Annotated in this window: 52 protein-coding genes, 2 tRNA genes and 1 pseudogene; 33 read left to right on the forward strand and 22 right to left on the reverse strand. The window is 56.8% G+C overall.

Going from position 1 to position 56,940, the window contains the following annotated elements:
- A pseudogene (locus tag GOX21_RS00005) lies at positions 1-570 on the forward strand (IS6 family transposase); the annotation flags it as partial.
- A gap of 166 nt (positions 571-736) precedes the next feature.
- Here GOX21_RS00005 and GOX21_RS00010 read toward each other — a convergent pair.
- Entirely contained in the window at positions 737-1,342 is a 606-nt protein-coding gene (locus GOX21_RS00010) for a helix-turn-helix domain-containing protein (protein WP_170374670.1), read from the reverse strand.
- Between the two features lie 114 nt (positions 1,343-1,456).
- Here GOX21_RS00010 and GOX21_RS00015 point away from each other — a divergent pair, with 114 nt between their 5' ends.
- The 10 genes from GOX21_RS00015 (at position 1,457) to GOX21_RS00060 (ending at position 10,807) form a co-directional block, all read left to right on the forward strand.
- Entirely contained in the window at positions 1,457-2,647 is a 1,191-nt protein-coding gene (locus GOX21_RS00015; protein WP_170348205.1) for an LLM class flavin-dependent oxidoreductase, read from the forward strand.
- Positions 2,640-3,317: a glutathione S-transferase family protein gene (locus GOX21_RS00020; protein WP_170348206.1), complete on the forward strand. Its 678-nt coding sequence runs from the start codon at positions 2,640-2,642 to the stop codon at positions 3,315-3,317. Before GOX21_RS00015 ends, GOX21_RS00020 begins: the two co-directional genes overlap by 8 nt.
- Positions 3,314-3,799, forward strand: coding sequence for a flavin reductase family protein (locus GOX21_RS00025; RefSeq protein WP_170374672.1), 486 nt, complete (start codon positions 3,314-3,316; stop codon positions 3,797-3,799). The genes GOX21_RS00020 and GOX21_RS00025 overlap by 4 nt, the downstream gene beginning before the upstream one ends.
- Positions 3,796-4,692, forward strand: a complete 897-nt coding sequence (locus tag GOX21_RS00030; protein WP_170374673.1) for an alpha/beta hydrolase — start codon at positions 3,796-3,798, stop codon at positions 4,690-4,692. The genes GOX21_RS00025 and GOX21_RS00030 overlap by 4 nt, the downstream gene beginning before the upstream one ends.
- Positions 4,689-5,063 (forward strand): nuclear transport factor 2 family protein, encoded by a 375-nt coding sequence (locus tag GOX21_RS00035; protein ID WP_170374675.1) that lies wholly within the window; start codon positions 4,689-4,691, stop codon positions 5,061-5,063. Before GOX21_RS00030 ends, GOX21_RS00035 begins: the two co-directional genes overlap by 4 nt.
- 512 nt (positions 5,064-5,575) lie before the next feature.
- Positions 5,576-6,922 (forward strand): substrate-binding protein, encoded by a 1,347-nt coding sequence (locus GOX21_RS00040; RefSeq protein WP_170348210.1) that lies wholly within the window; start codon positions 5,576-5,578, stop codon positions 6,920-6,922.
- 112 nt (positions 6,923-7,034) lie between these two features.
- Positions 7,035-8,066, forward strand: coding sequence for a branched-chain amino acid ABC transporter permease (locus tag GOX21_RS00045; protein WP_170348211.1), 1,032 nt, complete (start codon positions 7,035-7,037; stop codon positions 8,064-8,066).
- 4 nt (positions 8,067-8,070) lie between these two features.
- Positions 8,071-9,276, forward strand: coding sequence for a branched-chain amino acid ABC transporter permease (locus tag GOX21_RS00050; RefSeq protein ID WP_170348212.1), 1,206 nt, complete (start codon positions 8,071-8,073; stop codon positions 9,274-9,276).
- Positions 9,277-9,286: 10 nt separating this feature from the next.
- The gene (locus GOX21_RS00055; protein WP_170348213.1) at positions 9,287-10,042 is read left to right on the forward strand and encodes an ABC transporter ATP-binding protein; all 756 of its coding nucleotides are present in this window, start codon (positions 9,287-9,289) and stop codon (positions 10,040-10,042) included.
- A gap of 9 nt (positions 10,043-10,051) precedes the next feature.
- Positions 10,052-10,807 (forward strand): ABC transporter ATP-binding protein, encoded by a 756-nt coding sequence (locus GOX21_RS00060; protein WP_170357741.1) that lies wholly within the window; start codon positions 10,052-10,054, stop codon positions 10,805-10,807.
- Between the two features lie 110 nt (positions 10,808-10,917).
- Here the strand turns inward: GOX21_RS00060 and GOX21_RS00065 are convergent, their stop codons facing one another.
- Complete coding sequence (locus GOX21_RS00065) at positions 10,918-11,886, reverse strand: LysR family transcriptional regulator (protein ID WP_170374678.1); 969 nt, start codon at positions 11,884-11,886, stop codon at positions 10,918-10,920.
- A 127-nt stretch (positions 11,887-12,013) separates the two neighbouring features.
- Between GOX21_RS00065 and GOX21_RS00070 the strand changes: the two genes are divergently transcribed.
- From GOX21_RS00070 to GOX21_RS00095, 6 genes are all read left to right on the forward strand, one after another.
- Positions 12,014-13,021 carry a TAXI family TRAP transporter solute-binding subunit gene (locus GOX21_RS00070; protein ID WP_170348216.1) on the forward strand — a complete coding sequence of 336 codons (1,008 nt, stop codon included), beginning with the start codon at positions 12,014-12,016 and terminating at the stop codon, positions 13,019-13,021.
- Positions 13,022-13,102: 81 nt separating this feature from the next.
- Positions 13,103-15,316, forward strand: coding sequence for a TRAP transporter permease (locus GOX21_RS00075; protein WP_170374680.1), 2,214 nt, complete (start codon positions 13,103-13,105; stop codon positions 15,314-15,316).
- A gap of 4 nt (positions 15,317-15,320) precedes the next feature.
- A complete protein-coding gene (locus tag GOX21_RS00080) occupies positions 15,321-16,559 on the forward strand; it encodes an NAD(P)/FAD-dependent oxidoreductase (RefSeq protein WP_170374683.1) in 1,239 nt (412 codons plus the stop codon).
- Between the two features lie 37 nt (positions 16,560-16,596).
- The gene (locus tag GOX21_RS00085) at positions 16,597-17,337 is read left to right on the forward strand and encodes an aspartate/glutamate racemase family protein (RefSeq protein ID WP_170348219.1); all 741 of its coding nucleotides are present in this window, start codon (positions 16,597-16,599) and stop codon (positions 17,335-17,337) included.
- A 111-nt stretch (positions 17,338-17,448) separates the two neighbouring features.
- Complete coding sequence (locus GOX21_RS00090; protein ID WP_170374685.1) at positions 17,449-18,183, forward strand: TSUP family transporter; 735 nt, start codon at positions 17,449-17,451, stop codon at positions 18,181-18,183.
- Between the two features lie 10 nt (positions 18,184-18,193).
- A complete protein-coding gene (locus GOX21_RS00095; protein WP_170374686.1) occupies positions 18,194-19,210 on the forward strand; it encodes a D-cysteine desulfhydrase family protein in 1,017 nt (338 codons plus the stop codon).
- A gap of 13 nt (positions 19,211-19,223) precedes the next feature.
- Here GOX21_RS00095 and GOX21_RS00100 read toward each other — a convergent pair whose 3' ends face one another.
- Positions 19,224-20,102 (reverse strand): LysR substrate-binding domain-containing protein, encoded by an 879-nt coding sequence (locus GOX21_RS00100; RefSeq protein ID WP_170374688.1) that lies wholly within the window; start codon positions 20,100-20,102, stop codon positions 19,224-19,226.
- 247 nt (positions 20,103-20,349) lie between these two features.
- Between GOX21_RS00100 and GOX21_RS00105 the strand changes: the two genes are divergently transcribed.
- Positions 20,350-21,696: an MmgE/PrpD family protein gene (locus GOX21_RS00105; RefSeq protein WP_170374690.1), complete on the forward strand. Its 1,347-nt coding sequence runs from the start codon at positions 20,350-20,352 to the stop codon at positions 21,694-21,696.
- Positions 21,697-21,698: 2 nt separating this feature from the next.
- On the forward strand, positions 21,699-23,234 hold the full coding sequence (locus tag GOX21_RS00110) for a trimethylamine methyltransferase family protein (RefSeq protein ID WP_170374692.1): 1,536 nt from the start codon (positions 21,699-21,701) through the stop codon (positions 23,232-23,234).
- A 29-nt stretch (positions 23,235-23,263) separates the two neighbouring features.
- On the opposite strand, the gene GOX21_RS00115 is transcribed toward GOX21_RS00110, so the two are convergent.
- A complete protein-coding gene (locus tag GOX21_RS00115) occupies positions 23,264-23,728 on the reverse strand; it encodes a putative molybdenum carrier protein (RefSeq protein ID WP_170374694.1) in 465 nt (154 codons plus the stop codon).
- Between the two features lie 311 nt (positions 23,729-24,039).
- On the opposite strand from GOX21_RS00115, the gene GOX21_RS00120 reads away from it, so the two are divergent.
- Positions 24,040-25,443, forward strand: coding sequence for an MATE family efflux transporter (locus GOX21_RS00120; protein ID WP_254428433.1), 1,404 nt, complete (start codon positions 24,040-24,042; stop codon positions 25,441-25,443).
- A 5-nt stretch (positions 25,444-25,448) separates the two neighbouring features.
- Here the strand turns inward: GOX21_RS00120 and GOX21_RS00125 are convergent, their stop codons facing one another.
- From GOX21_RS00125 to GOX21_RS00160, 8 genes are all read right to left on the reverse strand, one after another.
- A complete protein-coding gene (locus GOX21_RS00125; RefSeq protein WP_170374696.1) occupies positions 25,449-26,546 on the reverse strand; it encodes a M56 family metallopeptidase in 1,098 nt (365 codons plus the stop codon).
- A complete protein-coding gene (locus GOX21_RS00130) occupies positions 26,533-26,928 on the reverse strand; it encodes a BlaI/MecI/CopY family transcriptional regulator (RefSeq protein ID WP_170348226.1) in 396 nt (131 codons plus the stop codon). The genes GOX21_RS00125 and GOX21_RS00130 overlap by 14 nt, the downstream gene beginning before the upstream one ends.
- Positions 26,929-26,994: 66 nt before the next feature.
- Positions 26,995-27,399: a DUF2160 domain-containing protein gene (locus tag GOX21_RS00135; protein WP_170348227.1), complete on the reverse strand. Its 405-nt coding sequence runs from the start codon at positions 27,397-27,399 to the stop codon at positions 26,995-26,997.
- 8 nt (positions 27,400-27,407) lie between these two features.
- Positions 27,408-28,205 carry a carbohydrate ABC transporter permease gene (locus tag GOX21_RS00140; protein WP_155139158.1) on the reverse strand — a complete coding sequence of 266 codons (798 nt, stop codon included), beginning with the start codon at positions 28,203-28,205 and terminating at the stop codon, positions 27,408-27,410.
- The gene (locus GOX21_RS00145; protein ID WP_170348228.1) at positions 28,202-29,065 is read right to left on the reverse strand and encodes a carbohydrate ABC transporter permease; all 864 of its coding nucleotides are present in this window, start codon (positions 29,063-29,065) and stop codon (positions 28,202-28,204) included. Before GOX21_RS00145 ends, GOX21_RS00140 begins: the two co-directional genes overlap by 4 nt.
- Positions 29,062-30,138 carry an ABC transporter ATP-binding protein gene (locus tag GOX21_RS00150; RefSeq protein WP_170374698.1) on the reverse strand — a complete coding sequence of 359 codons (1,077 nt, stop codon included), beginning with the start codon at positions 30,136-30,138 and terminating at the stop codon, positions 29,062-29,064. Before GOX21_RS00150 ends, GOX21_RS00145 begins: the two co-directional genes overlap by 4 nt.
- A gap of 1 nt (position 30,139) precedes the next feature.
- Complete coding sequence (locus GOX21_RS00155; RefSeq protein WP_170357763.1) at positions 30,140-31,189, reverse strand: ABC transporter ATP-binding protein; 1,050 nt, start codon at positions 31,187-31,189, stop codon at positions 30,140-30,142.
- An 83-nt stretch (positions 31,190-31,272) separates the two neighbouring features.
- On the reverse strand, positions 31,273-33,012 hold the full coding sequence (locus GOX21_RS00160; RefSeq protein WP_170348231.1) for an ABC transporter substrate-binding protein: 1,740 nt from the start codon (positions 33,010-33,012) through the stop codon (positions 31,273-31,275).
- Between the two features lie 243 nt (positions 33,013-33,255).
- Here GOX21_RS00160 and GOX21_RS00165 point away from each other — a divergent pair, with 243 nt between their 5' ends.
- From GOX21_RS00165 to GOX21_RS00195, 7 genes are read left to right on the forward strand one after another with little or no spacing between them, the layout of a single operon-like run.
- A complete protein-coding gene (locus GOX21_RS00165; RefSeq protein ID WP_170374700.1) occupies positions 33,256-34,617 on the forward strand; it encodes a V-type ATP synthase subunit B in 1,362 nt (453 codons plus the stop codon).
- A complete protein-coding gene (locus tag GOX21_RS00170) occupies positions 34,595-35,200 on the forward strand; it encodes a V-type ATP synthase subunit D (protein ID WP_170374702.1) in 606 nt (201 codons plus the stop codon). Before GOX21_RS00165 ends, GOX21_RS00170 begins: the two co-directional genes overlap by 23 nt.
- A complete protein-coding gene (locus tag GOX21_RS00175; protein WP_170374704.1) occupies positions 35,197-36,993 on the forward strand; it encodes a V-type ATP synthase subunit I in 1,797 nt (598 codons plus the stop codon). The genes GOX21_RS00170 and GOX21_RS00175 overlap by 4 nt, the downstream gene beginning before the upstream one ends.
- Positions 36,990-37,433: an ATP synthase subunit C gene (locus GOX21_RS00180; protein WP_170348235.1), complete on the forward strand. Its 444-nt coding sequence runs from the start codon at positions 36,990-36,992 to the stop codon at positions 37,431-37,433. Before GOX21_RS00175 ends, GOX21_RS00180 begins: the two co-directional genes overlap by 4 nt.
- A complete protein-coding gene (locus GOX21_RS00185) occupies positions 37,433-38,110 on the forward strand; it encodes a hypothetical protein (protein WP_170374705.1) in 678 nt (225 codons plus the stop codon). The genes GOX21_RS00180 and GOX21_RS00185 overlap by 1 nt, the downstream gene beginning before the upstream one ends.
- Position 38,111: 1 nt before the next feature.
- The gene (locus GOX21_RS00190) at positions 38,112-38,804 is read left to right on the forward strand and encodes a hypothetical protein (RefSeq protein ID WP_170374707.1); all 693 of its coding nucleotides are present in this window, start codon (positions 38,112-38,114) and stop codon (positions 38,802-38,804) included.
- Positions 38,801-40,642: a V-type ATP synthase subunit A gene (locus GOX21_RS00195; protein ID WP_170374708.1), complete on the forward strand. Its 1,842-nt coding sequence runs from the start codon at positions 38,801-38,803 to the stop codon at positions 40,640-40,642. Before GOX21_RS00190 ends, GOX21_RS00195 begins: the two co-directional genes overlap by 4 nt.
- 9 nt (positions 40,643-40,651) lie before the next feature.
- Here the strand turns inward: GOX21_RS00195 and GOX21_RS00200 are convergent.
- From GOX21_RS00200 to GOX21_RS00225, 6 genes are all read right to left on the reverse strand, one after another.
- Positions 40,652-40,726 (reverse strand) — tRNA-Glu (locus tag GOX21_RS00200).
- Positions 40,727-40,749: 23 nt separating this feature from the next.
- Positions 40,750-40,824: transfer RNA gene (locus tag GOX21_RS00205), tRNA-Glu, on the reverse strand.
- 98 nt (positions 40,825-40,922) lie between these two features.
- Entirely contained in the window at positions 40,923-42,665 is a 1,743-nt protein-coding gene (gene recJ / locus GOX21_RS00210) for a single-stranded-DNA-specific exonuclease RecJ (protein WP_170374709.1), read from the reverse strand.
- Between the two features lie 93 nt (positions 42,666-42,758).
- Positions 42,759-43,742 (reverse strand): class II fructose-bisphosphatase, encoded by a 984-nt coding sequence (glpX, locus tag GOX21_RS00215; protein ID WP_170357775.1) that lies wholly within the window; start codon positions 43,740-43,742, stop codon positions 42,759-42,761.
- 70 nt (positions 43,743-43,812) lie between these two features.
- Positions 43,813-45,099: a homoserine dehydrogenase gene (locus GOX21_RS00220; protein ID WP_170374710.1), complete on the reverse strand. Its 1,287-nt coding sequence runs from the start codon at positions 45,097-45,099 to the stop codon at positions 43,813-43,815.
- A gap of 127 nt (positions 45,100-45,226) precedes the next feature.
- Positions 45,227-45,475 (reverse strand): hypothetical protein, encoded by a 249-nt coding sequence (locus GOX21_RS00225; protein ID WP_170374711.1) that lies wholly within the window; start codon positions 45,473-45,475, stop codon positions 45,227-45,229.
- Between the two features lie 99 nt (positions 45,476-45,574).
- On the opposite strand from GOX21_RS00225, the gene GOX21_RS00230 reads away from it, so the two are divergent.
- Positions 45,575-46,162 carry a TetR/AcrR family transcriptional regulator gene (locus GOX21_RS00230; RefSeq protein WP_170348243.1) on the forward strand — a complete coding sequence of 196 codons (588 nt, stop codon included), beginning with the start codon at positions 45,575-45,577 and terminating at the stop codon, positions 46,160-46,162.
- On the opposite strand, the gene GOX21_RS00235 is transcribed toward GOX21_RS00230, so the two are convergent.
- Entirely contained in the window at positions 46,159-47,070 is a 912-nt protein-coding gene (locus tag GOX21_RS00235; protein WP_170374712.1) for a pirin family protein, read from the reverse strand. The genes GOX21_RS00230 and GOX21_RS00235 overlap by 4 nt on opposite strands.
- Positions 47,071-47,217: 147 nt before the next feature.
- Here GOX21_RS00235 and GOX21_RS00240 point away from each other — a divergent pair, with 147 nt between their 5' ends.
- Positions 47,218-47,709, forward strand: coding sequence for a hypothetical protein (locus GOX21_RS00240; RefSeq protein ID WP_170374713.1), 492 nt, complete (start codon positions 47,218-47,220; stop codon positions 47,707-47,709).
- Here GOX21_RS00240 and GOX21_RS00245 read toward each other — a convergent pair.
- Genes GOX21_RS00245 through GOX21_RS00255 form a run of 3 tightly spaced genes read right to left on the reverse strand, consistent with a single transcriptional unit; the run spans position 47,672 to position 50,473 of the window.
- On the reverse strand, positions 47,672-48,259 hold the full coding sequence (locus tag GOX21_RS00245) for a TadE/TadG family type IV pilus assembly protein (RefSeq protein WP_170348246.1): 588 nt from the start codon (positions 48,257-48,259) through the stop codon (positions 47,672-47,674). The genes GOX21_RS00240 and GOX21_RS00245 overlap by 38 nt on opposite strands.
- A gap of 4 nt (positions 48,260-48,263) precedes the next feature.
- Complete coding sequence (locus GOX21_RS00250) at positions 48,264-48,794, reverse strand: TadE/TadG family type IV pilus assembly protein (protein WP_170348247.1); 531 nt, start codon at positions 48,792-48,794, stop codon at positions 48,264-48,266.
- Positions 48,791-50,473, reverse strand: a complete 1,683-nt coding sequence (locus GOX21_RS00255) for a TadE/TadG family type IV pilus assembly protein (protein WP_170357787.1) — start codon at positions 50,471-50,473, stop codon at positions 48,791-48,793. The genes GOX21_RS00250 and GOX21_RS00255 overlap by 4 nt, the downstream gene beginning before the upstream one ends.
- 327 nt (positions 50,474-50,800) lie before the next feature.
- On the opposite strand from GOX21_RS00255, the gene GOX21_RS00260 reads away from it, so the two are divergent.
- The 4 genes from GOX21_RS00260 to rpoD all read left to right on the forward strand — a co-directional run bounded on the left by GOX21_RS00260 (position 50,801) and on the right by rpoD (position 56,810).
- Positions 50,801-52,231, forward strand: a complete 1,431-nt coding sequence (locus tag GOX21_RS00260) for a Glu/Leu/Phe/Val family dehydrogenase (protein ID WP_170374714.1) — start codon at positions 50,801-50,803, stop codon at positions 52,229-52,231.
- Between the two features lie 149 nt (positions 52,232-52,380).
- The gene (locus tag GOX21_RS00265; protein ID WP_170357791.1) at positions 52,381-52,677 is read left to right on the forward strand and encodes a hypothetical protein; all 297 of its coding nucleotides are present in this window, start codon (positions 52,381-52,383) and stop codon (positions 52,675-52,677) included.
- A gap of 80 nt (positions 52,678-52,757) precedes the next feature.
- A complete protein-coding gene (gene dnaG / locus GOX21_RS00270) occupies positions 52,758-54,707 on the forward strand; it encodes a DNA primase (protein ID WP_170374715.1) in 1,950 nt (649 codons plus the stop codon).
- A gap of 114 nt (positions 54,708-54,821) precedes the next feature.
- Positions 54,822-56,810 (forward strand): RNA polymerase sigma factor RpoD, encoded by a 1,989-nt coding sequence (gene rpoD / locus GOX21_RS00275; protein WP_170348252.1) that lies wholly within the window; start codon positions 54,822-54,824, stop codon positions 56,808-56,810.
- Positions 56,811-56,940 lie beyond the last annotated feature (130 nt).

The following is a 56,940-nucleotide window of genomic DNA, read 5'->3' on the forward strand; positions in this document are numbered from 1 at the left end:
CACGAAACTGTCCGGTATTGGTGGAACAGGTTTGGCCCAATGTTTGCTGCTGAGATCAGTCGGAAGCGTGTTCAGCAACTGCGCGCGTTCTCCAAATGGAAGTGGAACGTGGACGAGGTTTTCGTGAAGGTGAATGGCAATAGACACTACCTCTGGCGGACTGTCGATCATGAGGGCGAAGTGCTGAAAGCAATCGTCACCAAACGCCGAAACAAGCAAGCTGCATTGAATTTCCTCAGGAAATTGATGAAGCGGCACGGTTAAGCTGAAGAAGTAGTCACCGATCGCTTCGCGTCGTATCTAGCTGCTCTCAGAGAGCTCGGAGCTACCGAAAAACAGCAGACGGGAAGGTGGCTCAATAACCGCGTTGAGAATTCCCACCTTCCTTTCCGACGACGCGAACGCGCGATGCAACGGTTCAGGCGCATGCGAAGTTTACAGAAATTCGCTTCCGTCCACTCCTCCGTCTACAACCACTTCAACCAGGAAAGATCGCTCGCAACCAGAGATACCTTCAAGCTGACCCGCGCCGCCGCTCTTAGCGAGTGGCGTCAACTTTGTTCCGGATAGCTTCACGGTTTCCGAGGCAAACTGAGACTGGTTCGAATTCGTCTGAAAGCACCGCCATATTAAAGGCAAAATCGACCACCTTCTGACTGCCTTTTGAACCGGCCAGTGTGCCGACTTTTCACAATACAATTGAAATTTTCTGGCTTTGGCAACCTCCGGACAACAGTCACCACGTGATGCGTATCGGTGACATCGCCCAAACCATTGTTGCCTCTTTCTCCGTCTTGTTGCGAAAGCGATGCGCGATCATGGATGGGTAGGAAAAGCTGTCTCCTTCGCGCAATGAAATGATCTCGTCCCCGAGACGTAGCTCAACTTCACCGCTAAGAACTATGGCGTGTTGCTCACCTTCAAAAGAATAGCCTTTGAGTGGCTCGGGTGGTTCTCCTGCGCCGGGGCGGAACCGTGATAGGATCAAGTAACAATGGCCGGACAATGTGCTTGAAAGCAACTCGTCCTCAAAACCTAATTCATCAGTTGAGCGCGTGTACATCGCGGACAGCGCCCTACGGTTTTCGCGTCGCACGACGTGCTTTCGCTCAAGAGGCCCGTTGCCTTCCTGTTTGGGAAAGAACCAATTGGGTTCTACTGCAAGCGCATCGCTGATTTCGCCAAGCAGGTCGTTCGACACCTTGGCCGCCCCAAGTTCAATTCGGCTGAGATAGGCTTTGGAGCACGACACCACCTCGGACAGGTGTTGTAGGGTCAATCCACGCGCTTTGCGCACTTCGCGAATTTCACTGCCGAGCCTTTGGGCGTCGGTCTGAGACACGTCACTATTCATGACTTCAGAATAAATGATTTTAGTTGACTTTTCGAGCTCAAATCAACTTAGTTGAAAAGAAGGGGAAAAATCAACTGATTTTCCATCGGCTGGGAGAAAGTTATGCGCTTTGATTTGATTGCCAATTTTAGCCCCGGTGAGACGATTCCATGGACGCGCACGCTGGAGATGATCCTCGAACAGTGTTCGCTGGCCGAGCAGGCAGGGTTCACGACCGCATGGTTCACCGAGCATCATTTTGCCCATAACGGTTACATGAATGCGCCGCCCAACCCGATCCAGATGGGGACCCACGTTGCCGCGCATTGCAAGACGCTGCGGGTTGGAACAGCGCCCATCATTTTGCCTGACTGGCATCCTTTGCGCGTGGCTGAAGATGCCGCGATGCTGGATAATATGACGCTGGGCCGTTTTGATTTCGGCGTCGCCAAGGGCATCAATGAACGCTCGACCCTCCAGTTCAATAAAGATGCGGACCGGCGCGACAATGCCAAGGTTATGCGGCTGTATCAGGAGAGCCTTGAGATTATCCTGAAAGCCTGGACCAACGAAGCGTTCACCCATCATGGTGAGTTCTATCAATTCCCTGTTCCCGGCTGGAAAGAGAGCAACCGGTTCTTTGACCCTCTGGATCCGCGTTATCACGATAAAGATGGCGAATACAAAGCGATGTATGTGCATCCGCGCCCCTATTCCAACCCTCACCCTCCGGTCTGGCTGATGTCAAATGCACCGCCCACATTCAAACTGGCCGGGGAACGCGGTTGGGGCGTGATCTCGATGGCGGCTGGCCCCAAGGTGACGCTGGCCTGTTGGGAGCCCTACCGCCAGGCCCTGTCGCAACGCGAAGGGCGCGAGGTAAGTCTTGGCGAGGGCGTTGGTGTCTGCACAGCGTTTTATGTCGGTGAAAGCATGGAAGAAGCGGTGAACACAATCCGTGGTCCGATCAATGCCTATTACGAATTTCTCGGCGGGTCGCGCCCCAAGGGGGAATGGACCAAGCACGGCTATCTGGATGTCGGCGAAGAGATGACCCCCGAAGATGAGGACATGGACTGGTTTGATTTCCTCAATAAACGCGGGATCATTGTGGTGGGAGATGCCGAATATGTTGCGGATCGTTTTGCAGAACGGCAGGAAACCATCGGCCTCGATCACCTCATGCTGATGCAGCAATATACCGGCGTACCCTACGAGAAAATTCTGGCCAGCTGGCATCGTCTGTTTGAGCATGTCGTTCCCAGGTTCGGTACGCAGTCCATCGCGCAAAAAAGGATGCTGGAACATGCTTGAGATTTGGGGGCGACCCTATTCGTCGAACGTCATTCCGGTGATCTGGACAGCGAATGAACTGGGGTTGGACTACGCGCTGCAACTTGCCGGGGGCAGCTTTGGCAAGCTCGACACCGAGATGTATGCGCAGATCAATCCCAACAAGATGATCCCGGCGATCCGCGACGGGGATTTTGCGCTGTGGGAAAGCCTTGCCATCGTACGCTACCTCTGTGATCGATACGGGGCAGGAACGCTGAGCCCATCCGATATTCAGACCCGCGCGATTGCGGATCAATGGATGGAGTGGTCGGCAAGCCGCGCCTTTGGGCCGGTGATCTATCTGTTCTTCGCAACGGTGCGCACGCAACCGGGCAAGCGTGACCCTGAAAAGATCGCCAAGCTGCGCGATGAGGCGCACGAGGCCCTGACCCTTCTGGACCGGCACCTTGCGGAGCGCACCTATGTCTGCGGCGACAGCTTCACCATGGCGGATATTCCCTTGGGATGTGTGGCCTATCGTTATTTCAACGTCGAGGTCGACCGCCCGTCCTTGCAGAATGTCGAGGCCTGGTATCAGCGGCTGGCGGAGCGCCCCGCCTATCAGGATCACGTCATGCGCCCGTTCGGGACCAACCCCGATGAATGGGCTGCCTTGGAAAAAGCCTGTGCCAGCGAAGGGGTGCTATGATGGACGTCCGAGAATATCGCCGCGCACTTGGCGCCTTTCCGACGGGTGTTACCATTGTAGCCACATATGACGCGGACAAAGAACCGTGGGGTCTGACCGCCAACTCATTCACTTCGGTCTCATTGCAGCCGCCGGTGATCTCGGTCTGTGTTGCAAAGTCAGGCCGGGTCTTCCCAACGCTGTCGCAATCGGATCATTTTGCGGTCAATATCCTGTCGGCCGAGCAGAAAGACCTTGCTATGCACTTTGCGAGCGATGTCGAAAACCGATTTACCGACACCGATTGGATCCCCGGAACCGCGACCCCCTTGATCCCCGGTGCCTCGACGCAATTGGAGTGTACGGTTCACAGCAGGGTCGACGCAGACGATCACGAGATCCTCTTGGGCCGCGTCATCAACTACGCCCACGCGCCCGCTCCGCCCCTTGTCTTTTGCCGCGGCGCGTTCTTCTCCGCGCCCCAACCCGAGGCTTCATCATGAGCGATCATCTGACCTTTCACACACGCTTCGGCCCTGATGAATTCGACGCTCAATATAATCTAAGGGCAGGGCGACCGGACTATGAAGTGACCGTCATTCCCGGTTGGAGCAGCGATAGCGAGACAGCGCGCGCCACCTGCGATTGCAGCCTGGACCTCCGCTATGGGGAAGGCGAGAAGCAAAGGTTGGATGTCTTCCGCTGCTTGGACGCGGCTGCGCCGACATTGGTCTATTTCCACGGCGGCTATTGGCAGCGTGGTGACAAATCGATTTACAGTTTCATAGCGCCACCCTTTGTTGCCGCGGGGTTCAATGTTGTTGTCGTCGGCTACGATCTTTGCCCATCCGTGACCATTACGCGTATTTCAGAAGAAGCGCGTGAGGCCATGGCCTATATCTGGCGCAACGCGCGCGATCTGGGCATCAATCCAGACCGCATCACCGTGATGGGTCATTCCGCTGGCGGACATATCACCCAGATGATGATGGCGACTGATTGGCCTGCGTTTGGTGATGATCTTCCTGCGGATCTGATAAAGTCCGGTATCCCGGTGTCACCGCTCAGCTATCTCGAACCGGTCCGTCTGACCGAAGCGCTGAATGCGGGTATCCGCATGGATCCAACAGAAGCCGAGGCTGAAAGCCCGATGACCAACCACCCCCCGGTCACCAATGCGCCTCAACTGGTTGTGGTCGGCGGTGCGGAAACCGAGGAATTCCACCGACAGGCACGCATGTATGTGGAGAAATACGAAACAGCAGATCGCAAGGTGGGTCTCTATTTCGTGCCGGGCGTGGATCACTTTGACGAACTGAATGTGCTTGTCGACCCGGCAAGCCCCTTCTTCAAACACACTTGCGACATGCTTCAAGGAAAAGGACTGCAATCATGACCGCTTTGACCCGTGACCTTGTCGACTCGGTCGGCGACGCTTTTAACGCGAACGACATTGACGCTGTGATGAAGCATTTTGCAGACGACGCGACATTTGACCATGCCGTTGGCCCCGAAGAACATGGCATACGTCTGGAAGGTGCCGAGGCCATTCGCAACGCCTTTTCATCCCTGTTTGAAAAGGTTGTGAACGTGCATTGGGAAACACTTGACTGCACCATTTCTGGAAACAAAGCCTGTTGTGAATATCGCCGCACGGCCACGCACAAGGATGGCACCAAGGAAGAGTTTCTAAGCGTCGACATCTTGACCTACCGCGATGGGCTGATCGTTCACAAAGACACGTATTATAAGCAACGCACAAGCTGATCCGACAGTCTCGGACGCAGCCAGACACGCAGTCGTTTTACCGAACCTTTCCCAGTTTGGTGCCGCTGGGGTTGCTGGCCCGAGCGGCTGTGACTTCTAAAGCCAGGTTTCATTTCCGGATTGGGGCTAAGCGCTTCTGGCGTAGAAATTCAGGTGTTGAAATCCCGATCTTTGAACGTCATGTGTCCACTGGATGCAATCTTAGGGCGAGGCCGGTTTGGACGTTCAGCCGAGATGTATGATTGCGGATCTATCGGGTGGTGAAGGCCGAAAATTGTTGCCATAGAAATTCACACCTAAGCATATGAAAATCGGCAGTGCTAAATGGTGGCGCACCATATTATTTACAAAAAATATTATTATTCGTGAATTTTTTTACAAAATTATGTTTCAAAAATAGGAATTTATTGAGGAATTTTCATTCCGCTTTCCATTATTGAGATGCACAAAAGTGCGCTTTTGTCCGCTGGAAGAGGAGCCAGAGGGCGAAAGAACGAAAATGGGAGGAATGAATGACCAACAAATCTGTCACACGCCGCGGCGTGCTGAAGTCTGGTGCCGTTGCAGGTACCGGTCTGGCCCTGCCTACAATCTTTACGGCTTCGTCGGCTGCTGCTTTCACCAACGAGCCGACAGGGGCATCTGTCACTTTGGGTTTCAATGTTCCGCAAACCGGACCTTACGCCGAAGAAGGCAATGACGAACTGCTTGCTCAGCAACTGGCGGTCGAACATCTGAACGGCGAAGGGGACGGGGGTTGCCTTAATACCTTCACATCCAAGGCGCTTCAGGGGAACGGCATCCTTGGCAAGAAAGTCGAATTTGTTACGGGTGACACGCAGACCAAATCGGACGCCGCGCGTGCCTCTGCCAAATCGATGATTGAAAAAGACGGCGCGATCATGATCAACGGTGGCTCGTCTTCGGGCGTGGCTGTCGCGGTACAGGGCCTGTGCCAAGAGGCGGGCGTGATCTTTATGGCGGGTCTGACCCACGCGAACGACACCACGGGCAAGGATAAAAAAGCCAACGGGTTCCGTCATTTCTTCAACGCCTACATGTCGGGTGCAGCGCTTGCACCGGTGTTGGCAGCTGAGATGGGCAAGGAACGTCGCGCGTATCACCTAACGGCCGACTATAACTGGGGTTGGACCCAGGAAGAGTCGATCGTCGCCTCGACCGAAGCCTTGGGATGGGAAACGGTCAACACGGTTAAGACACCACTCGCGTCAACGGACTTTTCGTCCTATATCGCCCCGGTTCTGAACTCGGGCGCGGATGTTCTGGTTCTAAACCATTACGGCGGGAACATGGTGAATTCGCTGACCAACGCAATTCAATTCGGCCTGCTGGACAAGGTCGCCAATGGCAAGGACTTCAAGATCGTCGTGCCACTGTACTCTGAGTTGATGGCCGCTGGTGCGGGTGAAAACATCAAGGGCGTCCTTGGATCGATGAACTGGAACTGGCAGCTGCAGGATGAGGGCACCAAAGCCTTCGTGAAATCCTTTGGCGAGAAGTACGGCAAGCCTCCGTCCAACTCGGCCCAGACCTGCTATGCGCAAGTTCTGCTTTATGCGGATGCGTGTGAGCGGGCAGGAACCTTCAATCCATGCGGTATTGTCGAAGCTCTGGAAGACTTTGAGTTCGACGGGCTGGGCAATGGTCCGACTTGGTATCGCGGTGCGGATCACCAGTGTTTCAAGGACGTGCTGGTCGTGCGGGGCAACGAGAACCCGACCAACGAGTACGACACGCTGGAAATCGTCGAGATCACGCCGCGTGCGCAGGTCGAGTACGATCCGGAACACCCGATGTTCGCCGGTGGTGAACTGGGTAAGTGCAACCCGGGCGCTTAAGGCCTTTGGCTGATGTCTGACCGCCGGTCTCGGCGGCCAGACCCCTTGTGGCCGGGCGCTAAAACCCGGTCACGACCACTCAATTACACTGACCAATCTTGAGGTGGGGCCGATGGACGCCATCCTACTGCAAATTCTCAACGGGCTGGACAAGGGCTCGGCCTATGCGCTGATCGCGCTGGGCCTGACGCTGATTTTCGGAACGCTGGGTGTTGTGAACTTTGCCCACGGGGCGCTGTTCATGATCGGAGCGTTCTGTGCGGTGACCTTACAGAAGCTTCTGAACCTGAGTTTCGAAACGGTTGACGAATCCCAGAAGGATTTTCTGGGCAACCCGCTGAAAGTTGAAACGCCTTATGTCGAGGCCTGGTTCGGCCCCGAGGTCGGAGCCACCATCATTGACTGGTCCGTTCCGCTGGCGATCCTTTTTGCGATCCCCATCATGTTGCTGGTTGGCTATGTGATGGAGCGTGGGCTGATCAAGCATTTCTACAAGCGCCCTCATGCGGATCAGATCCTTGTGACCTTTGGACTGGCTATCGTGCTGCAGGAAATCGTCAAGTACTTCTTCGGCGCTAATCCGATCCAGACCCCGCCGCCAGATGCGCTGAGCGGGTCGGTCGATTTGGGCATCATGGTTGGGTTCGACCCCAACGCGATCATCTATCCGATCTGGCGTTTGGTCTATTTCGGATTTGCGGTGGGCATCATCGGTGCGGTGTTCTCATTCCTGCAATTCACTACGTTTGGTATGGTCGTGCGTGCCGGGATGGCGGATCGCGAAACTGTCGGTCTGCTGGGTATCAACATCGACCGCCGGTTCACCATCATGTTCGGCATCGCCGCTGCCGTGGCCGGCCTTGCCGGAGTAATGTACGGCCCGCTTAATCCGCCAAATTACCATATGGGCATGGACTTTCTGGTTCTCAGCTTTGTTGTGGTCGTTGTGGGCGGCATGGGTTCATTGCCAGGCGCGGTGCTGGCCGGGTTCTTGCTGGGTATTTTGGAGAGCTTTGCCTCGACAACCTGGGCAACCACTACGATCCCGGGCATCAATCAGATCATCATCTACCTTGTCGCCATCATCGTGCTGCTGACGCGTCCACGCGGTCTAATGGGCCGCAAGGGCGTGATGGAGGAATAAGCCCATGTTGGGACTAAACAAAAAAGACACCGGCCTGCTGATCATCGTTGCGATCCTGACATTGCTGGCCCCCTTCATCCTGAACCCATTCCCTGAAGGCAGCGCTATGGCGCAATTCAATGCTGGGTATCCGGATCTGATGCAGCGTTTCGTGATCTTCGGCATCTTCGCCATCGGCTTCAACATCCTGTTCGGCTTGACGGGATACCTGTCTTTCGGTCACGCGGCCTTTCTGGGGGTGGGGTCTTATTCCGCCGTTTGGATGTTCAAGCTACTCAGCTACAACATCCTTCCGGCCATTGCGCTAAGTGTGGTCGTCGCCGGATTGTTTTCGCTGCTGATCGGCTTTGTCAGCCTGCGCCGGTCAGGAATTTACTTTTCAATCCTGACACTGGCCTTCGCGCAGATGAGTTTTGCGCTAGCTTACTCGGTGCTATCGAACCCCAAGTTTAACCTGACGAACGGGGAAACCGGCCTGCAAGTCTATGCAGATGATCCGCAGATCCTGCAGGGCGCCAATGCGCCGGACCTGCCGCACCTGTTCGGCTTGCCGATGCGTGCGACCTACACAATGGACGTGGGCGCGTGGAGCTTTGATTTCAACGCGGGCTATTACCTGTGCGCGGTTGTCCTGATGGTGGTGTTCTACCTGTCTATCCGCATCTTCCGGTCGCCCTTTGGCATGATGTTGCGGGCGGTGAAATCAAACCAACAGCGGATGAATTACACGGGTTTGAACTCGAAGCCTTACACTCTGGCGGCCTTTGTAATCTCGGGCATGTATGCCGGTCTGGCCGGTGGTCTGATGGCCGCGATGGACCCGCTGGCTGGTGCTGAACGGATGCAATGGACAGCCTCGGGAGAGGTGGTCCTGATGACTATCCTTGGCGGCACCGGAACACTGATAGGTCCGGTTCTGGGTGCTGGATTTATCAAGTATTTTGAGAACATCTTCTCGAAGATCAACGATAACGTCCTGCATAGCTGGTTCGCATTCCTGCCTGACGGGCTGGAGGATGCGGTTGTCTTCGTGATCCATCCGTTCATCGGTAAAGGTTGGCATTTGACGCTGGGCATCCTGTTCATGCTGGTCGTCATCTATCTGCCAGGCGGTCTTGTCGAAGGTGGCCAACGATTGCTCAACCGCTTTAAGCGCAAGAAATCTAATACCGACGATGCAACGTCGGGCAAAACAGAACCGGCCGAGTAGGGGGCGAACCATGGCAATTCTAAGAGTCAAAGATGTCAGCAAGCGCTTCGGTGGTCTCAAGGCGCTGACGGATGTAAACCTCAATGTCGAAGAGAACTCGGTCCACGCCATCATCGGTCCCAACGGTGCAGGTAAGTCGACGCTGTTGAATTGTTTAGTGGGCAAGCTGATGCCGGACACCGGGTCCGTTTTGTTCAACAACAATTCGGTACTTGGGTTGGAGCCGTTCCAGATTAACCAGATGGGCATCAGCCGCGTGTTTCAGACGCCCGAGATATTTGGCGAGCTGACGGTGATGGAAAACATGTTGATCCCGATCTTCGCAATGCGGGATGGGGCTTTTCGGATGCACGCCTATGAGACCATCGCCAATGAAAAGGCGGTTGTGGAACAGGCCGAGGCGATGCTGGAAGAGATGAACATGGCTGACAAACGCGAAATGCACGCCGCTTCGCTGTCCCGTGGTGACAAGCGGCGGCTAGAGATCGGCATGTGCCTCAGTCAGAACCCGCGCTTGCTGCTGTTGGACGAACCCACGGCGGGCATGGCGCGGGCTGATACCAACAATACCATTGATCTGCTGAAGCAAATCAAGGACGAGCGCGACATCACCATCGCGATCATTGAACATGACATGCACGTGGTCTTCAGCCTGGCCGAACGCATCACGGTTTTGGCGCAAGGCACACCCCTGGTTGAAGACACGCCTGAAAACATTCGTGGCAACCCAAAGGTCCGAGAGGCCTATTTGGGCGAAGCAGCGTAAGGAAAAGCTATGAACGAGAAACCTGACTTTTCGAAAAACGCGAACAGGGCCAGTACCGCACCTGCGTTTCTTTCGGTGTGGGATATGCATTCATACTACGGAGAAAGTTACATAGTTCAGGGCGTCAGCTTCAATGTACACGAAGGAGAGATTCTAGCTCTTCTTGGGCGAAACGGCGCTGGCAAGACCTCGACACTCCGTTCCATCGCAAGGGTTGGAGAGCCGGAAGTAAGGCATGGCGAAATCTGGCTGGATCACCAACCGCTGCACAATATGACAAGCTACGAAGCGGCTGCTGCGGGTCTTGGTCTTGTCCCGGAAGATAGGCGAATTATTCCGGGCCTAACTGTCGAAGAAAACCTGCAGCTTGCGCAAATCGCGCCGCCGATTGGATGGTCGCTGGAAAGGTTATACGAGTTGTTCCCGCGCTTGGGCGAGCGCCGCAAACAAGAGGGAATTACGTTGTCCGGCGGCGAACAACAGATGCTGTCAATCGCCAGAGCACTGGCCAGAGACATCAAGGTCTTGCTTTTGGATGAGCCTTATGAAGGTTTGGCCCCTGTCATCGTCGACGAGATCGAAAAAACGCTTATTCATGTCAAGCAACAGGGCATGACCACGATCATCGTCGAACAGAACGCCGTTCGTGCTTTGGAACTGGCGGACCGGGCGATTATTCTGGATACCGGGAGCATTGTGTTTGACGGGGCCGCGAACGAGGTGCTGGAAGACACCAATCTTCGGGAAGAGTATCTGGCGATTTAAGTTTACTGTTTAACCGCATGAAAAGCCTAAAAATATTAGGCTTTTCAGGTGCTTGAAGTCCGCTGATGTGGGCGGTTTCGGATAGACCATTGCCGATTTTTCAAAGACAGTCAAACCTGCTGGCCAGGCACGTCACCGACCCATTCTGTGTGGGGGTTGGCCTTCACTTCCTCGAGCATTTTCAAAACTTCTGCTTTCCATCCAGCCTTGATCTTTAAGGCCAACTGAGACGGCGGGCGATGAGCGGGTTCAAGGATCGCATATTCATACCTGAGCGGATTGCCCAAAGGTACGAACACAACCTTGCCGTTGGACAGGTTCATCTCACGTTCCGTTGCGACGGTCAGCGGATCAACGATTGTGCAGCACTGGCCTGAACTTACAAACGGAATAAGCGGTAGGAAATACTGACAGGTCACGGTCGGGTTATAGTGTGCTGACATGTCCTGAAACTCCCGCCGGACTTTGCGCTGAAACGGGTGGGTTGCGTATAGCCCGCCCATCGGCGTTCCGTCCAAATCGGAAATCGTAATGCTGTCCTGGGATGCAAGTGGATGATCGCAATCTATCGCGCAGAAACAGTCTGCCTGGATCAGTTCGACCGAATATTGTGCTTTTCGTCCGGCTGAATGCTCGAAATCAGCAAAGCCGAAATCGATATTCTGCGTTCCCGCAAGTTCCATAATTTGCGGAGAACTCCGCGAGGACAACGTGATTTGAATGTCCGGGTTCTCTCCCACTGATTGACTGATGAAACGTGGGAACAAAAAAGCCGAAGGGCCCGGCATCGTTGCGATATTCAGGCTGCCGGAATGCCCTTTAATCAAACCCTCCATGGTGTTTGAGATCGTTGACAGGCGATCCAGAATGCCTGTGGTCTCGGCCAGAAGGTAATGCGCCTCGGGGACCGGAACCAGCCGACGGCCTTTGCGTTCAAACAACGTCAGGCCCAAAGATTTTTCGAGGTTCTTGAGGGCAAGGCTGATCGCGGGCTGCGTCCGATGCAATTTCTTGGCGGTCTGAGAGATGGAGCCGGACTCCATCACCTCGCGAAAAACAGTGAGCTGGGTGAGGTTCATGCTAAATGTATAAGTTAAAATTTAGTTTTGTGAAATATAACAAATTTGTATTTATGAGAATTGCCTTTACGCTTGCATGATCGAAGTCGGGCGAACCGAATCCGACGTTCCAACTTGGGAGATGACAATGAAACTAGTGAAATGCTTGACTGGACTGGCTTTGGCTGGAGCGCTGGCCGCACCGGCGTTGGCGCAGGACCCGACCTTTTTCCGCATCGGCACCGGTGGCGCTGGCGGAACCTACTTCCCCATTGGCGGTACCATCGCAAACGGTATCTCGGCCCCTCCGGGTTCGCGCCCCTGTGAAGAAGGCGGCCAGTGCGGTGTTCCCGGCCTGATCGCGATTGCGCAATCGACCACCGCATCAGTGTTCAACAACGCGGCTGTTCAGAACGGCGAGCTGGAAGCTGGCCTTGCGGCGGCGGACGTCACCCGCTCGATGTATCTGGGTGAGGGCAAGTTCGAAGGCAAACCGCACCCCAAGCTGCGCATTGTCGCCAATCTGTTCCCCGAAGACCTGCACCTGGTGCTGCCAGCCGGTTCGACGATCAACGATCTGGGCGATCTGGAAGGCAAGCGCGTCGGTATCGCGCAGGCTGGCTCGGGCACGCAGGTTGCCGTGCTGCAGATGCTGGACGCCTGGGGTGTTAACCGCGACAACATGGACGAAGCCGAGCTGAACAACAGCCAAAGCGCCGAGCGTTTGGCCGATGGTCAGCTGGACGCCTACTTCTATGCCGCAGGCTGGCCGGTTGCCGCGATGGTACAGCTGTCCTCGACCAAGGGTATGAACCTGCATTCCTTCAGTGACGAAGATCTGGCCAAGATCAACGAGATCATTCCGGCCTATATCCCCTCGGCCATTCCGGGTGGTGTTTATGAAGGTATCGATGGCGAAACCAAGACCCCGGCGGTCAGCGCGATGCTGGTTGTGTCCTCGGACCTGTCGGATGATCTGGTCTATCAACTGACCAAGGCGATGTGGAACGACAACACACGCAAGCTGCTGGACAATGGCCATGCCAAAGGCAAGCAGATCACGCCGGATACCGCGCTGGACGGCGTCGAAGCGCTGGGCGTTCCGCTGCATCCGGGTGCCGAGAAGTTCTATAAAGAAGCTGGGCTTCTTCAATAATCAAATCTCACCGTAACCTATCGTCCGGTGCCCCATTTCGGGGCACCGCACACTTGAATTATGCGAAATCAGGGGGCCATCATGACCGAGACCCAGAAACTTGATGACCACGAACTGACGGCCGAAGAACTTGCGGCCATCGAAGAACAGTTCGACGAAGGCGCCGCTGTTCGGCAGGTCACACCAACCACCGGTAAGGTCCTGCGCGTTGTTGCCCTGATCTTTGCGTTTTACGAATTCTTTACTGCCGGGTTCGGCCTGCCTGCCGACCACTGGCATATGGGCATCTATCTCGCCCTGCTGTTCATTCTGGTTTACGCGACCATACCGATTATCGGATCGCAAAGCCTGTATGCGCTCAAAGTCAGCCGGTTCCGCATCGGCAACATCCCCCTTTACGATCTGGTCTTCATGGCGCTGGGTATCATTGCCGCGCTGTACGTCGGCTTCGCCTGGCGTGGCATTCCCTTTTTGGGGATCGAGGAGCAGACGTTCCGAATGGGTAACCCGAACGGGTATGACGTGTTCCTAGGTGTCGTCATCATCCTGCTGGTGCTGGACATCGCGCGCCGCACGCTGGGTTGGGTTCTGCCGCTGATCATCTGTGTATTCATTTCATACGCGCTGCTGGGGCCGTATTTCCCCGGTCTGCTGCAACATCCCGGTGTGAACTTCAAAACTTTCGTGTCGTCGATGTATTTCCCGCAAGAGGGTATTTATGGCGTCACTCTGTGGGTTGTCTCAACCATCGTGTTCCACTTTGTCCTGTTCGGCGTGATCGCACAGCGCACAGGTCTGGGACAACTTTTCATCGATAACGCCACGATTTTGGCGGGCCGCTATACTGGCGGTCCGGCAAAAGTGTCGGTGGTATCCTCGGCCTTCTTCGGCACGATCTCGGGTTCTTCGGTGGCCAACACCGTATCAACCGGCGCGCTGACTATCCCAAACATGAAGCGCCTAGGATACCCCGGCCATTTTGCAGGCGGGGTCGAGGCCGCGTCTTCGGCTGGTGGTCAAATTACACCGCCGATCATGGGCGCTGCGGCGTTTATCATGGCCGAGTTCCTTGAGGTTCCGTACACCACCATCGTGATTGCGGCGATCTTCCCAGCGATCCTGCACTATGTCGGCGTCTTCGCCGTTGTGCATCTGATGGCGCGTAAACTGAACCTGCAGGGTCTGGCCAAAGAGCAGTTGCCGCAGCTCAAGGCTGTGTGGGCCGAAGGGTGGGCGAACATTGTGCCTCTGATCGGTCTGCTGGTGGTCCTGTTCACCGGTTACACGCCGTTCATGTCGGCCTTCTGTGGTATTTCGCTGGCAGTGATTGCGGGCATGTCGCGGATCAAGCAACCTCCAACGTTGATCTACGCAGCCGCCTTCCTGGCCTTTGTCCTTTGGAAATTCTCGGATGGCGGATTTGATCTGACCATGACGGCCATTCTGTGCGGCCTTACGGTTGTCGCAACGCTCAACCCGCAAAAACGGATCGAAGTGCCGGAGATGCTGCAGGCGGTCGAGTTGGGCGTGAAATATTCGCTGGCCGTGGGTGCGGCTGCCGCAGCAGTGGGCATTGTGGTCGGAGTGATCAACACTACCGGCATCGGGTTCCGCATCGGGTTTATGGTGACGCAGGGCGCAGGCAATCTGGCGTCGGATCTGTACAACATGATCTCGTTTGGCAGCTTCCAACTGTTTGCGATGGAAGACTTGCAACTGTTCATCTCGCTGGTCTTCATCGCCATCGTCTGCATCCTGATGGGCGCGGGTATCCCCACCACGGCGCTGTACATCATGCTGGTGTCCGTCGCGCAGCCTGCGCTGGCGCAGCTTGGCGTCCCGCCGATCGCCAGCCACCTGTTTGTGCTGTACTATGGGGTGGTCTCGGAAATCACGCCGCCAGTCTGTACCTCGGCCTATGCGGCGGCGGCCATTGCGAACTCGAACCCGTTCCGTACCGGGCTATCTGCCTTTACGCTCGGGTTGGGCAAGGTGATTGCACCGATGGCTTTTGTCTATGCGCCGGTTCTTCTGTTTGTGTCTTCGACCGGGTTTGACCTGTGGGAATTCACCTATACGGCATCAAGCTGTATCGCCGGGGTTATCGCCCTGTCCGCAGCTGTCGTGGGATACTGGTTGAGCCCGTTGAACATGGTGTCGCGTATCCTGATGGCGGTCGCCGGGGTCATTTTCGTGGCGCCGACCCTGACTGCCGATCTGGTCGCGCTGGCCGTGGCTTCGCCAGTCATCATCACGCAGTTGATCGCCCGCAATCGCAGTCATTCGGCGGCCTGATGAAATGACAGAACAAGTCACCATCATCGGTGCCGGCATCGTCGGCATCTGCTGCGCCTTGTCGCTGCAAGAGCGTGGCATTCCGGTCCGGCTTGTCGATAGGGGCGAGCCGGGTCAGGAAACCTCGTTCGGGAATGCGGGTGTGGTGTCGCCCTGGTCGATTATCCCGCAGGCGATGCCGGGGATCTGGAAGAAGCTTCCCCAAATGCTTTTGGATCCGAAAAGCGCTCTTTCGGTCCGGCCTAATTTCTGGCCAAAGATGATCCCCTGGGGTTTACGTTTTCTGGGCAATTCCGGCGAAAAGACCGTTCGCGAAGTGTCGGATGCGATGGATCTTTTGTGTCGCCCGTCAATTGACCTGTACCGTCGGCATCTGCAAGGCACTGGCAGCGAAGATCTGATTACCGACAGCTACTATGTTCATGCATTCCGTCGTCCCGAACAGGCTGATTTGGAAGGTCTCGACTATCTTATCCGTCAGGAAAAAGGTGGTGATCTTGAGCGCGTTGACGGGCACGAACTGCGGCGTCTTGAACCTGCGCTGACGCCCGAGTTCAAAGCGGCGGTGCTTATCAAAGGTCAGGCCCGTTTAACCTCGCCGGGGCGCGTTGGCGCGGTTCTGGCGGAAAAAGCCCGCACGCAGGGGGCAGAGATCGTAAAGACCGAGGTCACTGGACTGACCTTTGTCCAAGGTGGCGGATGGCATCTGTCCACACCGCAAGAAACGCTGCACGCGCGCAACATCATTCTGGCGGCTGGCGTATGGTCTGCTGAATTTTTGAAACCGCTGGGTCTAACCGTTCCGCTTGTCGCTGAGCGGGGATACCATGTTCAGTTTCAGAACCCTGCTGCCAGCCTGAACAATTCGGTCATGGATGTGGATGCAAAGGTCGTTGCCAGCTCGATGGTCGATGGGCTTAGGGTTGCCGGAACGGCCGAGTTTGCAAAGGTCGACGCACCGGCCGATCCGCGCAAAGAAAAAATTCTGACAGAGCAAGCCAAGGCGATGGTGCCGGATCTTGATACCAGCCAGGCACAGTTCTGGATGGGTCGGCGGCCTTCATTCCCAGACAGCCTTCCTGCGATTGGGCAACTTGACGGGCAGGCCGGGCTTTTTACGGCGTTCGGGCATTCCCATTATGGCCTGATGATGGCCCCTAAAACCGGCGAACTGGTTGCCGATCTTGTGTCGGGACGCAAGCCCAACGTCGATCTGGCGCCATTTTCACCGACCCGGTTTTGAACCTGCGGCACACTCACCTTGAAAGGATTTGAATACCATGCCGATTTATGAAGGCGGTCAGAATATCTGTGGGGCCTCAATAGGCGTTCTTTGTCTTGAGAGCTATTTCCCCAAACCTCCGGGGCATATCAAGAATCCGTCCAGCCTGCCGTTTCCGGTCCTTTATGAAATGATCGACGGCGTTACTGTCCCGACCCTGCTGAACAACCCCACACCCGAGCTGCTTGACCCATTCATCAAAGGTGCGCAGAGGCTAGAAGCTGAAGGCGTACGAGCCATTACCGGCAGCTGTGGTTTTCTCGCCCTGTTTCAGAAGGAACTGGCAGCAGCAGTGTCTGTTCCTGTATTTGCGTCCAGCCTGATCCAGGTGCCTCTGGCCTTTCACATGACCGGAGCCAAGGCGCCGGTGGGCGTGGTGACCGCAGATGCATCGGCACTGACGGACCGGCATTTCGAAGGCGTCGGAGCGGCTGGTATTCCCGTGGTCGTACAAGGGTTGGAGCACACCAGTGAATTCGCCGAAGTGATCCTGCGCAACACAAGAACCCGTATGGACACCGATCTGATCGAGGCCGAATTGATGGATGCAGTGCGCAACCTGAAGCGGCAGTCGCCTGACATCCGGTCCATCGTTCTGGAATGCACCGATCTGCCGCCCTACGCCGCGCGGATTCAGCAAGAATTTCAGCTGCCAGTATTTGATCTGACGACATTGGCTCAGATGGCGCATTCCGTTGCCACGCGCAGCGCGTATTCTGGGATCATGCCCTGGACGTAAAAATCTGCAGGCCAGGCGCTTCGTGCCATATCGGAAAGGCATGGACCCCGGTCCGCAATTGCGGATATGCCAATCCTTGCAAGGGGTGACAATGACCAAGGGGGTGTGGAAGTGTCTGTCGAACTATCCATCCTGATGGTCGCCATCTGCTTAGGCGCAGTACTTCAGGTCGGGGTAGGGATCGGGTTCAGCATCATTGCAGGCCCGCCAATGATGATCATGTTGGGTACATCGACAGCCGTGCCCGTTTTATTGCTGTTGAACACCATTGTGTCCGTGGTCGCCACTGACCGGCGCATCCTTGCGATCGAACGAAAGACAACCCTCATCGGCATTGCCGGGTGCCTTGTCGGTGTGATCGCTGGCCTGGCAATCTACCCGTTTCTAAGCGAGGTGTTCGTTCTGACCCTGACGGCCTGCTTGCTACTGATCGGGTTGATTACAACCCTTATCCCGTTTCACCGCGCCATTGGTACGGCGGGTTTCTCAGCCGTGTCAGGGTTATCCGGGCTTGCAACCGTTTGGGCAGCGACGCCCGGGCCCCTGATGGTGTTCGGTCTGATTGCGAAAGGTCATCAGGCCAAGGAAGTCGCGAAGCTGGTCCAACCCATTGCTCTGGTCGCCTATGGCATCGCGTTCTTGCTGCATAGTTTGTCTTCGGTGCAGACAAACCCGTTCGGGCCGCAGTTGTGGGCGTTCGCTTCGGTTACTTTGGTCGGTAGCCTGATCGGCCGCGCCATCGGCCCGTACTTGCCGCAACCACTTATCACTGCAGCAATTCGGCTGGTTTCGCTGATTGCTTGCTGTGTTCTCTTTCAACGTGCCTATGCGATGGCTTATCTCTGAGGGGCAAATGATGACACGCACTGATATACTGACCCAATTCCCACGCGCTAAGCTTATGTCCGGCCCAACGCCGCTGGAGCGCCTGAACAAAATGTCCAACGAACTGGGCATTGATCTGTGGCTGAAACGCGATGACCTGACGGGGCTTGGTTTTGGGGGAAACAAGACACGGCAGCTCGAATTCTATTTCGGTGACGCCATACAGCAAGGCGCTGATACTGTTCTGATCACAGGTGCGGTCCAATCCAACTATGTGCGTTCCGCCGCCGCGGCAGCTGCACGGTTGGGCATGCAGTCGGTCCTGCAACTGGAAGAGCGTGTGCCAGACATGGCCCCCGACTATTACACCTCGGGGAATGTTCTGTTGGCCAAAATTCTCGGCGCGGAACACATGAGCTATCCTCTGGGTGAGGACGAAGCCGGGGCAGATGCAGCCCTGCATGCGCGCGCGGATGAGTTAAAGGCACAGGGGCGCAAGCCTTACGTCATTCATCTAGGGCTACATCACCCTCCGTTGGGTGCTTTGGGGTATGTCGCAGCGGGCCAGGAACTGTGCCAGCAGATGCGTGATTTTGATGCGGTTGTCGTGCCGTCGGGCAGTGGGGCGACACATGGTGGCTTGCTAACCGGCGTCGCGCTGTCAGAGGTGTCTGCGCCGGTCTTCGGTGTCTGCGTGCGTCGCGACAAAACCCAACAGCATGCGCGCATGGAAACTGTCCTGCAAAAGCTGGCAGGTTTGCTGGGCATCGAAGCGGACCCTCTGAAAGACAGAATTGAGGTTATGGACGAAGCCTTGCCCCCGGGTTACGGCAAGTTGAGCGCCAAGACACAAGCCGCATTGCAAAAGATGGCCCGGACAGAAGGAATATTCCTTGATCCCGTTTATACCGCAAAGACCTTTGCGGGGTTGTTGCATTTGGTTGAAACAGGGAAAATTCAACAAGGACAGAAGGTTGTCATGCTGCATACCGGAGGATTGCCTGCGCTGTTTGGTTACCAAAGCGAGTTGTTGGGCAGCCTGCAGTAAGACGGCCTGCTGCTTATGGGGTGGCGTCTGCAAGCCAATCCATAATTTTCAAAGCAGCCGCATTGCTTTGCGCGCGCTCTGTCAGGCACACGAAGTACCCCCGTTCAGTATTTAGGCGCCGTGACGTCACCGGCGTCAATTGCCCAATGTCAAAATGGTCCTGCAACAGTGTTTGCCATCCCAGGATCACACCATCCCCGTTCAAAGCAGCCTGCAGGTAGACCATGAAACTGGTAAACTTCCGCTCGGACACTGGCGGGGGCGGTGTAAGGCCAGTATCTGCGAAGAACGTATTCCAGTCGTCGGTGTGATTGCCCATTGTAAGATGGAGAAGTGGGCTTTGCGCCAGGGCCGCCGGGGTGTCAGGGATGGTGTTCGCGACTTCAGGATGCGCCACTGCAACCATGGTTTCCTGAAAAATCAGGCGGTGCCTGACCCCCGGCAACCTGTCCGGGTGGTCAAACGCAATGATGATGTCGGCATCAGGCCCATATGCGTTGTTTTGGTCCCGGGATATTAACTCGACCGAGATTTCGGGATGCGCGGTACGAAAGGCAGGCAGGCGCTTCATCAAGTAACAGCTGGCGAAGCCGATGGTGGTGTTGACGGTGACAACATCTTTGTCCGGACGGCGGCAAATCTGTTCTGCCGCGCTGCTAACCTGTAGAATGCTGCTGGCAACGGCGCGGAACAGAACTTCGCCTTCGCGTGTTAATGAGACGTTGGGGCGGGTCCGATTTAACAGTCTGACGGCAAGTTCCGTTTCAAGCGCGGCAACGCGGCGGCTGATTGCCGGTTGCCGAACATTCAGTTCTTGCGCGGCACGCGTAAAGCTGCGGTGTCGTGCAGCTGCCTCAAAAGCAGTAAGTAGTTTCCAATTTGGCGCGGCCATATCATTCCTCATTGGAATGTCGAGTATAAGGTTTTTCGATCTTTCCGGAAAAAACAAGCGGAATTAGCATTCTTGAAGAATAACAGCATTCCAAGAATGAGGTGCGTCATGAAAGTGCAAATAGCAGTTCATTGTGATCCGCAATCACGGATGCGGGCCGAAGCATTGGATCCGCCGTGCCAGACGCCGGATGAAGGTTTTTCTGAATGAAAACCACGGGTATCATCCTGTTAAACAAAGGTGTGCCATGACCCGACCCGCCCTTTGTCGGTTGGCCCGCTTTGTGGTCGACGATCCGCTTAGGCCCGACCCGGATACCCTGGCCGTGCTGCGCGATGGGGTGATCGATACGCTGGGCTGCATTCTGGCAGGTGTAAGAACCGAAGTGGCCTTCAAAACACGCGCAGCAGTGCAGGCTATGTCAGTGGAAGGCGGGGCTGAGGTGCTGGGTGCCAAAATGACAACCTCGCGCCCGCATGCCGCGTTTCTGAATGCGGTAGCGGGACATGCGCTGGATTTCGACGATTGGGAATTGCCCGGCAATACGCATCCGACCGTTGTTTTGCTTCCCGCGATGCTGGCCGTTATGGGGTCAAAGGCAACGGGTCGTGATCTGGCGCAAGCCTATCTGGCTGGGTTTGAAGTCATCGCACGTCTGGGTGAGGCGTTGAATTTCGAACATTACGACGCTGGCTGGCATTCTACCGCGACTTTTGGGGCTCCGGCCGCTGCTGCAGCTTGCGCGCGATTGATGGGGCTGGACGCATCGGAAACGACCCATGCGATGTCTCTCTCAATCAGTGCGATTGGTGGATATACCTGTCAGTTCGGCTCTAATGCCAAGCCGGTTCAGGCGGGGTTCGCTGCGCGAGCAGGGGTCGAGGCCGCCTGTTTGGCTCGCGCCGGTGTCACCGGTCAAGCACATGTGCTGGATCATGAGCGGGGGCAGGCGGTTTTGATGGGCGGGCTTGTGTCTGATCGGTTGCAGGCGGCGCTGGGCAAACTGGGAACGGGATACGCTCTGGCCGAGTACGGGCTGGTTCTGAAACCCTGGCCAAGCTGCGGGTATACCCATCGGATCATGACCTGCGCACGTCGCCTTTATGGCCGGATTGATCCGACGAAGATCACCGCGATTGACCTTTATGTGCCCGATTTTCACGCCGCCGTGCTGCCATTCGTGCAACCCAGGTCCATCCCAGAGGCTCTGTTCAGCCTGCCATTTGTAGCGGCTATGGGGTTGGTAAATGGTAATTTGACGCTTGCCGATCTCACGCAGCAGGCGTGGAAGAAACCAATGATTGAACGCCTGATTGGCAAGTCTCGCGTGCATGCTTTTGCGCCCAAACAGTCCGGTCAAAACTATTCGGCCAAGGACCCAGACCGGCTTGTGGTGACGTTCCAAGATGGGCAGATCATCGAGGAAAGCTGCAGCTTTCCCACAGGTGCGCCGCAGTCGCCGATGTCACAATCACAGCTTTGGGAGAAGTTTGCGGCCAATACCGGGCCCGTGCCCGACAGCTGGGTCGAAAAGTTGCGGATCTGGCCCGAGCTACCTGCCGTGTCCTCGTTGTTCTGCCGTCAGGGAGAATAAGCATGAGCCGCGTAAGATCAGGACGGACCGCCCGCAGAGCTCAGCGAAAGGGTGGGGCGGGAACAGGCCCAACCACCGCGATCTGGCCGGGCATCGAAGGTGGGCGATATCGCCCAATCTCAACTGAGGGGATTGCGGCCATCCACAAAACCACACTTCGCATTCTGGCCGAGATTGGCATGGCCAACGCGACGCCCCGCTGTGTCGACACCGTCGTTGCTGCCGGGGGATTGGTTTCGGATGCTGGTCGGCTTTTGTTTCCGTCCAAGTTGGTGGAGCAAGTGTTCACAACGGTTGGCCGGGGTTTCACGTTGTACGGTCAACGGCCGGAATACGACCTTGATCCAAGCGGTACGCGCATCCACCTTGGTACCTCGGGCGCGGCAGTCCATATCGTCGACAGCGCGACAGGAGAGGTGCGCGACAGCACGCTGAAGGACCTGCACGACATGGCGCGGTTGGCCGAAGCGCTGCCCAACATTCACATGTTTCAGCGCACAGTGGTCGCTCGGGATATTCCGGACACTCATGCAATGGAGATGAATACCGCCTTCGCCTGCGCCGCGGGTACCGCCAAGCCAATCGGAACGTCTTTCAGTTCTGCCGAAACAATGCGTGCGGCGATTGAGATGTTCCACATGATTGCGGGCAGCGAAGCGGCTTGGCGGGCAAGGCCGTTCTGCTGTGTTTCCACGTGTTTTGTCGTGCCGCCCCTGACTTTTGCTGCCGAAGCACTGGGAATAATCGAATGCGCAGCCGAGACCGGGACACCGTTAAAACTGGTGTCGGCAGGGCAGGCGGGTGCGACAAGCCCCGCGCCTTTGGCGGGCGCTGTCGCTCAGCAAACGGCCGAGGTTCTGGCCGGGCTGGTCTATCTGAACCTGCTGAATCCCGGGCACCCGGCGTTATTTGGTGCCTTGCCCTTCGTCAGCGACCTACGCACCGGCGCGATGTCCGGTGGCAGTGCCGAGCAGGGCGTGCTGATGGCGGCCTGTGCGCAGATGGCGCAATATTATGGCATTCCCTGTGCGGTGAGCGCGGGGATGACGGACAGCAAGCTGCCAGACTTTCAGGCAGGGTATGAAAAGGGCATCACCGAATTGCTCAGCGCGTTGGCCGGGGCCAATCTGATTTACGAAGCCGCTGGCATGTACGGCTCGCTTCTGGCGGCGAGCAAGGAAAGTTTTGTCCTGGATAACGACCTGATTGGATCGGTGATGCGTGCGACGCGCGGGTTTGAGATCACCGAGGATGCGCTCGCCTTCGATGTGATCCGCGACATGTGCCTAAACGGTCCGGGGCATTTTCTGGGCGCGAGTCAAACCCTGGGCCGCATGCAAAGCGACTATTACTATCCCGCACTTGCGGATCGGACGACACCACAGGCGTGGTCCGATGCAGGATCACCCAGTCTGATCGATTCTGCACGCGCCCGGACCGACGCGATTCTTGCCGGCGATCCAACGCCCGTGTTCGGCGTAAAAACAGCAACCGACATCGCGCAGCGGTTTCCCGAGATTGGCAGATATTTTCCATGAGAATGGGCGACGAAATCGAACCTTGGGTTTCACGGCGAGAGTTGTCGCAAAGTCCGATCCAGCACCGCCCGTACCTGCGCCCCGATTTGTGGTGCTTCCGAGGCGCGGGGGCCGGCGATGTTCAGAACTGACACCGGGTTTGCCTGCAGCCACTCACTGACATGCGTGGCACTAGTCGCTATTCCTTTTCTGACGTCGACGGTCAGATGTAACTTTCCAGCTTCTTCTGCAAAAACAATGGTTTGTTGCGTGCCGGGACTGATTGAGCCATCCACAAAGATCAAGGTAGCATCGCTCGATAAGACATTGCAGCGGGTGCGTTCCACAACGTCTTCGGATTGCGTTTCGGTCAGACCGTCGAATTGGGCCGGAATCCTTCCATCCTCGTTCATGCGCCCTTTGGGGACCCAGCCACCGTATGCAAAACCGTTTTGGCGTGCGAACTCCAAAGCAGCCATATCTACGCCAGTCTGTCCACCTGAGACAATTTTCATGACTCACGCCCCTATTTGTTGTGGTCTAGATTAGTCAGGTTGCCGGGGTACCGCAAACCGGCGAAATTCAAAGGGCTGGAGGTATTCACCCCTTGCGCGAAACGGATTTTGAGCGGTTCATGGGATCGTCAAACTGTCACCTGAAGGTCGGTTTGTCGCCTTGGACGCAAATGCCGTACGGTCAGAGTGGTCCGAATTTGTCCTGCAGTTCCTGTACGGCTCTCAGGTAGTGCAAGAGGAACTGGGGGCTTACCGGGCAGTTCCCCCAACAGAACCAGAGAAGTGCCCGCATTCAAAAAGGCTAATAAGGCATGGCGACACAATCTGACAGCAAGGCGGTCTTTCTGACGGGCAGCCTGATGGGGCACGTGACCCGGATGTCCTTGACCACCAGTATTGGTCTTATGGCAATTTTCGCCGTTGATTTCGTCGACATGATTTTCATCTCGATGTTGGGAAACGATGCGCTGGCCGCAGCTGTTGGCTATGCCGGGACGCTTTTGTTCTTTACCAACTCGGTCAATGTTGGCCTTTCGATTGCGGCAGGGGCCCTGGTCGCTCGGGAACTTGGCGCTGGGCGGCACGAACAAGCCCGCCAATTCGGCACCAGTGTGGCTGTTCTGGGTGCCGTCGTCGGGTTGATCGTGTCTGTAATCGTCCTGTTCAATCTGACGTTCTTTCTGTCGCTTCTGGGCGCAGAAGGCGAGGTGCTGCGGTTGGCTGCCCGCTACACCTCGATCATTTTGCCAACCATGTGGGTGATGGCTGTGGCGATGACCGGTATGGCGGTTCTGCGTGCTTACGGAGATGCCCGGCGTTCGATGTTGGCCACGATTTATGGTGGTGTGGCAAACGCCGTGCTGGACCCGATCCTAATTTTTGCTGTCGGGCTGGGGCTGGATGGGGCGGCCATCGCATCGGTGATTGCGCGTATTTGCATGTTGATCGCGACGGTCAGACCGGCGGTGCGGGTACACCGCGGGTTTGGTCGGCCCTCTTTGCAGCAGCTTGGGGTGGATATTCGTCCGGTCAGCGCAATTGCCGTACCTGCCGTTCTGACCAATATCGCCACCCCCATCGGCAATGCCATCGTCATTCGTGAGATTGCACAGTTCGGAACGGATGCGGTGGCTGGCATGGCCGTGATCGGGCGGCTATTGCCCGTGGCATTTTCGGTCATTTTTGCCCTGTCCGGAGCCATCGGACCTATTGTCGGGCAGAATTTCGGGGCGGGGCAGTTCGACCGCGTAAAGCAGAGTTTTCTGGCCGGGGTCAAATTCACCGCTGTTTATGTCTGCCTGATGGCCGTCACCCTATTCTTATTGCGCGCGCCGATTGCCGATCTGTTTCAGGCGCAGGGGGAAACGCGCACACTGATCTACCTGTTTTGCGGGCCGCTGGCCTTGGCGTCGTTCTTTAACGGTGTGATCTTTGTTGCGAATGCCAGTTTCAACAATCTGGGTCACCCTGTGTATTCGACTTGGGTGAATTGGGGGCGGCATACTTTGGGCACATGGCCCTTTGCTGTGGCCGGTGCCTATATCGCAGGGGCACCTGGGGTCCTGCTGGGGCAGGCTTTGGGTGGCGTGATCTTTGCGGGGGTCTGCTGGGTTCTGGTCCGCCGGGTCGTATCAAAACTGGCTACGCCGCAACCGATGGACCCGTTTGCCGGGCAGACCCGATTGCAGGCGCTGTTTGGGCGGCGAGGTTGGTAGATCAATCAGTTGCCCTGATTGCGCGCCTCTAGCCGTTCCAGGTTGACAACAGTCGACAGCATCAGCCGGTCGTGGCTCCAATCCTCGGTCTGTTGGATCGAAGCGGCACCGAGGCCCAGCACCAGTGCAAACAAGATGGTCAGGCCTAGGAACATGAACGGCATAGATGAGTTAACCGAAGGCGCATCGGCCAGGGCGATTACGCGTTGCCGCAGAACCCGCTTAGCTTTGCCTCCCGTAACCAGAGCAACATTCAGCACACGCGGGCTGCCGCGCACAACTGTTCGGGCGCAATAGTCCAAAAGACAGCTGGTGTAGTCCTGCGTGTCGATGCCTTTGCGGGCAACGACCGATTGATCACAGGCCAACTCACGCAGGCGGTCGAACTGGTATTTCAAGACCAGATAGGCGGGGTTCCAGAACAGAAGGGGGCGCAGCAGTTCGAACCCCAGCTCCCACTCTACATCACCGGCGCGGATGTGTTGCAGCTCATGCGCAAGGGCAAAGCGCATTTCGTGCGGGGAATCCAGCAGATGGCTGGGCAGCACTACATGGCGTCGACGCAGGCCGCGTACAGCAAAGGGAACGGCGATGCGGTCGGACAGGCGGATGTCCACCTTGGCAGAGCGTCGCCAAAGAAAGCTGGTGTTCACTGTCTCGCGGATCGACAGCCCGTCGCGGAAGGCGCGCAGGGTATAAATCAACGCTGCCAGCGCCAGCAGCGCAAGGATCACCAAAACAACGGGGTGATCCCCACTGAACAACACATCGACCCAACGCTGGCGTGTGTTCAGCAAGGCTTCGAACTGGGTGGCTGGCATGGCAATGTCACCACGCAGATAAGCCGCCACGGCGATGTCACCGATGGCTACAGTGCCTTTTGCCGGGGTGTGAGTGGCCAGCACGGACACACCCAATGCCAGAACGGGGCTGAGGACGACGCACAGGCAAAGCGCCTTGAGCGCGCGCAGTTGCGCCACAAATCCGTGGCTGAAGGATGTTCTGGACAGAATGCCTCGGGCTGCCAGCCACACAAGCGCGGCTAACCCAAGGACCAGATTCAATTCCAGATACGCGTCGAGAACCGGTTTAACCGCTGTCATTTTGCAGTCTCCTCTCTACCAGTGCTCGAATTTCCTCCAGATCGGCTTCGCTGAGCCCTGCGTCGTCAACCAAACGCGCGACCAGTGTGGCGGGCGTGTCGTCGAACAGGGTCCGCGACAGGTTTTGCAGCGACCGCGCCTGATATCTGTCCTTCTCCAGCAGCGGCGTATAGATCAGCGTCTTTCCATCCTTGCGGCTTTCGACAAATCCTTTTTCATCGAGAATACGCAGGATGGTGGCGCCAGATGTATAAGCCAGATTGCGTTCGGCTGGCAGGCGATCAAGCACGTCACGGACCGAGCCCTGACCCAGCGCCCAGAGCTCGTTCATGAACTCAAGTTCTACTTCGGTCAGCAGGTTTGTTGTTTTTTTCTTTCGCATCGGTCTTTCGTGTCGCATTTTTTAGTATGCCTGACAGACAAGCATCCTTTCGCTGTTTCGCAAAGCTTAAACTTTCCAGAAGACGAAGATGCCCCAGCCGACGGACAGAAAAAGTGGTGTCCAGACCGGCTGACCCACCAGACCAAGCCAGGCCAGAAAGATATAAGCTGATCCCAGCAGGGTGATGAACAGCCGGTCGCCCAGCGTGGTTGTCAGGCCTAAAACACCCCGTCGTTCGATGCCGTCGCGGTACTTGAAACCTTCGAGAACGCCGATCAGGGCAATGGCCGAAAAGATGCCTACGAATACGGCCAATGTGGCCGGGGTCCAGGCCATCCAGAAATCGGGCCACAGGGGTGCGGTCCAGGAAAAGCCCTTTTCCTCTTGCTGGCCGACATTGCCCCATCCGGCCTGAGCCTGTGCAAAAGCCGTCGAGGGCAGGAAGGGAAGGATGAGTAGCAATTTTCGCATTTCGAACCTCATACACGACCCATCGCGAAACCACGCGCGATGTAGTTGCGGACAAACCAGATGACGATGGCGCCAGGGATGATGGTGAGCGTTCCGGCGGCGGCCAGCAGGCCCAACTCATACCCCGCGCTGGACGCGGTGCGGGTCATCACGGCTGCGATAGGTTTGGCCTCGACCGCGGTCAGGGTTTTGGCCAGCAGCATCTCAACCCATGAGAACATGAAGCAAAAGAACGCCGCGACGCCCACGCCCGCTTTGATGTTAGGCAGGAAGATGGTCACGAAGAAACGCGGGAAGGAATAGCCATCGACATAGGCCGTCTCATCCAGTTCCTTCGGGATGCCACGCATGAAGCCTTCCAGAATCCAAACCGCCAGCGGCACGTTGAACAGGGTGTGGGCCAGCGCCACGGCCAGATACGTGTCGAACAGGTGGATCGACGAATAAAGCTGGAAGAACGGCAGGGCGAAGACCGCCGCTGGGGCCATACGGTTGGTCAGCAGCCAGAAGAACAGCTGTTTGTCACCCAGAAACCGATAGCGCGAGAACGCATAGGCTGCAGGCAAAGCCACGCAGACAGAAAGAACCGTGTTCAGAGTCACATAGGTGATCGAGTTGATGTAGCCCCAATACCATGTTGGATCAGTGAAGATGGTGATGTAATTTTCCAACGTAAAAGTCTGGGGAAACAGGGAAAAGCCCGACAGGATCTCATTCGTGGTCTTAAAGGACATCGCCACCAGCCAATAGATCGGCAGCATCAGGAACGCGATATAGAGGATCGGGATGATGGAACGCTTTTTCATTCTGCGTCATCCTTTGTCATCAGAGTGTAGAATAGCCACGACACAAGCAGCGTGATGGCGAAATAGATCAGGCTCATCGCGGCCGCAGGACCAAGGTCAAACTGCCCCAGCGCGATCTTCACAAGGTCGATCGAAAGCAAGGTGGTCGAGTTGCCGGGGCCGCCGCCGGTCAGAACGAATGGCTCGGTGTAGATGTTGAAACTATCCATGAACCGCAACAAGACTGCGATGGTCAGAACCGTTTTCATCTTGGGCAACTGGATATAGCGGAACACCGACCACGGGGTGGCACCGTCGATCTTGGCCGCTTGGTAGTACGCATCAGGGATCGACACGAGCCCCGCATAGCACAGCAAGACTACCAGCGAGGTCCAGTGCCAGACATCCATGACGACGACAGTGATCCAAGCCGAGATTGGCTGTTGGGTCATGTCATAATTGATGCCCAAAACGTCATTCAGAAAGTAACCCAGCAGGCCGATCTGGGGCAGGGTGAAGATATTCCACATCGAGCCGACCACATTCCACGGGATCAGCATCGGTAGCGCCATAAGCACCAGACAAACCGGCACCCAGAACCCTTTGCGTGGCATCGACAGGGCCACGATGATACCCAGCGGGACCTCGATGATCAGGATCAGGAAGGTGAACAGAAACTGCCGCCCCAGTGCGGCCTGGAATCGGTCAGATCGCAGGATTTGTTCAAACCAACCAAGACCTTCCCAGAAGAACTGATTGTTGCCGAAGGTTTCCTGCACCGAGTAGTTGACCACGGTCATCATCGGCACCAGCGCGTTGAACGCGACCAGCGCCAGAACGGGCAAGACAAAGAACCATGCCTTTTGGTTTTCGGTTCTCATTGCACCCGCTCCTCGGTTGCGATCCAGCCGTCACGATAGACGCGGGATTGTTCAGGTTTGAATTGCAGAAAGACTTGTGATCCGGGCTCGGGTACACTGTGTTCGGTCACAGCCTTAAGGGCCGTGTTCCCGACCATCGCACTGACAACAAAGTGGCGGCCGATATCGGCCACTTTGGTCACATGCGCCGGGATGCCGGTGTCCCCAAAACCCACATACTCAGGGCGGATTCCCAAGTGTGTACGGCCTCCGTCACCAAGGGTGGGACCTTCCAGCATCACCTCGTGGCCTTCGAACACGGCGCGGTCGCCTTTGGCCTCGCAGGGCAGGACATTCATACCGGGTGAACCTATAAAGTGTCCGACAAATGTGTGCTGGGGGCGTTCAAACAGTTCGACCGGAGTGCCGATCTGAACCACTTCGCCTTCCTGCATTACGACGACTTCGTCCGCGAAAGTCAGCGCCTCGGTCTGGTCGTGGGTCACATAGATCATCGTGGCTTGCACGCGCTGGTGCAGTTCTTTCAGCTTTGACCGAAGTTTCCATTTCAGATGCGGGTCGATCACCGTAAGGGGTTCGTCAAACATCACCGCGTTTACATCATCGCGCACAAGACCGCGCCCCATCGAGATTTTCTGCTTGTTATCCGGGCTCAGACCCGATGCACGGGTGTTCAGCATATCCGTCACATCCAGCATCTCGGCAATCTCATCGACCCGACGTTTGATCGTTGTGGCATCGACGCCCCGGTTTTTCAGGGGGAAGGCAAGGTTTTCGCCCACCGTCATCGTGTCGTAGATCACCGGGAACTGGAACACCTGCGCAATGTTGCGTTGATCGGGGGGCAGGGTGGTGACGTCGCGGTCATCGAACAGAATCTGCCCCTCGGACGGCGTCAACAGACCCGAGATGATGTTCAGCAGAGTGGACTTGCCGCAGCCCGACGGGCCGAGCAGCGCGTAGGCCCCACCATCGCGCCAGGTCACATCGATTTCCTTCAGCGCGTAATCTTCCGGGCCTTTTGGCGTTGGCATATAGCTGTGTCGTAGGTTTGAAAGTTTGATCTGTGCCATGTCAGGCCACCCTTTTGCCGTCTTGGCCGAAATACCGGCAATGCGCCGGGTTCATGTAAAAGCTGTGATCCTCACCGACCTGATAGGGATGCACACCGGCAGCCAGCGAGACCCACGCTTCATCCCCATGTTGGAAATGCGCGCTGGAATCGGAACCGGACAGTTCGGTGACGATTACACGACCGGTCAGTTCCACATCTGCGTCCGAGGTGCGGACCGGGGTTACTCGGTGCGGACGCACAGCGACCATGTATTCTCCATCAGCCATATCCGTAACGGTCCAGCCGCCCCCGCCCGCCAGTTGCGCCTGAGCGCCAGTGACCGAGACTCGAGCTACATTGATTGGCGGGTCCGAGAACACCCTCGCAGCGGCGATGTTTTCGGGATTGCGATAGATATCAGCGGTTGGGCCGAACTGAGTAACGTGGCCGTCTTCCATCAGAGCGGTGTACCCACCTAACAGCAGGGCCTCTTCTGGTTCCGAGGTGGCATAGACCACGACGGCACCGCGACCTGCAAACAGGTCTGGTAATTGTTCGCGCAGCTCTTCGCGCAATTTGTAGTCAAGGTTCGCCAACGGTTCATCCAGGAACACGGCGCGGCTTTCTTTCGCGATGGCACGGGCCAGCGCGGTACGTTGTTGTTGCCCGCCCGACAGCTCATGCGGGCGACGGTTAAGCATCGGGCGCAATTGCAGCAGATCGGCGGCCTCTTCCACGCGGCCCTCGATCTCGGATTGCGCCATACCAGCCACGCGCAGGGGCGAGGCGATATTGTCGAAAACACTCATATGCGGGTAGTTCACGAAGAACTGGTGTACCAAGCTGATCTGACGCTTTTGCGTGTTCAGCCGTGTCACATCCTGCCCATCCATCAGAACCTTGCCCGAGGCGATCGGGTCCAGCCCGGCCATCATCTTGATCAGAGAGGTCTTGCCCGAGCCCGTCGCGCCTAACAGCACGTTGAAATGGCCCGTTTGCAGTGTCAGGTTGGTGGGTTTGATATGGATGACGTTGCCAACGCGTTTCGTGGCATCTTGAAGTTCAATCATGTCCGTGAGTTCCGGTCCTTCAGTGCATCGCACTGGTCTTTGGGGTGGGGATGCCTGAACCGGCACCCCCGGGTTTCAATGGTCTACTGAGCCTGCCAGCGCTGAACCAGTTCGTCATAGTTGACGGTCTGGCCTTGCGGTTTTTCGTTCTCAAGCTTGGCCTTTGGCGAACCCTCTTTTTCCAGCCAGAAGGCAGGATCCTGCGGGTCGTTCAGGCGTGGACCACAACCACCGTAGACACCGGCGCTTTCGTCCGCAGCCTGCATACGGGCCATGGTGATGTCCATCTCTTCAGCCAGACGGTCCATCGCCTCTTGCGGGGTAAACGCACCCGAGTTCACGTCACCGATCTGCTGCCACCAGATCTGGGCCAGCTTCGGATAGTCCGGCACGTTGATGCCGGTGGGCGACCATGCCACACGGTCAGGCGAGCGATAGAACTCGACCAGACCACCCAGCTTGGGTGCGCGCTCGGTGAAGGACTCGTGATTGACCGAGCTGTCGCGGATGAAGGTCAGACCCACGTGGGACTTCTTCACATCGACAGTCTTGGAGGTCACGAACTGAGCATAGAGCCAAGCCGCCTGAGCACGATCCGCAGGGGTCGATTTCAGGAAGGTCCAAGACCCCACGTCCTGATAACCAACCTTCTGGCCTTCTTCCCAGTAGGGGCCGTGCGGGCTGGGTGCCATCCGCCACAGCGGCGTGCCCTCGTCATCCACGGTGTTGTTACCTTCGGATTTCGGCTTCACCATGTCGGCAGTAAAGGCGGTGTACCAGAAGATCTGCTGGGCGACGTTGCCTTGGCTAAGCGCTGGTAGCGACTGGTAGAAGTCATAGGACGCCGCACCCGGAGGCGCATAGGCCCGCAGCCACTCATCCCATTTGCGGATCGCATAGACCGCAGCGGGACCGTTTGCAGCGCCGCCGCGGGACACGGATGCACCAACAGGGTTACAGGTGCCCGCTTCCATGCGGATGCCCCACTCATCAACCGGAATGCCGTTCGGCTCGCCAACGTCGCCGGCACCGGCCATTGACAGCCACGCATCGGTCATACGCCAACCAAGGTCAGGTGCGCGCTTGCCGTAGTCCATGTGGCCATAGATCGCCACTCCGTCGACTTCCTTCACGTCATTGGTGAAAAATTCGGCAATGTCTTCGTAAGCCGACCAGTTGACCGGAACACCCAGGTCATAGCCGTACTTTTCTTTGAACGCGGCTTTGTTGGCTTCGTCGTCGAACCAGTCCTTGCGGAACCAGTAAAGGTTCGCGAACTGCTGGTCAGGCAGCTGGTACAGCTTGCCGTCCGGACCGGTGGTGAACTGAATGCCCATGAAGTCATCCAGATCCAGCGTCGGCGAAGTTGTCGCCGCCCAATCGCCAGCCATCATGTCGGTCAGCGGATAGGCCAGTTGCAGGCGTGAGTGGGTGCCGATCAGGTCACTGTCGTTGACATAGCCGTCATACAGATTCCGGCCGGTCTGCAGCTGGGTTTGAACCGCCTGAACCACTTCGCCTTCACCGAGGATCTGGTGGTTGACCTTGATGCCAGTGATTTCCTCGAACGCCTTGGTCAGGACCTCGGATTCGTAAGAATGTGTCGGGATGCCTTCGGACAGGACGTTGATTTCCATGCCAGCGTAAGGCTGTGCAGCTTCGATGAACCACTGCATTTCCGACATCTGTTCGTCTTTCGACAAGGTCGATGGCTGGAATTCGTCGTCGATCCAACGTTGTGCTGCGGCTTCGTCGGCCCAAACGGGACCGTGCCCCGCAATGACGGCAGCCGCCGCCACTGCGGAAAGTAGATGTCTCCGCATCTGTCTCCTCCCAAAAATTATGGTTGTCCGGCGCTAACCGGATGACCGACAGCATCAGCGATTTTCTGCGCACCTGTCAAACTAAATTTTTAGTAAATGAAAATTCCGCCGGTTTCGAAGGGTTGATTTATCCTCGGTTGCCAATTTCTGAATTCGTTGTAAGCTGTCCTTACAATTACAAAAAATGCCACTGACCACCGTGGCGAATTTACTGAAAATCTCTTTGACGCATGAGGGTAAGTGATGTCCCGAAGCCTGTTGAAGTACACGCGTGTTCTGGAAATTGTCGGTGACACGATCAAGGTTCGGGTGCCGATTGATGGCGCGCGCGACCCAGCTGTTCGCTTCAACGATCTGGCGGTGATCGAGACGGTGGATGGCCGCAAAACTCTGGCTCAGGCGATCTTAATTGATCGGGACGTGGTGACGTTGCAGGTGTTCTCGGGCACCAAGGGCATATCCACCGAGGCGACGGCGACCTTTCTTGGCCACCCAATGCAGACGCCCTATTCGGCCAACATTTTGGGGCGCGTGTTCGACGGGGCGGGGGTGGCGATCGACGGCGGACCCGACCTGACTGCCGAGCCGCGCATCGACATCGGTGGTCCGACCGTAAACCCGGACGAGCGTGCGGTTCCCAACAAGATGATCCGCACGGATGTGCCGATGATCGACGTGTTCAACACGCTTGTCGAAAGCCAGAAAATCCCGATTTTCTCGGTCTCAGGTGAGCCGTTCAACGCCTTTCTCAGCCGAATCGGTATTCAGGCGGATGCCGATATCGTGGTGTTCGGCGGGCTGGGATTGATCTTTGATGACTATTACACGTTCCGCACCTCCTTTGAGGATGCGGGCGTGTTCTCGCGCACCGTGATGTTCGTCAATCAGGCGATGGACCCTCTAGTCGAACGCTTATTGGTGCCGGATATGGCATTGGCCGTGGCCGAGAAATTTGCGGTGGAAGAGGGCAAGCGCGTGCTGGTTCTGATGACTGACATGACCGCTTTCGCCGATGCGATGAAAGAAGTGGGGATCAGTCAGGAACGCGTTCCATCGCAACGCGGATATATGGGTGACCTCTATTCGCAGTTGGCGCGCCGGTACGAAAAGGCGTGTGATTACGCCAAGGGCGGGTCGGTCACCGTGTTGACCGTGACGACAATGCCAGGCAATGACGTGACCCATCCGGTGCCGGACAACACGGGCTATATCACCGAAGGCCAGATTTACCTGCATTCGGGTGTGATCGACCCGTTCGGCAGCCTGTCGCGCCTCAAGCAGAACGTAGTTGGTAAGACGACCCGCGAAGACCACGGGCAGATTATGAACACGATGATCCGGTTTTATTCGGAAAGCCGGGACGCCGCGCAGAAGCAGGCGATGGCGTTTGACCTGTCGGATTACGATCACCAACTGCTGAAGTTTGGCGCGCTGTTCCGTAAGCGTTTCATGGATATCAAGTGCTCGATCCCGCTGGAGGATGCGCTTGATCTGGGCTGGAAAACCCTGGCTGAGTGTTTTGCCCCAGAACAATTGCTGATGAAGCAATCTCTGGTCGACAAATATTTCCCAAAGGATGCCGATGGCGCGGTTGCAGCTGAATAAATCGTCGTTCGCCCGCGAGCAGACGCAGCTGAAAAGCTATGAGCGGTTCCTGCCGTCACTGGACCTCAAGCGCCAGCAATTGATGGCGGAACGTGTGAAAGCCCGTGAGGAGGTGAGGCGGCTGGAGGACGAGGTGCAAGAGCTGGCCCAGCAGGTGGGGGCAAAGCTGCCAATGCTGGCACAGCAAAGCATCGATCTGGACGGGCTGGTGGAACTGAAAGACTACAGGGTCAAAGAGGTCAACGTGGTGGGCGTCAAGGTGCCTGATCTGGACCGGATCGAGGTTGCTGTGCGCCCTTATTCGCTGTTGGCAAAACCCCATTGGGTGGATGCCGCGGCGCAGTTGCTGCATGATATGATCGAGGCGCGCCTGCGGGTCAAAGTGGCCGAAGAGCGGGTCAGGATTTTCGACAAGGCCGTTGCCACGATCACGCAGCGGGTGAACCTGTTCGAAAAGGTTCTGATCCCGCGCGCCAAGGCCAATATCAAGAAGATCCGCATCTACCTGAGTGATGAGCAGATGCAGGCCGTCGTCCGCTCGAAAATCTCCAAGCGTAAACATGCGCAAGAGGCGGCGTCATGAGTATCGCCCGCCTCAAAAAGCTCTCGCTGGTAGGACGAGCAGCGCAGAAAACCGAAACGCTTGAGGCTTTGCAGGAACTGGGGTGCATGCATGTATTGCCACTGGCCCCGCCACCATCTGAGCCGGAAAAGATCAGCGCGCGCGGTGCAAGAGATGCCTATAAGGCGTTGCGATTCCTGACAGATGTACCTGAGTCACGCCGCCAAATTCAACGCGACACGGACTTTAATATGGATCAGTTCGTCAAGGATGTGCGCGACCTGATGCAGCGCAGCCGCGACATGACCGACAGGCGGGATTTTCTGGCCGATCGCATTGCGAAGGTGCGGCCGTGGGGCGATCTGGATTTTCCGCCCGATGACGTTCTGGCGGGCAACCGGCTATGGTTCTACCAACTGCCGATAAAGCGTCGAGATGCTTTGAATGACCTGACGCTGCCCTGGGCGATTCTGGAGCAGGATCATCGGTTTATATATGCCGTTCTGATCTCGTCGGATGAGCCCGCCGACGACATTCTGCCAGTGCCGCGCACCCATACGGGGTCACTGCCCATTCATGAGCTGGAAGCCCAGTTGGAAGAGGCAGAAATTGCCATTGAAGCGCTTGAGGCCGAACGGGTCGCCCAGACCCGCTACTTGACGCTGATGCGGCGTAACCTCTCGGTGGCCGAGAGCGCAGCAGAGCTTGCCCATGCGACGCAGAAAGTGCGCGATGAAGAGGCGATGTTTGCCCTTCAGGGCTGGGTGCCAGAGGATCGCATTGATGCTGTTTTGGACATGGCGAAGGGTAAGAACGCCGCTATTCTGATCGAGGATCCAGGCCCCGAAGACTCACCACCCACGCTGTTGGAACAGCCAGAAAAACGTAATGCTGCCATAGACTTGGCGCTGTTTTATCAAGTGCCGGGTTACAAGGATTGGGACCCAAGCGTCATCGTCGCCGTGTCCTTCGCGTTCTTCTTTGCCATGATTGTGGCTGATGCGGGGTACGGCGCGATCATATTGCTGGGCTTGCTGCTGTTTTGGAAACGAATGGACGGAACTGCAGGGCAGAAATCATGGCGTCGGTACGGATTGATTATTTCGGGCGCGACGATTGTTTATGGCGTTCTGGTAGGCAGTTATTTCGGCGTGTCACCGCCGGATGGTTCCGTCCTCGCTAAGACCAAATTGCTCGATCTGAACAACTTTGGTGCCATGATGATGGTCTCGATCGTTGTGGGAGTTCTGCATTTGGTGCTGGCCAATGCACTGGCCGCCCACGCCGCCTGGGGTCAGCGCAAGGCGATTGCCAATCTGGGCTGGATTGCTGCGCTGATTGGCGGATTTGTTTTGTGGCTCAGCTATATGAAGGGAAACTCTGCAACACCCGGTGCGGTGATCCTTAGCGCGGGCGTTCTGGCGATCCTTTGGTTTTCCAGCGACCGTCAGATCGACAAGCCAATCGATTGGTTATGGCGTCTGATTGGCGGCATCCAAGCCCTGGCCGGAGCGATGGGGGCGTTTGGTGACGTCCTTAGTTATATGCGCCTGTTCGCGCTGGGCTTGGCCTCGGCCTCGCTGGCGATCACATTCAACGATCTGGCGGTGTCAGTGATGCACGCGCTGAAGGGACCCGGGATCCTGTTCGCTCTGCTGATCCTGATCGTCGGTCACGCCCTGAACTTCGCCCTCGCGATGATGAGCGGCGTCGTCCACGGGCTGCGTCTCAATTACATCGAATTCTTTAAATGGGGTTTGCCGGATGAAGGCATCGTCTTTCGCCCGTTTGCCCGCAAGGAGGTTCAGGAATGAATGAGCTTGTTCTTACATTGGGTTGGCTGGGGATTTACGCACCGATGGCACTGGGTGCGGCTGCAAGCGCCATTGGCTGCTCCATTGCTGGTATGGCCAGCATCGGCGCCATGACCGAGACCGAGGGGGGCTATGGTCGGTTCGTCGGCGTTTCGGCCTTTCCGTCGACCATGGTGATCTATGGCATCGTCATCATGTTCACCCTGAACCGTGAGGTGACGCCTGAAAATGCGGGCGGGTTGTTCGGGATCGGCATCTTGTCGGGCATCGCCTTGATGTATTGCGGTATCTGGCAGGGCCGGGCCTGTGCCGCAGCGATCAATGCAACCAAAGAAAAGCCGGAAATCTTCGGGCTGTCGCTGGCACCTGCCGCGATTATCGAAGGCTTTGGCGTTTTCGCCTTCGTCTTTGCCTTGGTCATCAGCGCGGGGATAAGCTGATGGCACAGGATGGCATGATCTCTCACGGTGTTGACGCGCTGATCGACAAGTTGCGCAATGATGGGGTGGCCGCTGGCCAGGCAGATGCAGATAAACTGCGCGCCGATGCCAAGGCCGAAGCGGCGAAGATACTGGCCGACGCCAAACGCGAGGCGGACGCGTATCAAAAGAAGGCCCGCACGGATTCTGACAACTACCGTGCAGCGGGCGAAGAGGCGCTTAACACTGCCATGCGGGATGCGGTGCTGACCATGAAAGCCGGGCTGACGGACCGCTTCCGCGAAGATGTCGAACGTTTGGTCACCAAGGAAATGGCCGATCCAGACCTGCTGAAGCAGATGATACTCGAAGTTGTGGGCCGTGCGGCAGAAGGCGCCAATCTGGACGGAAAGGTAGAAGTCATTTTGCCCGCGAAGATCGCCACGCAAGAGGATATCAAACAGAATGCCGACGATATCCAATCTGGTAAGCTTACCAAATACGTACTGGGCCTGACCGCTGAAATGCTGCGCGAGCAGGTCGAACTGCACGCCTCGGATGATGCCGAGGGTGGCATACAGGTGCGGGCAGACGATCAAGGCGTGGCTTTGGATCTGACGGATAAAGCGGTGGCCTCGTTGCTGATGGAGCATCTACAGCCGCGTTTCCGGGCCGTTCTGGAGGGGGTGATCCGTTAGAATGCCAAACCCTGACGCCTATATCGCGCTGATCAGCAGCTTACCGGGGTCGGAGCGGCTGTTTGTCGCCAAACAGCCGCCCTTGTCGCGGTTGCGGCTGGATCGACGTTTAACGGCGCTGACACCCGAGGATGCCCGCGTTTTGAAGGTGTTGGAGCATGCTTTGAACTGGGGCGACTACGACATCGGGGTAACCGACGCGCAGGCCATTGGGCGCTGCAACGAGGCGTTGCACGATATCTCGCAGCCCACCTTGCGCAAGATGCTTATTGAGCGGATGGACTTGCGTACTGTAGTGGCCGCGCTGCGCCTGCGCAAACGGGGGGTCAGCCCACCTGCCGGATCGTTCGGTATGGGGCGTTGGGCCCGCCATATCCCTGCCAATTGGAACGACCCGAGCTTTCGATTGGAAGGTCCGATGCCTTGGATCAAGGAGGCCCAGCAACTATTGGACGCCGCAGATCCTTTGGGCTTGGAACGGCTGCTCTTGTCGGTCAGCCACAAGCAACTGAAACGCCACGCTGCCCGACATTATTTCGATTTCGAAGCAGTGGTGATCTACGTGCTGATCTGGAACATTTTCGACCGCTGGGCGCAAAGCAATGCGCAGGAGGCGGCCAAAAGATTTGAGCATCTGGCCCAGCAGGCCATGGCTAATGTCGCCGATATCGATTTTGACGGAGCAAACGCATGACCGCCCCAACCTCTGCCAAACAGACCGCCACCGCCCGTGTCGTCTCGGTGCAAGAGGGGTTGGTGCAGATTCAGGCCAATCATGACGCCTCGGGGCAACCCGGGCAGTTGGTCAAGAACGAAGTGGTCTTTATTCTGCCAACACGCCCCGGGCCAGGTGGGCGGCAGGAACGCCTGAAGGCCGAGGTGCTGCGGGTGCGTGGTGATACGGCGGATGTGCAGGTCTATGAAAGCACCGACGGGGTTGCCGTGGGCGACCCGGTCGAACAATCTGGCCAATTGCTGTCGGTCGAGCTGGGGCCGGGTTTGTTGGGGCAGGTGTTCGACGGGTTGCAATCGCCTTTGCCCAAAGTAGCGGCTGATTTTGGCACCTTCCTGCCCCGCGGGGCCGATGTCGCTCCGCTGGACGATCAGGCAAAATGGTCGTTCAGCCCTTCGATCAAGGTCGGGGATACGGTGACGGCCGGTGACAGCATCGGAACGGTCCCCGAGGGACATTTCACCCACAAGATCATGCTGCCGTTTAACTGGATGGGCGATTACAAGGTCATCTGGGTACAAAAAGGCGCGGCCACGATCCACGACATAGTGGCCCGTCTGGAAGATGAGCAAGGCGGCGAACACACGCTGACCTTATGCCAGAAATGGCCAGTGCGGCGGCCTTTATCGGAAAGCATTCTGAAACGCGCGCTGTCCGAGCGGTTGTATCCGACCGAACCGGTCCTGACCTCTCAGCGCTTGATCGACACGTTCTTTCCCATCGCACGCGGGGGGACGGCCTGTATTCCTGGGCCGTTTGGGGCGGGCAAAACCGTTCTGCAAAACCTGATCGCGCGCAATGCCAAGGTGGATATCGTCATTGTCGTAGCCTGTGGCGAACGTGCGGGTGAAGTGGTTGAGACGATCCATGAGTTTCCCAAGATGACCGACCCAACCACGGGTGGCAGTCTGATGGATCGTACGATCATCATCTGCAACACGTCGTCCATGCCGGTTGCCGCGCGCGAGGCCTCGATCTTCACCGGTATTACGCTGGGCGAATACTATCGACAGATGGGCTATGACGTGTTGCTGATTGCCGACAGTACCAGCCGCTGGGCGCAAGCGATGCGCGAAACATCCGGAAAACTTGAAGAAATCCCGGGCGAAGAGGGTTTTCCTGCCTATCTGGAAAGCTCGATCAAGGGACTATACGAGCGTGCCGGAGCAATAAAAACCAATGACGGCGATTTGGGCAGTCTGACGCTTATCGGAACCGTCTCGCCCGCCGGCGGCAACTTTGACGAGCCGGTCACACAATCGACCCTGTCCACAGTAAAATGTTTCCTCGGCCTGTCTTCGGAACGCGCGTACAAGCGGTTTTATCCTGCGGTCGATCCGATGCTCAGTTGGTCGCGCTATACGGATCAATTGTCCGACTGGTACGACAAAAACGCCGAACCGGGTTGGACCGGCAAGGTCCGGGATTTGCTGGCACTGATCGAAAAAGGCGAACAGGTCGATCAGATGATGCAGGTGACGGGGGAAGAGGGCGTCACGATCCAAGATTTCGTAACCCAGCAAAAAGCGCTGTTTGTGGATATGGTTTATCTGCAGCAGGACGCGTTTGACAAAGTGGACGCGACGGTGCCGCTGGAACGTCAGAAAATGACCTTCAAGCTGGTCTACGACGTGACCCAATCAACTGCGGAGTTCGCTGACAAGGCCGAGGTTCGGCAGGTGTTTACGCAGCTCACAGGATTGATGAAGAATTTTCACTATGCGGCGGAAAACACACCGGAATTCAAGTCGATCTGGGGGCAGATACAAAATCTGTGCCGCGAGAAGTTTGGTGTCTAAATAGGGAAGTGGTAGCCCGTAGGGGAATCGAACCCCTCTTTCCAGGTTGAAAACCTGGCGTCCTAACCGATAGACGAACGGGCCATTTGGTATGGCGCAAGCACAAGTGGTAGCCCGTAGGGGAATCGAACCCCTCTTTCCAGGTTGAAAACCTGGCGTCCTAACCGATAGACGAACGGGCCACGCTGGCTTGTGGAGGGCCTTTTACGGTTTCGCCCGGACCCCCGCAAGCCGAAAAATGCAAGGACGTGAAAGTTTTTTCCAAGGCCTGAAATCGGGCTTAAATGGCCTCTGCTGCGTCTTCCAGCCGAAGTTGCACACTTTGGCGTCCACCCCACGTGTTCACTTCCAGCCGTCCGGCGAAATGAAAGCGTGCGCCGCCGTGATTTGACAGCTTTTCGCCCATCGGACCGTCAAAGGCCCCAAAGGCAATGGCATCCAGACCGCCGCCAACACTGTCGGACAGGGACAGTTTCAGATGGGAGTCACCAACGCGTTTGGCAAAACGCACCTGCAGGTCGGGCAGCGCATATCGCGGGGCTGGGGCGCTGGCCCCGAACGGACCTGCCTTTTCGATCTGTTCGATCAGATCAATAGTGGCTGCACCAGGCATCAGGGTGCCGTCTAGTTTCAAATCGGCCGGACCGCCTTCACCCGCGCCTTGCTTGGCCAGCAATTCGCTGAGCCGCGCCATGGCAGGTTCCAACTGGTCGCGCATCACGGTCAGACCCGCCGCCATTTTGTGACCGCCGCCTTTGACCAGCAACCCTTCGGCGGCAAGCCTCTGGATCGACGCACCCAGATCGACGCCAGAGATCGAACGGCCCGAGCCTTTGCCCTCATCCCCGTCGAAACCGATGACAATCGCGGGGCGGTTGGCGTTTTCCTTCAGGCGTGAAGCCACGATGCCGACTACACCAGGGTGCCAGCCTTCACCCGCAGCCCAAACAAGCGGCGCATCCAGACCACGTTCCTCGGCCTGCTCCAAGGCTGCGGCACGCACGGCGTTTTCGATGTCACGACGCTCGGTGTTCAATTCATCCAAGCGTTGCGAGAGCGCCTGCGCCTCATGCATCGATTCTGTGCTAAGCAACCGCGCGCCCAGGTCCGCCTGACCAATGCGCCCGCCCGCGTTCACGCGCGGACCCAGCAGAAACCCCAGGTGATAGCTGTTGGGCGCCGAGTCCATGCGCGCCACATCCGAAAGCGCCACAAGACCGGGCCTTTGCCGTTGGGCCATAACCTTCAGGCCTTGTCGCACAAGCGCCCGGTTTGCCCCGATCAGCGGGGCCACATCAGCCACGGTCGCCAGCGCCACGAGATCCAGCAGACCAATCAAGTCAGGCCCCTTTACACCTGCCTCACGCAGTTGACGTCCGGCTTCGACCAGCATCAGAAACACGACACCGGCGGCGCAGAGAAAGCCCAGATCGCCGCTTTCATCCTGCCGGTTCGGGTTCACCACGGCGGCACAATCGGGTAGAGTTTCGCCGCCCAAGTGGTGATCCAACACGATCACATCCGCGCCCTTCGCGGCTGCAATCGGTTCGTGACTCAGCGTGCCGCAATCGACGCAGATGATCAGGTCATGCGTGGCGGCCAGTTCCTGCATCGCGGGCACGTTGGGGCCATAGCCCTCGTCAATTCGGTCGGGCACGTACAAAGTAGCCTGCAGGCCCATCTGCCGCAGCCAAACCAGCAGCAAAGCCGCAGAACTGGCGCCATCTACGTCATAGTCCGCGAACACTGCGATCCGCTCATTGTGCGTGACCGCTGACAGGAATCGCGTTGCGGCTTTTTCCATATCCTTCATGTCGCGCGGGTCAGGCAGCAGTTCTTTCAGTTTGGGTTCCAGAAACCCGGACGCCTCCATAGCAGAGACGCCGCGTCGCGCCAGAACCTGACACACCGCGCGGGGCAGACCGGCCTGTTGGATCAGCATTTCCGCGGCCCGCTCAACGTCGGGCACTGGGCCGACCCAACGTCGCCCGGATAGTGACTGCTCAACCCCAAGATAACTCATGGTGTGCCTCTTATGCGCCAAGGCCGGACCCTCTCGGATCCGGCCTCTTCATCTTTTTCCAAATACTCTCGCCGAAGGCAATGGCGCAAGCCATCACGCTTTGTCGTGGGGCCACATCGGCGTGCGATACGACATGCGGCGGACCGAGCCGGTTTTCGACCGCATCAGCAACGTGGTGGTTTCGACCCAGCCGGGTTCGCGCTTGATGCGCGGCAACAGCGAACCGCCGGTGACACCGGTGGCAGCAAAAATTACGTCGGCGGTGACCATTTCGTCGCGGGAATAAACGCGATCCAGATCGGTGATGCCTGCCTTGGCGGCGCGGCCGCGTTCGTCATCGTTGCGGAACAACAGGCGGCCAAAGATCTGTCCGCCCATGCATTTAAGCGCAGCCGCAGCCAGAACGCCTTCGGGCGCGCCACCCGAACCCATATACATGTCGATGCCGGTCTCTTCGCTTTCGGCACAGTGCATGACACCGGCCACGTCACCATCGGTGATCAGGCGGATCGAGGCTCCAGTTTCACGGACTTCAGCGATCATCGCTTCGTGACGGGGACGCTCCAGAATGCAGACGGTGATATCGGCAGGCTCACAACCCTTGGCCTTGGCCAGTGCTTCGACCCGTTCGCGGGGCGACATGTTCAGATTGACCACACCTTCGGCGAACCCCGGACCAATGGCCAGCTTGTCCATGTAAACGTCCGGCGCATGCAACATCGAGCCGCGCGGGCCCATGGCGATCACGGTCAGCGCATTTGGCATGTCCTTGGCGGTCAAGGTGGTGCCTTCCAGCGGGTCCAGCGCGATATCCACACCAGGTCCGTTTCCGGTGCCGACTTCTTCGCCGATATACAGCATCGGTGCTTCGTCGCGTTCACCTTCGCCGATAACAACCACACCCGCGATATCCAGCAGGTTCAGCTGTTCGCGCATGGCGTTTACTGCTGCCTGATCGGCGGCTTTTTCGTCGCCACGCCCAACCAGAGAGGCGGACGCCAGTGCGGCCTGTTCTGCGACCCGCGCAAGGCCCAGAGACAACAGTCGGTCGTTGAAATCAATCTTGGCAGCACTCATTTTTCACTATCCTCAGGTCAGTATCGGCGTTTTCTTCGGCATAGCCTGCGTCTTGGGCAGGCCGCAAGGGTCAAACCTCTTCGATGCGCAATGCAACTGGCTCATCCGCCACCACATCGGTGTCCCGCAGCCCGTTCAGGGCAACGTCCAGCGTGGCGCGCGTGGATTTGTGGGTGACGATCAGAACCGGAGCGGTGCTTTCCGTGTGCCCGTATTGGCGCATCCGGTCGATTGAAACACCTGCATCGCCCAGAATAGCCGCCACTTTGGCCAGCGCACCAGGTTTATCGAAGAGGGCAAGCCGTAGATAATAGGGGGCGGGCAGTCCGGTCACCGCAGGCTTGGCACCTTGCAACGAGGTTGCGGGGCGACCAAAGGTTGGGATTTGCAGCCCGCGTGCCAGATCGCAGACATCGCCCATCACTGCGCTTGCCGTAGGGCCTTCGCCAGCACCGGGGCCGCGCAGCACGACTTGCTCGACCGCGTCGCCCTCGATCACCACCATGTTTGTGCCGCCTTCCAACTGCCCCAAGGGCGAGCTGCTGGGCACAAGGCACGGCTGCATACGCTGTTCCAAACCACGGGCCGAGCGTTGCGCGACGCCCAGCAGTTTGATGCGATAGCCCATATCGGCGGCTTGATGAATGTCTTCCAGGGTGATCTGCTGAATGCCTTCGATCTGGATTCCATCGAAGTTCGGCTTGGTGCCAAAAGCGATCGAAGACAACAACGCCAGCTTATGCGCCGCGTCGATGCCGCCAACGTCCAGGTTCGGATCGGCCTCAAGGTACCCAAGCTGCGCGCATTCTTCGAACAGCGCGTTATAGCCCAGCTCCTGCGATTGCATGCGGGTCAGGATATAATTGCAGGTTCCGTTCATCACGCCCATGACGCGGGTGATCTCATTTCCGGCCAGCCCTTCGGTCAGCGACTTGATCACCGGGATACCGCCTGCAACGGCGGCCTCGAACCGGATGACACGACCGGCTGCTTCGGCCTTTTCGGCTAGGTCCTGACCGTGGATCGCCAGCAGCGCCTTATTGGCGGTCACCACGTCCTTGCCAGTGGCCAGCGCCGCCTCGACCGAGGCTTTGGCCGGGCCGTTTTCGCCGCCGATCAGTTCGACAAACACATCGATGTCATTGCGCTTCGCCATCGCCACGGGATCGGTTTCCCAGGCGTAGTCCGACAGGTTCACACCGCGATCCTTATTCGCATCGCGCGCCGAAACGGCAACGATCTCGACAGATCGGCCCGTGCGCGCCTGCAGCAGGTCTGCGTGGCGGCGGATGATCTTTACGACACCCACGCCAACCGTTCCCAAGCCCGCAATTCCCAGCCGCAGCGCCTGTGTCATCCCGTGGGTTCCTTTCCGCTCGAAATTTCCGTGGTTTCGGGCCGTTTGCCCGTTCAGCGCTGCCTTAGCGGGTTCAGCGCTAGGGTGCAATGCGTCCTGGTCCCGGACGGGGCTGAATCGTAGGGGCTTAGTTGACTTCCGCGTTCTGGAGTTCTTCTGACTTTTTCTCAAGTTCCTCACGCCGCGCAATCAAGTCTTCTTCGACCACGGCGGCCTCGTTCACCGGATCAACGGCGGGGCCCAGTTTTTCCTGCAGCGGGATAAGCTTAGGATAGCGTGCCGACTCCAGCTCCGGCAACTCGCGCCCTTCCAATTCTGGAATATCGGTGCATCCGGCACATGCGAGCATCAGTATCAGCAAAGGCAGGGGTTTCATGCAGAACTCTTTCAACATCAACTGAAACTGTGATGCACCTTTTAGTGACTTGGTTCAAGCGGGGTTCTATCTGAACAAACGTTCAGATACTGTGTGGGAATGGCACGTACGCAAGGTTCACATTCCGATATTACCGGTCCACGCATCCGCAAGGCGGCGCTGGGTTTGTTCGCCCGTCACGGCTATGCGGCCGTCTCGATGCGCCAGATCGCGTCCGAGGTCGGGGTGCAGGCAGGGGCTCTGTATAACTACACGCCGGATAAACAAAGCCTGCTATACCGTCTGATGCACGAACACATGCAAGAGCTGCTTTTGGCTTATGACGACCTTGACCATCCTGCCGATGCGTCCGAGGCGTTGCGCCAGTTCGTAGGTTTTCATATCCGCTTTCACCTGGAGCGCCCAGATGAGGTGTTCATTGCCTATATGGAATTGCGCAACCTGACACCGGAAAACTTCTCGGAAATCGAGGCCTTGCGCCGCAGCTATGAAAACGCGCTAGAGACCATCTTGCGCAGCGGGCAGCAGGGCGGGGTGTTCGATATCGCGGATACCAAGATCGCCACCCTCGCCGTCATTGCCATGCTGAACGGGGTGATGACTTGGTATCGCGCAGGTGGACGCTTGTCGCTGGACGAAGTCGAGCAGGTCTATTGGGACATGGTGCGTCGGTCGGTCTCCACCTAGTGAGCCGGTCGAATGAACGTGCCATTACGCAATTCGCGAAAGGCCTGTTCCAATTCAGACTGAGTATTCATGACAATGGGGCCGTGCCAAGCCACAGGTTCGGCAATCGGAGCACCTGAGATCAAAAGGAATCGCACGCCTTCGGCCCCGGCCTGCACCGTGATCTCATCGCCGCTGCCAAAGCGGACAAGCGTGCGATCACCGGACATGTCCCGAATGTTAACTTCTCGCCCTGCAACCTCTTTTTCCAGCAGAACGCCGGTTGGTTGGGAGGCGTCGGCAAAGGCAGCCTGACCTTCAAACACATATGCGAAAGCACGGCGATAGGTATCTATCCGGAATGTTTTCTTGACCCCTGCGGGGATTTGAATGTCCAGGTATTGCGGGTCGGCTGCGATCCCATCGACCGGGCCGGTCTTGCCCCAGAACTCTCCTACAATCACACGCACAGTTGTTCCGTCATCATCGGTGATTTCCGGGATGTCCTTGCTTTGCACGTCCTGATAGCGCGGCGCAGTCATTTTCTGTGCCGAGGGCAGGTTGCCCCACAACTGGAAACCATGCATTTGGCCAGCGGCGTTACCCGTCGGCATTTCCTGATGCAAAATCCCAGACCCGGCTGTCATCCACTGCACATCTCCGGCGCCCAATGTCCCGCTGTTGCCCAATGAGTCCGAGTGGTCAACCGTGCCAGCCAGAACATAGGTAATCGTTTCGATTCCACGATGAGGGTGCCATGGGAAACCCGCTTGATAATCCTGCGGGTTCTCATTGCGAAAGTCGTCAAACAGCAGGAATGGGTCCAGTTCAGATGGGTCCTGAAACCCAAACGCGCGGTGCAATTTGACCCCCGCGCCCTCAAGCGTTGGTGTGGATTTGCGGGTTTCCAAAACTGGTCGTAGGGACATTGTGACCTCCAATAGCTTTGGTTTGCATGTATGATAAGCGCAAGTCTGGTCAATCAGCAGAAAAGAACGGGTGCTGTGCGGAAATCTACCCCTCTGTCCTTCCCGGAACAAAACCGTTAAACCGTGGCAAAAAAATCGGGGAGTCACATGCAACAAGAGGTTTTGGCCACCATCAGGCCCTCAATCGCCAGACGTTGGCTGGGCACCGGAATGTTGGGGTGTGTCGGTGTACTTGTTCTGTATGTCGCGTTGTCGCATCCATCCGAACCGATATGGCTGGTTTTCCTGCTTGTGGTGGGTGGTGCGTCTTTCTGGCTGGCCTACCGAATGTGGTTCGCGACCGATGATGCGATCGAGTTGACGCAAACCGAACTCAGAACCGGGGCAGGGCGGCTGATTGCCAAAGTCGAAGATATCGAGAGCATTGACCGGGGTGTCTTTGCGTTCAAACCCTCAAACGGATTTCTTCTTAAGACACGGGAAAGTGCGGAAAATAGCTGGGCGCCTGGCCTGTGGTGGCGATTGGGACGTCGGGTGGGTGTCGGCGGGGTAACAACGGCCGCCGAAACCAAGTTTATGTGCGAAATACTGCAGGCTCTGGTTACGACTGGCAGCCCTGTTGAGAAACAACCCCAATAATCTGATTTTCGAAGCGCGGACGCGTGAAGATGTAGTTCTCGAATTGATAGTCGGTATCCAGCCAGGCGGGCTTGACTGTCCATTCATAATCGTTTGACGATTCCACGATAATCATCGGCTCTAGGTCGGCCATGGGTGGAAGTCGGTCGCGCAATCTGTCGATATTGCCGTTGTCCCATATCCCGGGAAATCCGCAGGTTGTTGACCATTCCACATCGTAGTAGTCGTCGCCACCGTTTTCGAAATACCGGATGAATGACACACGCAATCTCATCTCGGCGGTGCTGTTTACCATCCGTTGCATCAGGGTGTGCATGGACTCGATGTAAGTGTCAGTAACAGTGTCTTTTTCCCGCGAGAGCAGATCGCTGACCGTATACGCGGCTTTCACGTTCAAAGTGCTTTGGCGAAAGCCGTCAAAGAACGTGTAGGTCAGCGAGATCGTCATAACGAAGATCGGGAATAACAGCAGGGACTCCAGGGTGAGGCTCCCGCTCTCACGCCGTGCGGAGCTTCTCAGATACTGTCGGATTCTAGTAAGAAAACGCATTGTATCAAGGCTCCTGAACAAAAGCGGTCGTTGAAGTTAGAGAGATCACACCATCGTCACTGACTAAGGCGACTGCCATGTCTGATCCGGGGAAAACCGGATCAATCTGTGCGCAAGCGCGCAAGATCATCAGCTCATTTGCCGGACCATTCGTGAATTCCCGAACGGGTTTTGTCGGTTCCGCACGGTCCGTACAGTCCGGTGACACAGGCAGCGTGACGCCAGTGAAGGCGCTCTGACGGATCATTTCCAGCTGCAAGTTACTCGTGCAATCGTCAATTACGAGGGATCTTTCGCAAATTGCATCCTTGATTTGATCGTGCGTGGGCCCTGATCCGGTCCCAAGGCGAATATCACGGACAACCATATCGACAGCACGTTCCAGCATAACTTGTTTTACGGAAACCAGTGCATATTCCACGGCGCACAGTATGACGACGAGGTACAAGGGGAACAGGATGACGAACTCAACCGCCAACCCGCCTTTCTCGGACCGTCTGAACCGTAGTATATTTTTCAGAAACCCACGGGTCATTGCGTCAACTTCAATTGTTTGATCGAAGCAGCGATGGATTCGAACACCTGTTGAAGGGTCAGATTGGCGCTGCCCAACGTCCCATCGCTGTTGACTGCATAAACTGTGCTGGGGCTGCTGGCGCAATCCTCGATGGTGGTCACGCCGACTGCAGGTGCTTCGAAGGCAATGCCGTAGACGATCACACCCTTATTTTTAGCGGCCGCACAAATATCCGAGGTGCGAATATTTTTAGTGGACGAACCGATAGAGTTATATGCACCGTAATACCAGTTGTTGATACGATTGCTGTCAAAGCGGTAGTTGTTTTCGGCGTTCCAGCGCAGAGACGCACGGTTGAACAATTCAGGATAAGTCAGGCGAATGGCATCACCATCCTCTTGATCGCCATGACGGTGGTTACGGTATTCCTGCTGACGGGACCAATAATAAACGGGCGGTTCTACGCCAGGTTCCGTAATTCTGACGCTGTATTCACCTACTTTGCCGTCCCAATGCGTGTAACCAGCGTTGAACCAGACATCCGAATTCCCGTCACGCAGATCTTCTTCCAGCCTGTATTGTGAGGTATTTTCGCCATCGGTAAACACAATGAGAATTTTTTCTACATCGTCTTCATAGTTTTTCGGACGGTCACCGAAAGTAGCAGGAACAATGGTCTCGGTCGAAGACGAGCTGACTCTCTGTGCCGACAAGTCATTTATGATGTCCTGAAAATCGGGGTCCAGCAACGCCATGCCCCACTTTACGCCGATGTCGATCGAAGTGTTGCCCTGCGCCGTAAGATCGTCGATCCGGTCATGCAATTTATCGATATCGTTTGTATGAGCGGTGATTTCACTACCGTCCCGCGTTGGGCAAGTAAGATACCTGGGTTCTTCCCATTGCGTTCTGCTTGTCCGATATCGGTCAAAATGGGCGGTGCGGTCAAACGAGGCGGTTGGGTCCAAAGCAGCCTGCCGGAAATCTGATGAGCTAAAGTTCAGGCAATGCGAGTAATTGTGTTCATTTGTTACATTTGTGAACTTGCCCAGAATATCCTCGCCCGCGTTCACTTGCGTGGCGTAGGGGATGATCGAGATTGAAATCTTATCCGGATTTTCTTTCTCATACATTGTGTCCACGAAACTTTTAGCCGCATCGCGCAGAACCGCAATTTTGGATCGGCCTTCCGTGGCGGATGCCCGAGTCATCGAACCGGACATGTCCAGAACTAGGGAAATTTCAACAGAACCAACAGATTCTTCCGCGGTACTTGTCGCTGAGGCGGTCAAAGTGTCGATGTACACAAACCTCATGAAGTTTGTTGTGACGGTTTTATCTGCCGACGCGATCACTTTCCGAGATCCGATGCCTTCAATGACCTCGATGTCGTAGTTGACGTCACCCAACCCAGATTTCTTGATGTACTCTTCAGCCACCAGCTTGGGGTCTACATCAACTTGATCCAAGTTGGCAGCAGCAAGGACAGCGCGATCCAACGTTGCTTGCATCGTCGCTCTTTCGCGCTCGAACTTCATGATGTCGACGCCCAGACCGGTTGTCGCAAACATCATCAGAAGGCCGATAAGCACAAAAAGCGTGAATACCGCACCACCTTCGTCTTTGGCGAAACGGCGGGCGACCGAAGCCTTTTTTTCAGATCTCTTTGAGCCGCTTTGAAATACGCGCTTATTCATCTTGATGACCTCGCTGAGCAGACATCCAAACTGCTAAGGAAATATTAACTCTCAAAAATTAACGCCGAATCGTGGCGGGATTTAGGCGAAAAAGCTGCTGACTTGACTGATTTACAAGCAAAAGCGGGATAATTTGCGGGGGATGGGTGCTTCTGTCTTCGGTTGGGCGACAATTTCGAAGTCGGGTGCCGAATTGGGCGACTCAGCGACCGTCACAGTATTTTTGATGCGTTTTTCGAGTTTTATTTCTGCTTAATTATTGATCGTTTACCCAATGGGTGCGACAAAACGTCAGAACGTAAACCGTTCGCTGGCACGGAGGATTAAATGACGGCCATTAAAGAACCCAGCTTTCGCGAGAGTGTGGACCTTATGTTCAACAGGGCAGCGTCCCTGATGGACCTGCCTCCGGGGTTGGAGGAGAAAATCCGGGTCTGCAACGCGACCTACACCGTGCGTTTCGGCGTTCGCCTGCGGGGTGAGATTCATACTTTCACCGGATATCGGTCGGTTCACTCTGAGCATATGGAGCCGGTCAAGGGCGGTATTCGCTATGCTCTGGCCGTGAATCAGGACGAGGTCGAAGCTCTGGCGGCACTGATGACTTACAAGTGTGCATTGGTTGAGACACCGTTTGGCGGCTCGAAAGGTGGCTTGTGCATTGATCCCCGGCAGTATGAAGAACATGAGTTGGAACAGATCACGCGGCGTTTTGCTTATGAATTGGCCAAGCGCGATCTGATCAACCCGTCTCAGAACGTGCCTGCGCCCGATATGGGCACGGGCGAGCGCGAGATGGCGTGGATTGCGGACCAGTTCGCACGAATGAACACAACCGATATCAATGCGCGTGCCTGTGTCACCGGCAAGCCGCTGAATGCCGGTGGTATCGCCGGACGTGTCGAAGCCACAGGGCGGGGCATTCAATACGCATTGCGTGAGTTCTTCCGCCACCCTGAGGACGTGCAGAAGGCAGGCCTGTCCGGCAAGCTGGACGGCAAACGCGTTGTCGTGCAGGGGTTGGGCAACGTGGGATATCACGCCGCAAAGTTCCTGAGTGAAGAGGACGGCTCTCGTATTGTCGGTATCGTTGAATGGGATGGTGCGCTCTATAATCCCGACGGGATTGACGTTGAATCGGTCCGGCAGTGGATCGTCAAGCATGGCGGTGTTAGCGACTATCCGGATGCAACGCATTCTGCCGAAGGTGCCGAGGTTCTGGAAGCAGACTGCGACATCCTCATTCCGGCGGCCCTTGAAGGTGTCATCAACCTAGCCAACGCCGAACGGATCAAGGCACCCTTGATCATCGAGGCGGCGAATGGTCCTGTGACGGCGGGTGCGGATGAAATCCTGCGCAAAAAAGGCACCGTGATCATTCCGGACATGTACGCGAATGCCGGCGGTGTGACCGTGTCTTACTTTGAATGGGTGAAAAACCTCAGCCATATCCGCTTTGGCCGGATGCAGCGTCGTCAGGAAGAAGCGCGCCACGAGTTGATCGTCAGCGAGTTGGAGCGGCTGGATCGGTATCTGGGCGATGCGTGGTCGATGTCCCCGGACTTTAAGGCCAAATACCTCAAAGGTGCGGATGAGCTGGAATTGGTTCGTTCCGGCCTCGATGACACGATGCGCATTGCCTACCAATCCATGCGCGAGGTCTGGCACAGCCGTGATGATGTCGAAGATTTGCGGACGGCGGCTTATATCGTAGCCATTGATCGCGTCTCGAAAAGCTACCGCGCCAAAGGGCTTTGATCCTTTGCATTACAGGGGCGGTCGGGCCACGATCCGATTGCCCCTGTTCTTGTTCGACCTAAATTGACCGCAAGCGGTGAAAAGGAAGATGGCAGGCAGTGCGCCTGACAGGTAAGCTGCCGCGAAAGAAACGATTCCGGGAGATCCCCATGTTGCGTACCGCCATCGCGGCCCTTTTGTTGGCCACACCTCTGGCTGCTGAGGAAACCAAAGAACAAAGCTGCCAGTATCAGGCTGATGTCGTTGCGGCAATCCAAAAGGCGCGTCTGGACAGGGTCAAGGAGCGCGACGTACCGCAGGCGGTGGCTGATACAAGCCCGACCTGGCCCGAGAACTACAACGCGGCCATTCCGTTGATCGCCCCCTGGGTTTACGAGCAAAAGATGCGCGACGTGCGCAAAAAGGATCTGGGCGCCGCGTGGCTTGAGCTGTGTTTGCAGCAATAATCCACAGCACCATCATTTCCCTGTGGACAAACGCGCGTCATACCCTTGGCGCGCGTTCCTGTTTCTGTCAAGTTTAACCCATGTCACTGCCCCCCGGATTTCTGGATGAACTGCGCACCCGGCTGAGCTTGTCTCAGGTCGTTGGGCGTAAGGTCATGTGGGATGCGCGCAAGTCCAATCAGGGCAAGGGTGACATGTGGGCACCGTGCCCGTTTCATCATGAAAAGACCGCCTCTTTCCACGTCGATGATCAAAAGGGGTTCTACTATTGCTTTGGTTGCCATGCCAAAGGCGATGCGATCAGCTTTGTGAAAGAAACCGAGAATGTACCGTTCATCGAAGCGGTTGAGATTCTGGCGCGCGAGGTCGGAATGCCGATGCCTGCGCGCGATCCCAAAGCACAGGAAAAACAGGATCGCCGGTCGCAACTGGCCGGGGTCATGGAGCAGGCAGTGCAGTTCTTCCGATTGCAGCTCAAGACCGGGGCAGGGGGAGCAGCGCGTGACTACCTGGCCAATCGCGGGCTGGATGTGCAGGCGTTGGAGCGGTGGGAAATTGGTTTTGCCCCTGACGGCTGGCAATCGCTCTGGGATCATCTGTGCGGAAAGAACGTGGCTGAGGATCTGATCCTTGGTGCAGGTTTGGCCAAACCGTCGAACAAGGGCAAAAAGCCTTATGATACGTTCCGCAACCGTATCATGTTCCCGATCCGCGATCCGCGCGGGCGTTGCATCGCCTTTGGCGGGCGGGCGATGGACCCGGCCGACAACGCCAAATATCTGAACTCGCCCGAGACCGAGTTGTTCGACAAGGGACGCAGCCTCTATAACCACGGGCCCGCACGGCAGTCTGCGGGCAAAGGGCTGCCCTTGGTCGTGGCCGAAGGGTACATGGACGTGATTGCGTTGGCTGAGGCCGGGTTTGGCGCCTCGGTCGCGCCGCTAGGTACCGCGATTACCGAGCATCAGTTGCAATTGCTATGGCGTATCTCGGACGAGCCGATCATTGCACTGGATGGCGATACGGCGGGTCTGCGGGCCGCCATGCGGGCGGTTGATCTGGCTCTGCCGTTGCTGGAGGCCGGGAAATCCCTGCGCTTTGCCCTGATGCCCGAAGGCAAGGACCCCGACGATCTGTTGCGTGCCGAAGGGGCAGGGGCGGTGCAGGCCGTGCTGGATGGGGCCATTCCGATGGTCAAATTGCTGTGGCAGCGCGAAACCGAAGGCAAGGTCTTTGACAGCCCGGAACGTAAGGCAGCGTTGGATAAGGTGCTGAGGGACAAGATCAAACTGATCCGTGACCCTTCGATCCGCTCTCATTACGGGCAAGAGATTAAGGATCTGCGGTGGCAATTGTTCCGCCCGCAGCGGCAATCTGGGAACCGCCAATGGCAACCTCGGAGCAAGTGGCAACCGCAGAAACAGCCAGCAACGCCTGACGCGCGGGCATCGTTTTTGGCTTCGTCCGAAGGTGCCGAGATTCAACTGCGCGAAGCGGCTATTCTTGCAATTGCTGCGCTAAACCCCGAAGTCGTTGTGCAGTTTGAGCATCAATTGGAGGACATGGAGTGCCGCGATTCCGACCATGCAGCCCTGCGCCATGCGATCCTGCGTCACGCGATTGATGATCCTGACAACCTGAAAGACCACATTGCCGAAACTTTGGGGCCCCAAGCCCTTGAAAACCTGCTGGCCCTTCGCCATGTCGCAGTAATCCCTTGTGTGTACAAGCCAGGCGACGTTGAAAAGGCCGAGATGACTCTGGCCGAGGAACTCGCAAAGATCAAAGCGCTCCGGGGGTTGGATGCTGAGATTGCCGAAGCTGCAGAGGAACTGTCCGATCTGGCCGATGAGGCGTTGACGTACCGATTGGCGCAAGCCGCCGAAGAACGCAACCGCACAAGCCGTAGCCAGAACGAGGACAGGGCCGTTTTCGACATCGCCGACAATGGCGCGCGGATCAACCGCGACGAGAAAGATGCGTTCAAGGCAATCATGTCGGGCATCAATTTTGAACGGAAACGCCGGTGAAGTGGTGTTTTCGTAAGGCACTGGAAAAGAAAAACAGGTAAACGGGTGGCCGAATCACTTCTACGCGCTAATGATTCGGTTGAAACGAATCACCCATCCCTGCAGGAGCATTGAATGGCCGCCAAGGATACGAACGAAGACCGCAAATCCGACGAGCAGGAACAGGAAATCTCGTTGGACATGAGCCAGGCCAACGTCAAGAAGATGATCGCCGAGGCCCGCGAGAAAGGTTACATCACCTACGACCAGCTCAATCAGGTGCTGCCGCCTGATCAGGTCAGCTCGGAACAGATCGAAGACGTTATGTCGATGCTGTCCGAAATGGGCATCAACATCATCGAAGATGAAGAGGCCGAAGAGGAAGAGAACAAAGGCTCGACCGAACTGACCACCACGGAAAGCAACCGTGAGGTTGCGTTGTCCGGTGCTGCAACGGAAAAGCTGGACCGCACTGACGACCCCGTGCGCATGTACCTGCGCGAGATGGGCAGCGTCGAACTGCTGAGCCGTGAGGGCGAGATTGCGATCGCCAAGCGGATCGAGGCCGGTCGCAACACCATGATCGCCGGTCTGTGCGAAAGCCCGCTGACCTTCCAGGCGATTACCATCTGGCACGACGAATTGTTGTCCGAAGACATTCTGCTGCGTGACGTCATTGACCTGGAGGCCACATTTGGCAACCAGTTGGACGAAGACGGCGATGTCGAAGAACCGGTCGTCGACACGTCAGCCGTACAGGCGGCAAAGCCAGCCAAGGACAGCGGACCGGAACTGGACGCGGATGGCAATCCGATCGCCAATGATGACGATGATGACGAAGATGATCAGGCCAACATGTCTCTGGCCGCGATGGAAGCGGCGCTGAAAGATCAGGTGCTGACCACGCTGGAGCGAATCTCGACCGATTTCGCGATGCTTTCGGAAATGCAGGACAGCCGGATTTCGGCCACGCTGAACGAAGATGGCACGTTCAGCGCCAAGGACGAAGAGACCTATCAAAAGCTACGGGCCGAGATTGTTGAACTGGTGAACGGTCTTCACCTGCACAACAACCGTATCGAAGCGCTGATCGACCAGCTTTACGGCATCAACCGCCGTATCATGTCGCTGGACAGCGCGATGGTGAAGCTGGCGGACCAAGCCCGAATCAATCGTCGCGAGTTTATCGACGCTTATCGTGGCCGTGAACTGGACCCGAACTGGCTGGCCGAGATGGCTGAAAAACCCGGTCGGGGTTGGCAGATGTTCATCGAACGCTCGACTGCCAAGGTCGAGGAATTGCGCAACGATATGGCTCAGGTCGGGCAATATGTCGGTCTCGACATCCCTGAATTCCGCCGCATCGTGCAGCAAGTTCAGAAGGGTGAAAAAGAGGCGCGGCAGGCCAAGAAGGAAATGGTCGAGGCAAACCTGCGCCTGGTGATTTCGATTGCCAAAAAGTACACGAACCGCGGCCTCCAATTCCTTGATCTTATTCAGGAAGGTAACATCGGCCTGATGAAGGCGGTAGACAAGTTCGAATACCGCCGCGGTTATAAGTTCTCGACCTATGCGACCTGGTGGATTCGTCAGGCGATCACGCGCTCAATTGCGGATCAGGCCCGTACAATCCGTATTCCGGTCCACATGATCGAGACGATCAACAAGCTGGTTCGCACCGGTCGTCAGATGCTGCACGAGATCGGGCGCGAGCCGACGCCGGAAGAACTGGCTGAAAAGCTGCAGATGCCGCTGGAAAAGGTTCGCAAGGTGATGAAGATCGCCAAAGAGCCGATCAGTCTTGAGACGCCGATTGGCGACGAGGAAGACAGCCAGCTAGGCGATTTCATCGAGGACAAGAATGCCGTGCTGCCACTGGACAGCGCCATTCAGGAAAACCTCAAGGAAACGACGACACGGGTTCTTGCCTCGCTCACCCCGCGCGAAGAGCGGGTGCTGCGGATGCGTTTTGGCATCGGCATGAACACCGACCATACGCTGGAAGAGGTCGGTCAACAGTTCAGTGTGACCCGCGAACGTATCCGTCAGATCGAAGCGAAAGCGTTGCGCAAGCTGAAACATCCCAGCCGGTCGCGAAAACTACGGTCTTTCCTGGATCAATAAAACCAAGGCGCCCCGAGAGTGGCGCCTTTTTTCTTTCACCCCACGCGCTTTCACATTGTCCATTGGAAAGATCAAATTGGCGGGAAGTCACAAGGCAAGACCCCTGCACCTCTTTATATCCGCATTGTCC

Origin of the sequence: Ruegeria atlantica (assembly GCF_013032005.1) — a bacterium.
Classification (GTDB): domain Bacteria; phylum Pseudomonadota; class Alphaproteobacteria; order Rhodobacterales; family Rhodobacteraceae; genus Ruegeria; species Ruegeria atlantica_A.

Excerpts from the sequence above, each read along its gene's own strand:
- GOX21_RS00015 (WP_170348205.1), top strand. The coding sequence starts at position 1,457 with ATGCGCTTTGATTTGATTGCCAATTTTAGCCCCGGTGAGACGATTCCA.
- GOX21_RS00020 (WP_170348206.1), top strand. The coding sequence starts at position 2,640 with ATGCTTGAGATTTGGGGGCGACCCTATTCGTCGAACGTCATTCCGGTG.
- GOX21_RS00025 (WP_170374672.1), top strand. The coding sequence starts at position 3,314 with ATGATGGACGTCCGAGAATATCGCCGCGCACTTGGCGCCTTTCCGACG.
- GOX21_RS00030 (WP_170374673.1), top strand. The coding sequence starts at position 3,796 with ATGAGCGATCATCTGACCTTTCACACACGCTTCGGCCCTGATGAATTC.
- GOX21_RS00035 (WP_170374675.1), top strand. The coding sequence starts at position 4,689 with ATGACCGCTTTGACCCGTGACCTTGTCGACTCGGTCGGCGACGCTTTT.
- GOX21_RS00040 (WP_170348210.1), top strand. The coding sequence starts at position 5,576 with ATGACCAACAAATCTGTCACACGCCGCGGCGTGCTGAAGTCTGGTGCC.
- GOX21_RS00045 (WP_170348211.1), top strand. The coding sequence starts at position 7,035 with ATGGACGCCATCCTACTGCAAATTCTCAACGGGCTGGACAAGGGCTCG.
- GOX21_RS00050 (WP_170348212.1), top strand. The coding sequence starts at position 8,071 with ATGTTGGGACTAAACAAAAAAGACACCGGCCTGCTGATCATCGTTGCG.
- GOX21_RS00055 (WP_170348213.1), top strand. The coding sequence starts at position 9,287 with ATGGCAATTCTAAGAGTCAAAGATGTCAGCAAGCGCTTCGGTGGTCTC.
- GOX21_RS00060 (WP_170357741.1), top strand. The coding sequence starts at position 10,052 with ATGAACGAGAAACCTGACTTTTCGAAAAACGCGAACAGGGCCAGTACC.
- GOX21_RS00065 (WP_170374678.1), bottom strand. The coding sequence starts at position 11,886 with ATGAACCTCACCCAGCTCACTGTTTTTCGCGAGGTGATGGAGTCCGGC.
- GOX21_RS00070 (WP_170348216.1), top strand. The coding sequence starts at position 12,014 with ATGAAACTAGTGAAATGCTTGACTGGACTGGCTTTGGCTGGAGCGCTG.
- GOX21_RS00075 (WP_170374680.1), top strand. The coding sequence starts at position 13,103 with ATGACCGAGACCCAGAAACTTGATGACCACGAACTGACGGCCGAAGAA.
- GOX21_RS00080 (WP_170374683.1), top strand. The coding sequence starts at position 15,321 with ATGACAGAACAAGTCACCATCATCGGTGCCGGCATCGTCGGCATCTGC.
- GOX21_RS00085 (WP_170348219.1), top strand. The coding sequence starts at position 16,597 with ATGCCGATTTATGAAGGCGGTCAGAATATCTGTGGGGCCTCAATAGGC.
- GOX21_RS00095 (WP_170374686.1), top strand. The coding sequence starts at position 18,194 with ATGACACGCACTGATATACTGACCCAATTCCCACGCGCTAAGCTTATG.
- GOX21_RS00100 (WP_170374688.1), bottom strand. The coding sequence starts at position 20,102 with ATGGCCGCGCCAAATTGGAAACTACTTACTGCTTTTGAGGCAGCTGCA.
- GOX21_RS00105 (WP_170374690.1), top strand. The coding sequence starts at position 20,350 with ATGACCCGACCCGCCCTTTGTCGGTTGGCCCGCTTTGTGGTCGACGAT.
- GOX21_RS00110 (WP_170374692.1), top strand. The coding sequence starts at position 21,699 with ATGAGCCGCGTAAGATCAGGACGGACCGCCCGCAGAGCTCAGCGAAAG.
- GOX21_RS00115 (WP_170374694.1), bottom strand. The coding sequence starts at position 23,728 with ATGAAAATTGTCTCAGGTGGACAGACTGGCGTAGATATGGCTGCTTTG.
- GOX21_RS00120 (WP_254428433.1), top strand. The coding sequence starts at position 24,040 with ATGGCGACACAATCTGACAGCAAGGCGGTCTTTCTGACGGGCAGCCTG.
- GOX21_RS00125 (WP_170374696.1), bottom strand. The coding sequence starts at position 26,546 with ATGACAGCGGTTAAACCGGTTCTCGACGCGTATCTGGAATTGAATCTG.
- GOX21_RS00130 (WP_170348226.1), bottom strand. The coding sequence starts at position 26,928 with ATGCGAAAGAAAAAAACAACAAACCTGCTGACCGAAGTAGAACTTGAG.
- GOX21_RS00135 (WP_170348227.1), bottom strand. The coding sequence starts at position 27,399 with ATGCGAAAATTGCTACTCATCCTTCCCTTCCTGCCCTCGACGGCTTTT.
- GOX21_RS00140 (WP_155139158.1), bottom strand. The coding sequence starts at position 28,205 with ATGAAAAAGCGTTCCATCATCCCGATCCTCTATATCGCGTTCCTGATG.
- GOX21_RS00145 (WP_170348228.1), bottom strand. The coding sequence starts at position 29,065 with ATGAGAACCGAAAACCAAAAGGCATGGTTCTTTGTCTTGCCCGTTCTG.
- GOX21_RS00150 (WP_170374698.1), bottom strand. The coding sequence starts at position 30,138 with ATGGCACAGATCAAACTTTCAAACCTACGACACAGCTATATGCCAACG.
- GOX21_RS00155 (WP_170357763.1), bottom strand. The coding sequence starts at position 31,189 with ATGATTGAACTTCAAGATGCCACGAAACGCGTTGGCAACGTCATCCAT.
- GOX21_RS00160 (WP_170348231.1), bottom strand. The coding sequence starts at position 33,012 with ATGCGGAGACATCTACTTTCCGCAGTGGCGGCGGCTGCCGTCATTGCG.
- GOX21_RS00165 (WP_170374700.1), top strand. The coding sequence starts at position 33,256 with ATGTCCCGAAGCCTGTTGAAGTACACGCGTGTTCTGGAAATTGTCGGT.
- GOX21_RS00170 (WP_170374702.1), top strand. The coding sequence starts at position 34,595 with ATGGCGCGGTTGCAGCTGAATAAATCGTCGTTCGCCCGCGAGCAGACG.
- GOX21_RS00175 (WP_170374704.1), top strand. The coding sequence starts at position 35,197 with ATGAGTATCGCCCGCCTCAAAAAGCTCTCGCTGGTAGGACGAGCAGCG.
- GOX21_RS00180 (WP_170348235.1), top strand. The coding sequence starts at position 36,990 with ATGAATGAGCTTGTTCTTACATTGGGTTGGCTGGGGATTTACGCACCG.
- GOX21_RS00185 (WP_170374705.1), top strand. The coding sequence starts at position 37,433 with ATGGCACAGGATGGCATGATCTCTCACGGTGTTGACGCGCTGATCGAC.
- GOX21_RS00190 (WP_170374707.1), top strand. The coding sequence starts at position 38,112 with ATGCCAAACCCTGACGCCTATATCGCGCTGATCAGCAGCTTACCGGGG.
- GOX21_RS00195 (WP_170374708.1), top strand. The coding sequence starts at position 38,801 with ATGACCGCCCCAACCTCTGCCAAACAGACCGCCACCGCCCGTGTCGTC.
- recJ (WP_170374709.1), bottom strand. The coding sequence starts at position 42,665 with ATGAGTTATCTTGGGGTTGAGCAGTCACTATCCGGGCGACGTTGGGTC.
- glpX (WP_170357775.1), bottom strand. The coding sequence starts at position 43,742 with ATGAGTGCTGCCAAGATTGATTTCAACGACCGACTGTTGTCTCTGGGC.
- GOX21_RS00220 (WP_170374710.1), bottom strand. The coding sequence starts at position 45,099 with ATGACACAGGCGCTGCGGCTGGGAATTGCGGGCTTGGGAACGGTTGGC.
- GOX21_RS00225 (WP_170374711.1), bottom strand. The coding sequence starts at position 45,475 with ATGAAACCCCTGCCTTTGCTGATACTGATGCTCGCATGTGCCGGATGC.
- GOX21_RS00230 (WP_170348243.1), top strand. The coding sequence starts at position 45,575 with ATGGCACGTACGCAAGGTTCACATTCCGATATTACCGGTCCACGCATC.
- GOX21_RS00235 (WP_170374712.1), bottom strand. The coding sequence starts at position 47,070 with ATGTCCCTACGACCAGTTTTGGAAACCCGCAAATCCACACCAACGCTT.
- GOX21_RS00240 (WP_170374713.1), top strand. The coding sequence starts at position 47,218 with ATGCAACAAGAGGTTTTGGCCACCATCAGGCCCTCAATCGCCAGACGT.
- GOX21_RS00245 (WP_170348246.1), bottom strand. The coding sequence starts at position 48,259 with ATGCGTTTTCTTACTAGAATCCGACAGTATCTGAGAAGCTCCGCACGG.
- GOX21_RS00250 (WP_170348247.1), bottom strand. The coding sequence starts at position 48,794 with ATGACCCGTGGGTTTCTGAAAAATATACTACGGTTCAGACGGTCCGAG.
- GOX21_RS00255 (WP_170357787.1), bottom strand. The coding sequence starts at position 50,473 with ATGAATAAGCGCGTATTTCAAAGCGGCTCAAAGAGATCTGAAAAAAAG.
- GOX21_RS00260 (WP_170374714.1), top strand. The coding sequence starts at position 50,801 with ATGACGGCCATTAAAGAACCCAGCTTTCGCGAGAGTGTGGACCTTATG.
- GOX21_RS00265 (WP_170357791.1), top strand. The coding sequence starts at position 52,381 with ATGTTGCGTACCGCCATCGCGGCCCTTTTGTTGGCCACACCTCTGGCT.
- dnaG (WP_170374715.1), top strand. The coding sequence starts at position 52,758 with ATGTCACTGCCCCCCGGATTTCTGGATGAACTGCGCACCCGGCTGAGC.
- rpoD (WP_170348252.1), top strand. The coding sequence starts at position 54,822 with ATGGCCGCCAAGGATACGAACGAAGACCGCAAATCCGACGAGCAGGAA.